The 54895-nt window shown below is 69.1% G+C and carries 51 protein-coding genes and 2 pseudogenes (1 of these 53 cut by a window edge); 28 read left to right on the plus strand and 25 right to left on the minus strand.

What is annotated here, in order from left to right; genetic code table 11:
- Positions 1-1647 (minus strand): annotated as a pseudogene (locus AC07PR_RS00735) (hypothetical protein); the annotation flags it as partial.
- 582 nt (positions 1648-2229) lie between these two features.
- Between AC07PR_RS00735 and AC07PR_RS00740 the strand changes: the two are divergent.
- Positions 2230-2724 carry a VOC family protein gene (locus tag AC07PR_RS00740; protein WP_483106612.1) on the plus strand — a complete coding sequence of 165 codons (495 nt, stop codon included), beginning with the start codon at positions 2230-2232 and terminating at the stop codon, positions 2722-2724.
- A gap of 41 nt (positions 2725-2765) precedes the next feature.
- Here the strand turns inward: AC07PR_RS00740 and AC07PR_RS00745 are convergent, their stop codons facing one another.
- From AC07PR_RS00745 to AC07PR_RS00760, 4 genes are all read right to left on the minus strand, one after another.
- A complete protein-coding gene (locus tag AC07PR_RS00745; RefSeq protein ID WP_495134036.1) occupies positions 2766-3446 on the minus strand; it encodes a DUF6928 family protein in 681 nt (226 codons plus the stop codon).
- 40 nt (positions 3447-3486) lie between these two features.
- On the minus strand, positions 3487-4416 hold the full coding sequence (locus tag AC07PR_RS00750) for an alpha/beta hydrolase (protein WP_377154809.1): 930 nt from the start codon (positions 4414-4416) through the stop codon (positions 3487-3489).
- A 137-nt stretch (positions 4417-4553) separates the two neighbouring features.
- A complete protein-coding gene (locus AC07PR_RS00755) occupies positions 4554-4988 on the minus strand; it encodes a response regulator (protein ID WP_377154810.1) in 435 nt (144 codons plus the stop codon).
- A gap of 40 nt (positions 4989-5028) precedes the next feature.
- Positions 5029-5445: a FlxA-like family protein gene (locus AC07PR_RS00760; protein ID WP_495134037.1), complete on the minus strand. Its 417-nt coding sequence runs from the start codon at positions 5443-5445 to the stop codon at positions 5029-5031.
- Positions 5446-5588: 143 nt separating this feature from the next.
- Between AC07PR_RS00760 and AC07PR_RS00765 the strand changes: the two genes are divergently transcribed.
- A complete protein-coding gene (locus AC07PR_RS00765; RefSeq protein WP_483106608.1) occupies positions 5589-6383 on the plus strand; it encodes an inositol monophosphatase family protein in 795 nt (264 codons plus the stop codon).
- Positions 6384-6575: 192 nt separating this feature from the next.
- Positions 6576-8003 carry an MFS transporter gene (locus AC07PR_RS00770; RefSeq protein WP_495134038.1) on the plus strand — a complete coding sequence of 476 codons (1428 nt, stop codon included), beginning with the start codon at positions 6576-6578 and terminating at the stop codon, positions 8001-8003.
- A gap of 7 nt (positions 8004-8010) precedes the next feature.
- Here the strand turns inward: AC07PR_RS00770 and AC07PR_RS00775 are convergent, their stop codons facing one another.
- Positions 8011-8940, minus strand: coding sequence for a glucosamine inositolphosphorylceramide transferase family protein (locus AC07PR_RS00775; protein WP_495134039.1), 930 nt, complete (start codon positions 8938-8940; stop codon positions 8011-8013).
- Positions 8933-10009, minus strand: coding sequence for a glycosyltransferase (locus AC07PR_RS00780; protein ID WP_377154814.1), 1077 nt, complete (start codon positions 10007-10009; stop codon positions 8933-8935). The genes AC07PR_RS00775 and AC07PR_RS00780 overlap by 8 nt, the downstream gene beginning before the upstream one ends.
- 412 nt (positions 10010-10421) lie before the next feature.
- Between AC07PR_RS00780 and AC07PR_RS00785 the strand changes: the two genes are divergently transcribed.
- The gene (locus tag AC07PR_RS00785; RefSeq protein WP_377154815.1) at positions 10422-11666 is read left to right on the plus strand and encodes an efflux RND transporter periplasmic adaptor subunit; all 1245 of its coding nucleotides are present in this window, start codon (positions 10422-10424) and stop codon (positions 11664-11666) included.
- Between the two features lie 20 nt (positions 11667-11686).
- Positions 11687-14920, plus strand: coding sequence for an efflux RND transporter permease subunit (locus AC07PR_RS00790; protein WP_377154816.1), 3234 nt, complete (start codon positions 11687-11689; stop codon positions 14918-14920).
- An 87-nt stretch (positions 14921-15007) separates the two neighbouring features.
- Here the strand turns inward: AC07PR_RS00790 and AC07PR_RS00795 are convergent, their stop codons facing one another.
- The gene (locus AC07PR_RS00795; RefSeq protein WP_495134040.1) at positions 15008-18196 is read right to left on the minus strand and encodes a sensor histidine kinase; all 3189 of its coding nucleotides are present in this window, start codon (positions 18194-18196) and stop codon (positions 15008-15010) included.
- 148 nt (positions 18197-18344) lie between these two features.
- On the minus strand, positions 18345-18731 hold the full coding sequence (locus AC07PR_RS00800; RefSeq protein WP_495134041.1) for a hypothetical protein: 387 nt from the start codon (positions 18729-18731) through the stop codon (positions 18345-18347).
- Between the two features lie 40 nt (positions 18732-18771).
- Here AC07PR_RS00800 and AC07PR_RS00805 point away from each other — a divergent pair, with 40 nt between their 5' ends.
- Complete coding sequence (locus AC07PR_RS00805) at positions 18772-19977, plus strand: NHL repeat-containing protein (RefSeq protein WP_495134042.1); 1206 nt, start codon at positions 18772-18774, stop codon at positions 19975-19977.
- 143 nt (positions 19978-20120) lie between these two features.
- Here AC07PR_RS00805 and AC07PR_RS00810 read toward each other — a convergent pair whose 3' ends face one another.
- Together AC07PR_RS00810 and AC07PR_RS00815 are read right to left on the minus strand one after the other, a co-directional pair.
- Positions 20121-21533, minus strand: a complete 1413-nt coding sequence (locus AC07PR_RS00810) for an FAD-binding oxidoreductase (RefSeq protein ID WP_495134043.1) — start codon at positions 21531-21533, stop codon at positions 20121-20123.
- Positions 21530-22030, minus strand: a complete 501-nt coding sequence (locus AC07PR_RS00815) for a DUF2069 domain-containing protein (RefSeq protein WP_495134044.1) — start codon at positions 22028-22030, stop codon at positions 21530-21532. The genes AC07PR_RS00810 and AC07PR_RS00815 overlap by 4 nt, the downstream gene beginning before the upstream one ends.
- A 19-nt stretch (positions 22031-22049) precedes the next feature.
- On the opposite strand from AC07PR_RS00815, the gene AC07PR_RS00820 reads away from it, so the two are divergent.
- Positions 22050-23387 (plus strand): YihY family inner membrane protein, encoded by a 1338-nt coding sequence (locus tag AC07PR_RS00820; protein WP_495134045.1) that lies wholly within the window; start codon positions 22050-22052, stop codon positions 23385-23387.
- Here AC07PR_RS00820 and AC07PR_RS00825 read toward each other — a convergent pair.
- On the minus strand, positions 23371-23691 hold the full coding sequence (locus AC07PR_RS00825) for a hypothetical protein (protein ID WP_495134046.1): 321 nt from the start codon (positions 23689-23691) through the stop codon (positions 23371-23373). The genes AC07PR_RS00820 and AC07PR_RS00825 overlap by 17 nt on opposite strands.
- A gap of 189 nt (positions 23692-23880) precedes the next feature.
- On the opposite strand from AC07PR_RS00825, the gene AC07PR_RS00830 reads away from it, so the two are divergent.
- Together AC07PR_RS00830 and AC07PR_RS00835 are read left to right on the plus strand one after the other, a co-directional pair.
- Complete coding sequence (locus tag AC07PR_RS00830; RefSeq protein ID WP_377154822.1) at positions 23881-24114, plus strand: FitA-like ribbon-helix-helix domain-containing protein; 234 nt, start codon at positions 23881-23883, stop codon at positions 24112-24114.
- Entirely contained in the window at positions 24111-24536 is a 426-nt protein-coding gene (locus tag AC07PR_RS00835; protein WP_377154823.1) for a type II toxin-antitoxin system VapC family toxin, read from the plus strand. Before AC07PR_RS00830 ends, AC07PR_RS00835 begins: the two co-directional genes overlap by 4 nt.
- Positions 24537-24558: 22 nt before the next feature.
- On the opposite strand, the gene AC07PR_RS00840 is transcribed toward AC07PR_RS00835, so the two are convergent.
- Positions 24559-25137, minus strand: coding sequence for a helix-turn-helix domain-containing protein (locus AC07PR_RS00840; protein WP_431103853.1), 579 nt, complete (start codon positions 25135-25137; stop codon positions 24559-24561).
- A gap of 177 nt (positions 25138-25314) precedes the next feature.
- Here AC07PR_RS00840 and kbl point away from each other — a divergent pair, with 177 nt between their 5' ends.
- The 3 genes from kbl to AC07PR_RS00855 are packed head-to-tail and all read left to right on the plus strand — an operon-like array spanning position 25315 to position 28281.
- On the plus strand, positions 25315-26532 hold the full coding sequence (gene kbl, locus AC07PR_RS00845) for a glycine C-acetyltransferase (protein ID WP_377154825.1): 1218 nt from the start codon (positions 25315-25317) through the stop codon (positions 26530-26532).
- A 24-nt stretch (positions 26533-26556) separates the two neighbouring features.
- A complete protein-coding gene (locus AC07PR_RS00850; RefSeq protein WP_495134047.1) occupies positions 26557-27525 on the plus strand; it encodes an NAD-dependent epimerase/dehydratase family protein in 969 nt (322 codons plus the stop codon).
- Between the two features lie 60 nt (positions 27526-27585).
- Positions 27586-28281: a hypothetical protein gene (locus tag AC07PR_RS00855; protein ID WP_495134048.1), complete on the plus strand. Its 696-nt coding sequence runs from the start codon at positions 27586-27588 to the stop codon at positions 28279-28281.
- Positions 28282-28283: 2 nt separating this feature from the next.
- Here the strand turns inward: AC07PR_RS00855 and AC07PR_RS00860 are convergent, their stop codons facing one another.
- The gene (locus tag AC07PR_RS00860) at positions 28284-29267 is read right to left on the minus strand and encodes a LysR family transcriptional regulator (RefSeq protein ID WP_495134049.1); all 984 of its coding nucleotides are present in this window, start codon (positions 29265-29267) and stop codon (positions 28284-28286) included.
- A gap of 106 nt (positions 29268-29373) precedes the next feature.
- Between AC07PR_RS00860 and AC07PR_RS00865 the strand changes: the two genes are divergently transcribed.
- Complete coding sequence (locus AC07PR_RS00865) at positions 29374-30306, plus strand: NADP-dependent oxidoreductase (protein WP_377154829.1); 933 nt, start codon at positions 29374-29376, stop codon at positions 30304-30306.
- Positions 30307-30372: 66 nt separating this feature from the next.
- Positions 30373-31242: an NmrA family NAD(P)-binding protein gene (locus tag AC07PR_RS00870; protein ID WP_495134050.1), complete on the plus strand. Its 870-nt coding sequence runs from the start codon at positions 30373-30375 to the stop codon at positions 31240-31242.
- Between the two features lie 33 nt (positions 31243-31275).
- Here AC07PR_RS00870 and AC07PR_RS00875 read toward each other — a convergent pair whose 3' ends face one another.
- From AC07PR_RS00875 to AC07PR_RS00890, 4 genes are all read right to left on the minus strand, one after another.
- Positions 31276-32358 carry an F-box protein gene (locus tag AC07PR_RS00875; RefSeq protein ID WP_495134051.1) on the minus strand — a complete coding sequence of 361 codons (1083 nt, stop codon included), beginning with the start codon at positions 32356-32358 and terminating at the stop codon, positions 31276-31278.
- 137 nt (positions 32359-32495) lie between these two features.
- A complete protein-coding gene (locus AC07PR_RS00880) occupies positions 32496-32855 on the minus strand; it encodes an Mpo1-like protein (RefSeq protein WP_431103845.1) in 360 nt (119 codons plus the stop codon).
- Positions 32856-32918: 63 nt separating this feature from the next.
- Positions 32919-33758 (minus strand): alpha/beta fold hydrolase, encoded by an 840-nt coding sequence (locus AC07PR_RS00885; protein ID WP_495134052.1) that lies wholly within the window; start codon positions 33756-33758, stop codon positions 32919-32921.
- Positions 33755-35068: an O-acetylhomoserine aminocarboxypropyltransferase gene (locus tag AC07PR_RS00890; protein ID WP_495134053.1), complete on the minus strand. Its 1314-nt coding sequence runs from the start codon at positions 35066-35068 to the stop codon at positions 33755-33757. The genes AC07PR_RS00885 and AC07PR_RS00890 overlap by 4 nt, the downstream gene beginning before the upstream one ends.
- 89 nt (positions 35069-35157) lie before the next feature.
- Between AC07PR_RS00890 and AC07PR_RS00895 the strand changes: the two genes are divergently transcribed.
- Positions 35158-35613 carry a CBS domain-containing protein gene (locus AC07PR_RS00895; RefSeq protein WP_377154834.1) on the plus strand — a complete coding sequence of 152 codons (456 nt, stop codon included), beginning with the start codon at positions 35158-35160 and terminating at the stop codon, positions 35611-35613.
- 86 nt (positions 35614-35699) lie between these two features.
- Here AC07PR_RS00895 and AC07PR_RS00900 read toward each other — a convergent pair whose 3' ends face one another.
- Positions 35700-36041, minus strand: a complete 342-nt coding sequence (locus AC07PR_RS00900) for a PRC-barrel domain-containing protein (protein ID WP_067272510.1) — start codon at positions 36039-36041, stop codon at positions 35700-35702.
- Between the two features lie 143 nt (positions 36042-36184).
- Between AC07PR_RS00900 and AC07PR_RS00905 the strand changes: the two genes are divergently transcribed.
- The 6 genes from AC07PR_RS00905 to AC07PR_RS00930 all read left to right on the plus strand — a co-directional run bounded on the left by AC07PR_RS00905 (position 36185) and on the right by AC07PR_RS00930 (position 42592).
- The gene (locus tag AC07PR_RS00905; protein WP_483106588.1) at positions 36185-37099 is read left to right on the plus strand and encodes a YihY/virulence factor BrkB family protein; all 915 of its coding nucleotides are present in this window, start codon (positions 36185-36187) and stop codon (positions 37097-37099) included.
- An 87-nt stretch (positions 37100-37186) separates the two neighbouring features.
- On the plus strand, positions 37187-38245 hold the full coding sequence (locus AC07PR_RS00910) for a glycosyltransferase family 9 protein (protein WP_483106587.1): 1059 nt from the start codon (positions 37187-37189) through the stop codon (positions 38243-38245).
- An 89-nt stretch (positions 38246-38334) separates the two neighbouring features.
- Entirely contained in the window at positions 38335-39033 is a 699-nt protein-coding gene (locus AC07PR_RS00915) for a DUF2968 domain-containing protein (protein WP_483106586.1), read from the plus strand.
- 176 nt (positions 39034-39209) lie between these two features.
- Complete coding sequence (locus AC07PR_RS00920) at positions 39210-39557, plus strand: hypothetical protein (protein ID WP_483106585.1); 348 nt, start codon at positions 39210-39212, stop codon at positions 39555-39557.
- Positions 39558-39837: 280 nt separating this feature from the next.
- Entirely contained in the window at positions 39838-41301 is a 1464-nt protein-coding gene (locus AC07PR_RS00925; protein ID WP_377154840.1) for a sigma-54-dependent transcriptional regulator, read from the plus strand.
- A gap of 100 nt (positions 41302-41401) precedes the next feature.
- The gene (locus AC07PR_RS00930; RefSeq protein ID WP_495134054.1) at positions 41402-42592 is read left to right on the plus strand and encodes a DNA topoisomerase IB; all 1191 of its coding nucleotides are present in this window, start codon (positions 41402-41404) and stop codon (positions 42590-42592) included.
- A 13-nt stretch (positions 42593-42605) separates the two neighbouring features.
- On the opposite strand, the pseudogene AC07PR_RS00935 reads toward AC07PR_RS00930, so the two are convergent.
- Together AC07PR_RS00935 and AC07PR_RS00940 are read right to left on the minus strand one after the other, a co-directional pair.
- Positions 42606-43193: pseudogene (locus AC07PR_RS00935) on the minus strand (D-glycero-alpha-D-manno-heptose-1,7-bisphosphate 7-phosphatase); the annotation flags it as partial.
- Positions 43194-43215: 22 nt separating this feature from the next.
- Complete coding sequence (locus AC07PR_RS00940; RefSeq protein WP_495134055.1) at positions 43216-43749, minus strand: response regulator; 534 nt, start codon at positions 43747-43749, stop codon at positions 43216-43218.
- A 304-nt stretch (positions 43750-44053) separates the two neighbouring features.
- Between AC07PR_RS00940 and AC07PR_RS00945 the strand changes: the two genes are divergently transcribed.
- From AC07PR_RS00945 to AC07PR_RS00960, 4 genes are all read left to right on the plus strand, one after another.
- A complete protein-coding gene (locus tag AC07PR_RS00945; protein ID WP_377154843.1) occupies positions 44054-44560 on the plus strand; it encodes a hypothetical protein in 507 nt (168 codons plus the stop codon).
- A gap of 105 nt (positions 44561-44665) precedes the next feature.
- Positions 44666-45046 carry an ElaB/YgaM/YqjD family protein gene (locus AC07PR_RS00950; protein ID WP_377154844.1) on the plus strand — a complete coding sequence of 127 codons (381 nt, stop codon included), beginning with the start codon at positions 44666-44668 and terminating at the stop codon, positions 45044-45046.
- 232 nt (positions 45047-45278) lie between these two features.
- A complete protein-coding gene (locus AC07PR_RS00955; protein WP_495134056.1) occupies positions 45279-45653 on the plus strand; it encodes a hypothetical protein in 375 nt (124 codons plus the stop codon).
- Positions 45628-46146, plus strand: coding sequence for a hypothetical protein (locus AC07PR_RS00960; RefSeq protein ID WP_495134057.1), 519 nt, complete (start codon positions 45628-45630; stop codon positions 46144-46146). The genes AC07PR_RS00955 and AC07PR_RS00960 overlap by 26 nt, the downstream gene beginning before the upstream one ends.
- A 119-nt stretch (positions 46147-46265) precedes the next feature.
- On the opposite strand, the gene AC07PR_RS00965 is transcribed toward AC07PR_RS00960, so the two are convergent.
- From AC07PR_RS00965 to AC07PR_RS00975, 3 genes are all read right to left on the minus strand, one after another.
- A complete protein-coding gene (locus AC07PR_RS00965; protein WP_377154847.1) occupies positions 46266-46724 on the minus strand; it encodes a ferritin-like domain-containing protein in 459 nt (152 codons plus the stop codon).
- Positions 46725-46771: 47 nt separating this feature from the next.
- Positions 46772-49183, minus strand: coding sequence for an ATP-binding protein (locus AC07PR_RS00970; RefSeq protein ID WP_495134058.1), 2412 nt, complete (start codon positions 49181-49183; stop codon positions 46772-46774).
- 91 nt (positions 49184-49274) lie between these two features.
- Complete coding sequence (locus AC07PR_RS00975; protein WP_495134059.1) at positions 49275-50471, minus strand: AI-2E family transporter; 1197 nt, start codon at positions 50469-50471, stop codon at positions 49275-49277.
- Positions 50472-51184: 713 nt separating this feature from the next.
- Between AC07PR_RS00975 and rpoN the strand changes: the two genes are divergently transcribed.
- On the plus strand, positions 51185-52588 hold the full coding sequence (gene rpoN / locus AC07PR_RS00980; RefSeq protein WP_377154850.1) for an RNA polymerase factor sigma-54: 1404 nt from the start codon (positions 51185-51187) through the stop codon (positions 52586-52588).
- A 157-nt stretch (positions 52589-52745) separates the two neighbouring features.
- Positions 52746-53411 carry a hypothetical protein gene (locus AC07PR_RS00985; RefSeq protein ID WP_495134060.1) on the plus strand — a complete coding sequence of 222 codons (666 nt, stop codon included), beginning with the start codon at positions 52746-52748 and terminating at the stop codon, positions 53409-53411.
- Here AC07PR_RS00985 and AC07PR_RS00990 read toward each other — a convergent pair.
- The gene (locus AC07PR_RS00990; protein ID WP_495134061.1) at positions 53365-53727 is read right to left on the minus strand and encodes a hypothetical protein; all 363 of its coding nucleotides are present in this window, start codon (positions 53725-53727) and stop codon (positions 53365-53367) included. The two genes, AC07PR_RS00985 and AC07PR_RS00990, sit on opposite strands and share 47 nt — an antisense overlap.
- A gap of 116 nt (positions 53728-53843) precedes the next feature.
- Between AC07PR_RS00990 and AC07PR_RS00995 the strand changes: the two genes are divergently transcribed.
- On the plus strand, positions 53844-54895 hold the 5' portion of the coding sequence (locus tag AC07PR_RS00995; RefSeq protein ID WP_483106576.1) for a mechanosensitive ion channel family protein. 70 nt of this gene lie beyond the right edge of the window; the window shows 1052 of its 1122 coding nt (coding positions 1-1052); its start codon is at positions 53844-53846; its stop codon lies beyond the right edge, outside the window.

Consider the following 54895-nt stretch of genomic DNA (forward strand, 5'->3'; position numbering starts at 1 on the left):
GACCTGGGCGGTCGACAGGGCGGCGACCTGGGCGGTGCCCAGCGCGCGGATCTGGGCCGAGCCCAGCGCGTTCAGGTCGTCGCTGGACATGGCCTGCACCTGGCCGGTGGTAAGGGCGGAGACCTGTTGGGTCGTCAGCGCGGCGACCTGGTCGGATTGCAGCGCATCGAACTGGTCGGTGGTCAGCGAGCGGATCGCGGCGGAGGACAGCGCACGCAGGTCCTGCGACTCGATGGCGGCGATCTGGTCGGTCGACAGGCCGGCCAGTTGCTTGGAGGTCAGAGTCGCGAACTGGCCGGAGGTCAGCGCGACGATGGCGTCGGTGGACAGCGCGGCGATCTGGGCCGAGCTCAGCGCGGCGACCTGGCCGGTCGTGAAGGCCTGGACGTCGGCCGACTCCATGCCGGAGACCTGGTCGGTCGACAGCGCGGCGATCTGGGCGGTGCCCAGCGCGCGGATCTGCGCGCTGCTCAGCGCGTTCAGTTCATCGGTCGACAGCACGGCGACCTGGCCGGTCGTCAGCGAACCGATCTGGGTGCTGGTCAGCGCCGAGACCTGGTCGGAATTCAGCGCCTGGACCTGATCGGTCGTCAGCGCGCGGATGGTGGCGGTCGAAAGCGCCTTCATGTCATCGGAGCTGATGGCCGCCATCTGGTCGGTCGTCAGGCCCTTGACCTGGGTGGAGCTCAGGGCGCCGATCTGGCCGGAGCTCATCGCCTCGATCGAGTCGGTGCTCAGGGCGCCGACCTGGGCCGAGCTCAGCGCGCGGACCTGCGCCGTGGTCAGCGCCTGCACGTCGGCGCTGTCGACGCCGGCCAACTGGTCGGTGGTCAGCGCGGCGATCTGCTGCGTGGTGATGGCGCGGATCTGGTTGGTGTCCAGGGCGGCGATCTCATCGCTGGCCAGCTGGCGGATCTGCTGCGTGGACAACGCGCCGATCTGCGCGGTGGTCAGCGCGGCGACCTGGTCGGAGTTCAGCGCGGCGATCTGGTCGGTGCCCAACGCCTTGACGGCGGCGGTGCTCAGCGCGTGCACGGCGTCGGAGGTCAGGGCGGCCGCCTGGTCCGAGGTCAGCGCGGCGGTCTGCGTGCTGCTCAGCGCGGCGGCCTGATTGGTCGCCAGAGCGGCGACGCCCTCGGTGGAGAGGGCGGCGACTTGTTGCGAGCTCAGGGCCTTGATCTGGTCGGTCTTCAAGGCCTGCAGGTCGTCGGAGGCCAGGCTGCCCATCAGGCTGGTGGAGATGGCGGCCACCTGCTGCGTGGTCAGCGCACGGATCTGGTCGGAGGCCAACGCGTTCAGGTCATCCGATTCCAGGTTCTTGACCTGCTGCGTGGTCATCGCGCCGACCTGCCGGGTCGTCATCGCGCCGAACTGGTCGGAGCCCAGGGCATTCAGCTGAGCGCTGGTGAAGGTCTGCACCGCGGCGGTGGTCAACGCGCGCAGGTCGTCGGTCTCGATGGCGGCGATGTTGGTCGTCGTGAACAGCGACACGGCCTTGGTGCCGAGCGTGGCGAACTGCGAGGTCGTCAGCGCCTGGAACTGCTCGGTGGTGAACGCGGCCCAGTCTTCGCTGGTCAGGCGCGCCAGGGTCGTCGACGTGAGGGCGGCGATCTGGTCGGTCGTCAGGTTGGTAATCAGCGATGCCATCTTGGAACTCCGTGAACCTATGGGGGGCGGATGCGCCCATAGGCGCGAGGTGGGGTTGGGTCAGCTTGTTGTTGCCGGGCACCCGAACTTCCGGATGCCGTCATTCGGTTTTCGGTCGCCGATTGACAAACTTGAGCTAGCCCAGAAATGTTATTGGCGGCTTGCTTAACGTGAACGGAACAAAAGGGCCGGGAGTCGGCCTCAGTTCACGGTTACAGAAGCGGCGTAAAGCCCGCGAACGCGGGGGGAGGGATGCTTGCCGAGGCAAGGGATTTCGGCGCCGTTGTCGAACGATCGTTCACTTGTCACGCGCCAGACATCCAATGGTGATCGGCACTTAGGCGTGATCCTGAAGTCCGGATGCACGACGAGGCCCGGCTCGATGAGCGACGGATTGCTGCAGCGCGCGCCTGAAACACGATGTAAACAGTGTGAACGAAGTCTGAGGAAACCCTGGGCAGGCCCTGGGCTCGACCGGGCTTGGCGTGTGTCGGGCGTGATAAGTTCACGGGTTTCCAGCCGGCCGGTCACGCTCAGTTTCCAGGGTATGACACCCCTATTAGTTATTGACGGCCAATCAATATGACGATGAACGCAACGAAGCCTTATCGGATCCTCGGCATCCAGCAGATCGCCATCGGCGGGCCGGACAAGGCAGCGCTGCGCCGGCTGTGGGTGGACGTGCTGGGGCTGGAGGTCACCGGCACGTTCGTGTCGGAACAGGAGAACGTCGACGAGGACATCTGCGCGATCGGCGCCGGGCCGCATCGCGTCGAGGTCGATCTGATGCAGCCGCTGGATCCGGAGAAGCGGCCGGCGGTCCACGCGACGCCGCTCAATCACGTCGGGTTGTGGGTGGACGATCTGCCCAAGGCGGTGGAGTGGATGACCGCGAACGGGGTGCGTTTCGCGCCGGGCGGCGTCCGCAAGGGCGCGGCAGGCCACGACATCTGCTTCATTCACCCGAAGAGCAGCGGCGAGTTCCCCATCGGCGGGGAGGGCGTGCTGATCGAACTGGTGCAGGCGCCGGACGACGTGGTGAAGGCCCTGGGCGGGCCGTCCGGCTCAGGCGCCTGAGCCGCACGGCCGGGGCGTCGCGTGCGCCACGGCCAGCACCGTCACCAGAACTTCCACCAGGGCGAGGGCTCGGACGTCTCTTCCGCCGCCGCCTTGCGCCGCGTGCCCGAGCGCTGGAAGTGCAGCAAGGGGATCGAGAACGGATCGACGCTCGCTGCGCCACTGCCCTCGAGCTGATATCCGAACCGGGCGAGCAGGACCTCTTCGCCCAGCTCCAGCGGATGGAAGGGCAGGGGGTAGGCGTCCTCGCCCGGGTCGCTGGTCACGCGCTGCTGCTCCGCCCAATACGGCGCCTCGAAGGGCAGCGGCTCGCCGATGTCCTCCAGGATGCCGCTGTCGGGGGACAGGCTCAGGGAGCGGATCAGGCGTCCGTCTTCCCAGACGGCAAAGGCGAACCAGTCCACCACGCTGTGCATCGCGTGCAAGGTGATCCGGCGTTTGCCGGCGATGTCGAGGAAGCGGCCCGGCAGCTGCGACGGGTGGTCGACCGCAAACTCGCTGGCCGCGATGATGGAGACGCCGGGGAAGCAGCCGATGAACATCAGCGGGTCCGGCGGATTGGTGTAGCTCAGATCGCCTTCGCCGATCAGCTCGAGCGACTCTCCCGGGAAGAGCCGTTCCGCCAGCGCGCGCGTGGCGTCGCGGTCGAGCGCCGGCTGCCCTTCCAGGGCCGCGCGAGCGTCGCCGTCCGCGATGACCAGCATCCAAGTCTTGGCCCCCATGCGCCATCCTCTCCGTTCAGTGGCGAGGATGGTAATCGCGTCAACCCTCGTACGGCCCTTTCCCGGGCAGCGCCCACAGCAGGCCGAGCGTCGCGCCGGCCGGCGCGACGGTGAGATGGTCCTCGCCGGCCAGAACGCGGCTCTCGATGCGCAGCGACTTGTAGCGGCGCCTGCGCAGCTGTGTCTCGAACCGGCGCACGTCGGCGACGAGGTCGCTCTCCTTGTTGAAGCGCGGTCCCGGCGCGACGGCCTCGTAGGCGCCGACGTACTGGAAGACACGGGCCGCCAGGTCGGTGTGCTGCTTCGCGTAGGCCGCTTCCTGCTCGAACACCAGGTGACGATCGAACCAGAACGACGGACTGCCGAGGATGTAGTGGCTGAACAGCGCCGGCCTGGCGAGCAGGACCTGCGCCGCGAACAACGCGCCGTAGGAATGCCCGAGCAGCACGCGGCGGGCCGGGTCGAGCTGGTAGCGCGCGGAGATGGCCGGTACTGCGATGTCGGCCAGGTACTTGAGATAGGCCGCCCCTTCGCCGTAGCGCGGCGCGCCATAGCGATCGGCGGGCCGCCCGGGCCGCGTCCGGGGATCGCTCGGGGTGTAGTCGCGCGAGCGCATCTCCACGGCGGATTCATCCGCGGGCCCCGCCAACCCGACGACAGCGAAATCGGCCAGGTTGCGACCCTGTTGACCCACGCGGTTGCGCAGCGCCCGCACGAGCGGGAAGGCATAGGGCGCATCGGTCACGAACACGGCCGGTCGGGGACCGGTGTTTGGAGGCGCATTCGGCGGCAAATCGATCCAGACCTCGTAGCGGCGGCCGGTGGCCGGATCGGGCAGCGGATGGACGAAGGTGCCGGGCAGGGCGTAAGGCCCGGTGGCATCCGGCAGCGCGGGCGCGGCGATGGACCGGGTGGTCGGCATCAGCAGCGAGCCCAGCGCCGCGGCGAGGACTTGCCTGCGGTCGGTCATGCGAGGAAGCGGGAGCAGCGAAGGGTCGCGAGTGTCTCGCGGCGTGGCGGCGGGACGCCCCCTGGAAGCCGTTACGTGCGTTACGGACGTTCCGCGCGCCAGGTGCCCGTCATTTGCGCGCCAGGCCCTCGCGTGCCTCAGTCGACCAGGATGTTCCGGTTCTTCAGCGTCAGGTGGATCTTGTCGCCGACCGTGTCCTTGTTGAAAGGCTTGACGATGTAGCCGGTCGCGCCGAGCTGGGCGGCGCGGATGATGTCTTCCTTGCGGCCCTCGGCGGTGACCAGCAGCACCGGCACCTTGCGCAGCGGATCGGACTCCGGTTTGGCGCGCAGGGCCTCGAGGAGCTGGAAGCCGTTCATCACCGGCATGTTCACGTCGCTGAGGACGAAGTGGACCGGTTCGCCCGACTCGGCACAGAGTTCGAGCTGGCGCAGCGCGGCCTTGCCGTCCTCGGCCTCGAGGATCTTCTTGAAGCCCAGCTCGCGGAGCAGCCCGGAGATGATGCGGCGCATGGTCGAGAAATCGTCGACCACCAGGAAACAGAACTCTTCGCGTTTGATCGTCGTGACCATGTGGAACCCCTTCAGGGGTGGAATCCTAGCGTGAGGAGGCTCAGGCGTATTCGTCGAGGAAGGCGCCCAGCGACGCGTGAGCGGGAGAGCGCCTTGCGCCGGCCTCATCAGCGTCCCGATCCTGGTCCCGGTCCTGAGCCTGCGTCGAGGCCTGGGGCGCGGCGCTCTGGCCGGATCGCTCCGCTGCCTTCGCTTGCGCGGCCTCCGCCGCCTGTTTCTGGATCTGGGCGATCTGGTCCATCACCATCTGCATCTGGGTTTGCAGCAGCTTCTGGCGTTTTTCCTTCGCCTGGGCGTCCATCGTCGAGTCCGAGGCGAGATCCTTCATCTGCTTCTGCAACTGCTTGAGTTGCGATTGCAGACGTGCGATCTGCGCGTCGGGGCCGGTGCCGGAGGCCGCGGAGGAGGTCCCCGTCGAGGTCGATGCCGAGGAGGCGGAGGGGATGGCGACGTGCATGATGGATTCCCGGGCGATGCTCCGATATCGGCCCCCGGGGCCGGGTCTTGAGGGGGCCCGGGGCGACCGCGTGCGTGCAGCGGCTGCCCGGACCCGCGCCGAGGCTCACGCCGGGGTCATGGCACTGCGGGTAGCATCCCCGGATGACCTCGACAACGCCTGACCCCGTCGCCGCACTGCTGCGCCACGCCGCCGCCACCTGGATCGCGCCGCGTTTCCGCCATCTGGCGGACGAGGAGGTGATGGAGAAAGCCCCCGGCGAGTGGGTCACGACCGTCGATCGTGATGTCGAGGCCTTCCTCACCCCCGAGCTGCGTGCGCTGGTGCCCGGCTCGCGCGTCGTCGGCGAAGAGCAATGCGCGGAGACGCCGGAGCTGCTCGACCAGCTCGACGAGGGCGCCGTGTGGCTGGTCGATCCGCTGGACGGGACCTTCAACTTCATCTCGGGGCGCGAACCGCTGTCGTCGATGGTGGCGCTGCTGGAAGACGGCGTGACCGTCGGGGCCTGGATGCTGGATCCGATCTCGGGGGTGCTGCATCACGCCCGGCGCGGGCAGGGCGCCTGGCGGGAGACGGAACGGCTGCACACGGCGCCGGGCTCCGGGCTGAAGCGGGCCGTCGTCAAGACGCGCTTCCTTCCGCAGGAACACCAGGACCGCGTCGCGACCTGGCAGGGCGTCGAGATCCTGCCCGGACTCAACTGCGCCGGCGCGGAGTACCCCGCACTCGCCGAAGGCGCCTTCGACGCGACGCTGTATTGGCGCAAGCTCGCCTGGGACCATGCGCCAGGCACGCTTTTCATCACGGAAGCCGGCGGTTTTGCGGCGCGGCTGGACGGCACGCCCTATCGCGCTGGCGACCGGCAGCCGGGGTTGCTCGTGGCTCGCAGCCCCGACGTGTGGGAAGAGGCTGCGGCAGCTTGGAAGAAGACGTCGTGAGCCCGGGCGAGGGCGCTCCAGGGGGCATGGGGGATCCCTCCAGGACCCCCAAGCACCCTTCCGGCCCCAGTCGCGCTCGTTGACTTCGGCCTCGCTGGCATGCGCTGACTGAGGGTCGCGGCGTTTCCGCCGATTGGGGCGGTCAGGAGCGGAGGCTCCGGTTTGGAACGCGGATTGCCGCATCTGGCGTCGATGACAGCCTCCCTCGATATCGCACGCCGGCTTGACCGGCTGCCCTGGTCGCGCTGGCACTGGCGCGTGGTGCTAGCGCTGGGCGTGGCATGGGTGCTTGACGGGCTTGAAGTCACCCTGGTCGGCTCGGTCGGCGCCGTGCTGGAAAGACCTGACACCCTCGGCCTGAGCGCGGTCCAGGTCGGCTGGTCCGGATCGCTGTATCTCGCCGGGGCGATCGTCGGCGCACTGGTCTTCGGCCGGATGTCGGACCGGCTCGGCCGCAAGCGGCTGTTCCTCGCGACGCTCGCGATCTACGCCGTGGCCACGCTCGCGACGGCTTTCTCCACCGACTTCACCTTCTTCGCGCTGTGCCGCTTCGTCACCGGACTGGGCATCGGCGGCGAGTACGCCGCCATCAATTCCGCGATCGACGAGCTCGTGCCCGCCCGCGTGCGTGGTCGGGTGAACCTCGCCATCAACGGCAGCTTTTGGATCGGCGCCGCGCTGGGCGCCGCCTCCAGCCTGCTGCTGCTGCATCCGGACGTGCTCGGCCCGGTGCAGGGCTGGCGCGTGGGCTTCGCGATGGGCGCGCTGCTGGCGGTCGGCATGGTGCTGGTGCGCCGCCACGTGCCCGAGAGCCCGCGCTGGCTGCTGCGCCATGGCCGGGGCGAGGAGGCCGGCCGGATCATCGACGCCATCGAGGCCGAGGTCGCCGCGCAGCACGGGCCGCTGCCGCCGCTGCCGCCGCTGCCGGCGGATCGGAGCGAGCACCGCCGCGCCGTGCCCACGATGCGCGAGGTGCTGCAGGTGCTGCTGCGCCGCTACCGCGTCCGCAGCGGCGTGGCCTTGTCGCTGATGCTGGCGCAGGCCTTCTTCTACAACGCGATCTTCTTCAGCTACGCGCTGGTGCTCACGCGCTTCTATGGCGTCGCCGATCATCGGGTGGCGCTCTACATCTTCCCGTTCGCGCTCGGCAACGTGCTGGGCCCGCTGCTGCTGGGGCCGCTGTTCGACCGGATCGGCCGCCGCCGCATGATCGCGCTGACCTACGGTCTGGCCGGCGTGGGCCTCGCGGCGACCGGCATCGCCTTCGTCGCGGACATGCTCGACGCGCGCTCCCAGGCGTTGTGCTGGTCGGCGGTGTTCTTCTTCGCGTCAGCGGCGGCCAGCTCCGCCTACCTCACGGTCAGCGAGGTCTTCCCGCTCGAGATGCGCGCGATGGCCATTGCGATCTTCTACGCCGTGGGCACCGGCGCGGGCGGCTTCGTCGCACCGTTGCTGTTCGGATGGCTGGTGGAGAGCGGCGACCGCGGCAACGTCGCGATCGGCTACGGCATCGGTGCAGTGCTGGTGATCGTGGCAGGCCTGCTCGCGCTGCGCTTCGGCGTAGACGCGGAGCGCAAACCCTTGGAGGACATCGCGCCCTCGATGCACGACGCGGACTAGCGCCGCCTCAGCGCTTGCCGAACCAGCGCCGCACGCGGCGCTTCCAGTCCAGCCACTGGCGGTGGCGCGAGCGGTCGATGCGCTTCACGTCGATCAGCGTGACGTCGCCGCAGGCGGACATCGTGTGCAGGCCGCTGGCGAAGTCGCGATGCGCGAGGTCGCCGGTGAAGGTCGCCGGCAGCGCCTGGACCTCGACGGCGTCCGGCGTCAGACGGTTGAAGCGCAGCCAGCGCGTCGCTCCGCCGTAGCCGTTGCGGCTGTCCTGGACCGGCAGCGTCACAAGACCGTCCGCGCCTACGAAGGGCGTGCCGGCGGGCCGCGCGCCATCATGCGCGCACCTCACCGGATTCGCGCGATGCGGCGTCCACGGGCCTTGCAGCGACTCGGCATGGGCGACGTGCAGCTCGCGCTGGTCGCGCTTGTCCGGGCCGATGACCGCATAGAACATCCACCAGACGCCGTCGTGCCGCAGCAGCGAGGCGTCGACCGCGCGCACGCCCGGCAGCAGCGCGCAGACCCGCTCCCACCGTTCCCAGCGCTCGGCGCCGTCCACGGCGCGGTAGAGCGCGACTTCCTCGGCCTGGCTCGATTCGGGGACCATCCACACCTGCCCGTCGTGTTCGAACACGAACGGGTAGGACAGGTGGAAGGGCGTCTGCAGCACCGGCTTGGGCGCGCTCCAGGCGCCGTTGCTCAGATCCAGCGTGAGTCGCTGCAGGTCGGCGCGCTTGGTGCGGTAGTCGAAGTTCTCGACGAACACATGCAGCGCGTCGCCGTCGCGCAAGGCGAAGGGATCGGCGTAATAGCGCCAGTCGCCGGCCTCGGGCATCCAGACGATCTGGTCCCGCAGTTCGCGCAGGCGCGCCGGGCTGAGCAGATCGATGCGTTCGGGAACGACGCCGACGGTCCAGAAGTCCGACTTCGGACGCTTAACCACGAACGTCTTCCACGCTCAGGCCAGCCAGGTCTTTCTCCCGGGCGCCCTGGCGCGTCAGCACGTCCTGATAGAGCCCCAGCGTGGCCCGCACGGCGGTCGAGCGGTCGTAGCGTTGCATGTCGTAGTCGATCGGGCGACGGTGGTCGCGTTGCCGTTGCTCGAGCGCGGCGGCGATCGCCTGACCCATCGCCGACGCGTCGTCGATCGCCACGATGGCCGATTGCGCCGGGTCCAGCATCTCGCGCGCGCCCAGCGTGGCGGTCGCCACGATCGGCAGACGGGCGCGCATGGCCTCGAGGATGGCCAGCGGGAACTGCTCCTCGCGCGACGAGGACACGTACAGGTCCATCTCGCCGAGCAGCTCGTCGACGTTCCAGCGGAATCCGAGCAGGTGGATGCGCTTGTCGTTGCCGCGCAGCGCCTCGAGCTCCGCGCGCTGCGGGCCCTCGCCGATCAGCACCAGGTGGGCGTTCGCCGGCGCGTGCTGCTGGAAGGCCTGGATCAGCGTGTGCATGCCCTTGGCCGCGTGCAGCCGGCCGACGCAGCCGATCACCGGCGCGGCGGCGGGGATGCCGAGCTCCATGCGCAGCGAGCCGGACGGTGCCTTCGCGGCGCAGGAGCCGGGCGCGCGTTCCGGGGCCCAGTTGTAGATGACGCGATGCATGCCGTCGAATTCCTTCAGGTGACCGACCTGCGCCGAATTGACGCACACCAGCGCGTCCATCCGCGCATGGTGATGCGACTTGTACCCGACATGCAGCGTGCCGACCCGGGCGCTGTGCTTGGCCGCCGCCACTGCCTTGCAGGCGGGGCCGAGGTGGCCGTGGACCACGTCCGCGCCCAGCTTCGTGGCCAACCGGCGCACGCGCGCGCCGCGCAGCAAGGGCAGGCGCAGGCCGTGGTAGCTCACGCGCTGGTCCAGCGCGTGACGCACCGCGGATCCCGCCGGTCCGATCACGTGGACCGTGTGGCCCAGCGCGGCCTGGGCGTTGGCCAGGTCGACGCAATGATGCTCGCCCCCGGCGATGCGAGACGAGAAGACCACATGGACGATGGAGAGTGCGCGCATGACGTCGAATCGGCAAAAGGGATAAATAACGTTTGGAGTCTATTTCTTAACATTCAGCAATAGAGCGGGATTTCCCCCGAGATCGTGGGGTGTACGGTGAGCCCTCGCCAAAAGGTGTGCGCAATTCCCTGCCCAGTGTTGACGCGGGCCAAACACTAGGAGCGGAAGTGGCGCGCGCGACGGCGCGGACAGGGCTGAGTGGCCCCGAGTGGGATGAAACGCCACGTAACCAAACCGGCAGTGGCGGACCTGCGGTCGTCGGCGCGACGAACCGCTGTTTCCCTGGGATGAACTGCGAGGCGTGACCACCTGCATGCAGGGTCATTGAAGTTAAGCTAGCGCGCCTTTTTGCGGCTTTCGCACGAAGGACACCTCTTCACGCCAACTGCCACGTTCCCCCGGAGCCCGCTTCATGCTGCGTCTGTCGCTGATTGCCCTTGTCGTTGCGTCCCTGCTCGCCGGTTGCGGCAAGTCCTCTCCCGACAAGAAGGCGTCGCCCGCGGCCGAGGCAGCCAGCGCGCCGAGCCTGCTGGTCTCGCCCGAGGACGTCCAGACCCTGGGCGTGAGCGCCTATGCCAGCGGCCCGGTCATCACCGGCTCGATCCAGCCGGAACGCCGGGCCGACCTGCGCGCCGAGCTCCAGGCGATCGTGCTGCAGGTCTACAAGGAGAACGGCGAGCGCGTGAAGCGCGGCGACCTGCTGGTGCGCCTGGACGACACGGCCATCCGCGACACGGTCCAGTCCGCCGACGAGTCCGCCCGTGCGTCCTCGCAAAGCTTCGAACAGGCCGAGCGCCAATACCAGCGCCTGAAAACGCTGCAGGCGCAGGGCATGAGCTCCATCCAGGCGATGGAAGACGCGGAGATCCGCCGCAACAACGCGCAGAGCGACCTGGTCGCCGCCCGCGCCCGCGTGGCCACGGCGCGCCAGCAGCAGCAGCGCACCGAGGTGCGCGCGCCGTTCGACGGCGTCGTCAGCGACCGCAAGGTCTCGCCGGGCGACTCGGCGCAGATCGGCAAGGAACTGATCAAGGTGATGGACCCGGCCTCGATGCGCTTCGAGGGTCTGGTCTCCGCCGACCGGATGTCCGAACTCAAGCTGGCGCAGACGGTCTACTTCCGCGTCAACGGTTATCCGCAGGTGGACTTCCAGGGCAAGGTGCGCCGCATCGCCCAGGCCGCCAATGCCAACACCCGCCAGGTCGAGGTGCTGGTCGACTTCGCCGGCGCGCAGCAGCCCGGCGTGGCCGGCCTCTACGCCGAAGGCCGCGTGCAGACCAACAGCATCTCGGCGCTGATGGTGGCCGACAGCGCGCTGGTGCGGGAGGGCGACAAGTCCTTCGTCTGGCGCGTGGAGGGCGGCAAGGTCGCGAAGACCCCGGTGAACCTGGGCGCGCGGGACGACCGCCAGGGCTTGTACGTGGTCACGAGCGGGGTGAAGCAGGGGGATCGCATCCTGCGCAGCCCGACCAGCACGCTGCTCGACGGGCAGCGCGTCGAGCTGGGCAAGACGGCCGTGTCCGCCAGCGGGACCGCCAGGACGGCGACCGGCATGACGAACCCGAGCGGCGCCCCCGCCGCGGGATCGACCACGTCGGGTGCCACCGCCGCGCCGCTGCCGGTGCTGCCGGTGGCTTCGGCCGCGTCGGCCCAGTGATGCGCACAGGAGCCTGAACCATGTTCCTCTCCAATTTCTCGGTCAAGAAGCCGATCGCGATGATCGTGATCATCATCGGCTTGATGGCCCTGGGCCTGCTGGCCCTGTCCAAGCTGCGCGTCAACGAGCGGCCCGACGTCGACCTGCCGCTGCTGGTGGTCAGCATCAGCTATCCGGGCGCCTCGCCGGAGACCTCCGAGCGCGAGATCGTCAACCGCATCGAGAAGTCGCTGCAGAGCATCTCCGGCGTGAACGAGGTCCGTTCGACCTCGGGCGAAGGATCGGCCCAGCTGCTGCTGTTCTTCAACTTCGACAAGAACATGATCGAGGCGGCCGACGAGGTCCGCAACGCGATCGCCGCGGTCCGCCACAAGCTGCCGACGGAAATGCGCGAGCCGGTGCTGCAGCGCGTCGACCCGTCGGCGCAGCCGATCATGCAGCTGGCGCTGTCGTCCAGCAGCCAGTCGCATGCCGAGATCTCGCGGATGGCCGAGGACCAGTTCGCCGACCGCTTCCGCGCCATCCCCGGCGCGGCGACGGTGACGGTGAACGGCTCGCTCAAGCGTGAGCTGTCGGTGTTGCTGAACGCGCAGAAGCTGCGCGAGTTCAACGTCTCCGTGACCGAGGTCGTCAACGCGCTGCGCATGCAGAACACGACGGCGCCGGTGGGCAAGGTGCGCGGACAGCTGGAGGACCAGAGCATCCGGCTGCTGGGCCGCATCGAGTCGCCGGCCGACTTCAACCAGATCGTCGTCAAGCGCTCCGGCAGCGAGCTGATCCGCCTGGGCCAGGTGGCCACGGTGCAGGACGGCTTCGCGGAGCAGACCGGCCTGTCGGTGCGCAACGGCCATCCGAACGTCGGCATCATGGTCACGCGCTCGCGCGACGCCTCGACGGTGAGCGTGGCCAAGGAGGTCCGCAAGCTGGTCGAGGAGATCGACAAGTCCTTGCCCAAGGGCACCAAGCTCGAGGTCGTGCAGGACGGCGGGCAGGACGCGCAGGACAGCCTGAACAACGTGATCCACGCGCTGGTGTTCGGCGCGGGCCTGACGATCTTCGTCGTCTACGTGTTCCTGAACTCCTGGCGCTCGACGATGATCACGGCGCTGTCGCTGCCGACCTCGGTGATCGCGGCCTTCATCGCGGTCTGGCTGTGCGGCTTCACGCTGAACTTCATGAGCCTGCTGGGCCTGTCCCTGGCGATCGGCGTGCTGATCGACGACGCGATCGTGGTGCGCGAGAACATCGTGCGCCACATGGAGCGCGGCGCCGACCGCCGCACCGCCGCGCTGAAGGGCACCGCGGAGATCGGCCTGGCCGTCGCGGCGACGACCTTCTCCATCGTGGCCGTGTTCATCCCGGTGGCCTTCATGCCGGGCGTGTCGGGCGAATGGTTCCGGCCGTTCGGGCTGACGGTGGTCGCCTCGGTGCTGGTGTCGCTGTTCATCTCGTTCACGCTGGACCCGATGCTGTCGGCGTTCTGGGGCGATCCCCCGGGGCATCACGAGGCGCCCAAGACCGGCATCTCCAAGAAGCTGCAGGCGTTCAACGAGTGGTTCGACCGCCAGGCCGACGGCTACGGTCACGTGATCGCCTGGGCGCTGCATCACCGCCGCTGGATGGCGGTGTTCGCGGTCCTGAGCTTCGCGCTCGCGATCTTCCTGCAGGTCAAGCTGGGCGGCACGAGCTTCCTGCCGGCGTCGGATTCCGGGACCATCGCCATCGAGGTCCGGACGCCGGCCTCGTCCAGCCTCGAGTACGCGCGGCTGAAGATGGGCGCCGCGTCCGCGCTGGCGCGCGAGATGCCCGAGACGGTGGCCACCAACGAGAGCGTCAACGCCAGCGGCGGCCGCATCTACGTGGACCTGGGCAAGAGCACCCAGCGCAAGCGCAGCGCGGCGGAGATCGCCGCCGACCTGCGCACGCGGGTGGCGCGGCTGGTCGGGGCGGAGTACGTCGTGCTCGACGACCTGAACAACGGCGCGCAGAAGCCGGTGCAGATCCGCTTCTCCGGCGCGGACTCGCGCAAGCTCATGGAGATCACGACCGACTACATGGAAAAGCTGCGCCGCGTGCCGGGCGCGGTGGACGTGGGCCTGTCGGAGCAGGATCCGCAGAACGAGCTGCAGATCGAGCTCAACCGCGGCCTGGCCAACACGCTGGGAATCTCGGTGGGCGACGCGGCCAACTCCTTGCGGGTGGCCTTCGCCGGCGTGGAGGTCGGCGACTGGATCGACCCGAGCAGCGAGACGCGCGACGTGGCGGTACGGCTGGCGCCGGAGGACCGCGTCGACGCCAGCAACATCGAGCGCCTGCCGATCGCCGTGACCGGCGCCGGCGTGATGGTGCCGCTGGAACAGATCGCGACGGTGACGATGGGCAAGGGCCCGGCCAAGATCCAGCACGCGGACGGCAAGCGGATGATCGCGGTGTCGGCCAACGCGCACGGCCGTTCGCCCGGCGAGGTCACCAGCGACGCGCTGAAGCTGGCCAAGGCGATCAACTTCCCGCCCGGCTACGGCATCGAGCTGGCGGGCGCGGCCAAGGACCAGCAGGAGGTCTTCAGCGCGATGGCCATCGCGCTGTTCTCGGGCATCGGGCTGATGTACCTGATCCTGGTGATGCAGTTCGGCAGCTTCACGGCCCCGATGGGCGTGATGCTGTCGCTGCCGCTGTCGCTGATCGGCGTGGTGGTGGCGCTGCTGCTGACCAAGGGCACGCTGAACCTGATGAGCTTCATCGGGATCATCATGCTGGCCGGCCTGGTGGCGAAGAACGCGATCCTGCTGCTGGACGCGGCGCGTCAGGAGGAGGCCGCCGGCGTGCCGCGCGAGGAGGCGCTGATGCACGCGGGCCGCAAGCGCTTCCGGCCGATCCTGATGACGACCTTCGCGCTGATCGCCGGCATGCTGCCGGTGGCGGTGGGCATCGGCGAAGGCGGCGAGTTCTACCGCCCGATGGCGGTGGCGATCATCGGCGGCACGATCACGTCGACCTTCCTGACGCTGCTGATGGTGCCGAGCTTCTACGACAGCATCGAGATGTTCCGCGACAAGCAGCGCGCCCGCGTGGCGAAGGCAGCCGATGGCTGGGGCAAGGTGGGCGCGATGGCGATCAACCGGCTGGTCGAGCTGGCGGTGATCGTCGGTTTCCTCACCACGCTGATCTTCGTGTGGTGGCTGATCGCCGGGCTGATCAACCGCGGCCGCCCCGTCGCGCACCACGAGGCCGTGCTGGGCGCGGGCGACGATTGAGGCGCGCGGGCCGGGGCTGAGCGCCGGCGACGCCTGACGGTGAAGGGAAGGGCGCCTCGACCAGGCGCCCTTTCCGTTTCCGGCCGGTCAGCCGCGCCGCAGGCGGCGCCACCAGGCGTCGCCGGACGCGCGCGACGCGGCATCGCCGGACGCGGCGTACGCCTGCGTGGCCGCCGCGCGCAGCTCGACCTCCGTGCCCGCACCTGGGCGGGACGTGAGGCGGTAGACGATGCCGGCGAGTTCCGCGCGTTCCCGCATGCCGGACAGGCCCCAGTGGCCCGGCCGGCCGCCGCGGTCCTGCACCTCGTCGGGCACGCCGACGCCGTCGTCCCGCACGAACAGCGCGAAGCTGGCGTCGTCGAACCGGAGCGTGACCTCGATGCGCTCGGCCTGGGCGTGCTGGAACGCGTTGAAGATCGCTTCGCGCGCGATCAGGCAGATCGACGCGGCCAGCGCTGGCGCCAATGGCCTCGGCGTGCCCTCGACCGCCAGCGCGAAGGCGGCGCCGTGCGTGTGCGAGAGCTCGCGCCCCAGCGCCTCCAGCGTGTGCTCGAGCAGATTGGTGTCGGGCGGCGGCAGGCGCAGGTCGGTGACCCGGTCGCGGCCCTCGACGAGCAGCGCATCGGCGTCGGTCAGCACGCGTTCCATCGCGGCGCGCTCGGTGCCGGGCAGCCTGCGAGCGATGGCCTCGAATCGAAGGATCAGTCCGTAGACGCCTTGCAGCAGCGTGTCGTGCAGGTCGCGCGCGATGCGCTCACGCTCCTGCACTCGGGCGGCGAGGCGGTCCTGTTCATGCAGGCGGCGTTGACGCCCGCGCAGCGCGGCCAGGCCCCCCAGCGCGCCGAAGCCCGCGAGCACCGCCGCCGCGCGGAACCATGCGTTCTGGGTCAAGGTCGGCGCGATCTCGAAACGCAGCGTCGCGGGCGCGGCGCTCCACGGGCCGCCGTCCTGGGAGGACTCGACGTGGAAGTCGTAGGTCCCGGGCCCGAGATTGGTATAGAAGGCGCGACGCCGCGTGCCGGCGTCCTGCCAGTCCCGGTCCTGGCCGATCAGGCGATATCGGAAGCGCGTGCGCTCGGGCTGGGCAAGGCTGATGGCGGTGTAGGCGATCTCCAGGTCCCGCGTGCCGGCGGCCAGGCGTTGGGAGCCGTTGCCAGCGTGCCCGTCGCTCGCGCCGTTGCCGCCGTTGCCGCCGACCGGCACGGGCTCGCCGTGCACGAAGAGCCGTTGCACCTCGACCGGCGGCGGGGCCGGCTCGCCCTGGGGCAGACGGGCCGGATCGATGCGGACCACGCCATTGCTGAGCGAGAACCAGAGCACGCCATCCGGCGTGCGCGCGGCCGTGCGCAGCGGCCACGACTGCTCGGCGCGGCCCGAGAGACCGTCGATCAGATCGAAGCGGCGTCCCGACGGGCGCGCGCCGTCGCTGGACGCGGTCAGCGCGCGGCGGACTTCGTCGGCGGTGAGCCGCGTGATCCCGTTCGCGCCGTTGAGCCACAGCTCGCCATCGGGTGTTTCGACGATGCCGGAGACGCCGTCCAGCGCTTCGGGGTCCTTCAGGCGCAGCATCGGCATGCCGGCCTCGGACGCGAGCTGCACGCCGCGTTCGCCGCCGATCCACAGGTGCGATCCTTGCCGCGCGATGACCTTGATCGCGCCGACCTTCAAGCCGTCGGCCGACGACAGCGCCGTCGTCTTGCCGGCCTCGTGCCGCAGCACGCTGCCGTCGTTGTAGCCGATCCAGACGCGGCCGCGATCGTCCGTGCCGATGGCGTCGGGCCCCTTGAGTGGGAACCCCTCGCTGCCGGACAGTCGCGTGACGCGCCCATCGGCGTAGCGCATCAATCCGTAGCGATGCGCGTTGAACCAGAGCGCGCCGGTCGTGTCCTCGGTGATCTCGAAGACCGGGACGGTCCACGGCTGCCCGTCGGGCGTGGGCACCTGGACGAAGCCGGTCCCTTCCTGCCGCCACAGCCCGGTGCGGCCGCCGACCCAGAGCCGCTGCCGGCTGTCGACGAACACGGCGGTGAAGGTTTCCATCCGAGGGTCGGTGGGCATCTTTTCCGGCGTCGATTGTCCGGGCGCCAACTGCTGGATGGAGTTCCCGGAGGCGATCCAGACGCGCCCCTGCGCGTCCGCCGTCATCGCGATGCTGGCGCTGCGGTCGGGCAGCTCGACGCGGTCGACCGCCGCGCCGCGGAAGCGGTCCAGCCCGCCGTTGGTGCCGACCCAGATCGCGCCGTCGCGGTCCTGGAAGACGCGGGTCACGAGTTCGCCGGACAGCCCCTTGTCGGTGCCCAGGTACTGATGCGCCGCCGGCGCGGAGGCCGCCGCGCCCTCGATCGCCAGACGATTGAGCCCGTCCTTCGCGCCGAACCAGAGCTTGCCGTTGCGGTCGAACGCGGGCACGAAGAAGCTTTTCGGCACGGCGACCGGTGGCGCGGCGGGGTCGGTGGACTCGCCGGGCAGCGGCAGAGGCCGCAGACCCCCGACAGCAGGCGACATGTCGTTGGCCCAGGCGCGGCCGCCGCCGATCACGAGCTGCGACTGGCCGAGCGCCGGCACATCGACGACGGTGAAGCGCACGGCGCCTGCCGGTTTCACGAAGATGGCGCGGTCGGTGACGACCCAGATGTTGTTGCTGCCGTCCACCGCGACGTTGAGCGTCGGCGGGGGATGGCCGCTGGCGTCGACGTAGCCGGATTCCGGTCCGACGGGGATCCAGGCGTCGCGCTGGCGCTTCAGCAGCGCGCGACCGGTGGCGACCCAGAGCGTGCCGTCGCGTTCGGCGGCGAAGGCCCGCGTCGAGTAGGAGAAATGCCCCCCGGCCGGATCGACGTGGAGGACGCGGCCCTGGCGCACCAGCGCGGCGCCGCCGTCGAGCAGGCCGACCCACAGCGCGTTGTCTTTCGTCGCGAAGAGCGACAACACCTGCCGGCTCGGCAGCGATTCACCGGCGAGGGCGTCGAAGCGCTCGAAGCGCACGCCATCGAAGCGGAACAGTCCGGTGCCGGTGCCCAGCCACAGGTAGCCGTCGGTGGTCTGCGCGATCGCCATCACCGGACCCGGCATGCCGTCCTTGAGCGTCCAGGTCGTGTGCTGCAGGTGCGCGAGGGGCTGCTCCGACGGCGTCGCCGACTGCGCGTGCGCGGCAGGCGTCAGCAGCACGGTCAGCGCATGTCCGGCGGCCAGCCCGAGCAGATGAAGACGGATCAGTCGTGAAGGGGGCGGGGGCGTCGGAAGGGGCATCGAGGACAGGCGGGCGCGGAAGCGCATGGATTGTGCCTGCGGGGTGGCGGTGCCGAAGTTCTCACACTTTCCCTGTTCAGTTTTGGCGACCAAAACATCCGTCTCGCGAACTCTCTGTGCGCCAGTGAGACTTAGGCAGCTCCTAGCAACTTTGGAGCAACGCGATGCATTCGATTCAAGTCAAGGCGCCGCGGCGAGCGGCACTGAATACCGTGAAAGCGGCGGTGTCGATCTGTCTATCGGTGAGCTTGGCGGCTTGCGGCGGCGGCGGCGAGCCTGTTGACCCGGCGTCTCCTCCCGTGGGCACCGATCCGACGACTCCGACGACACCGACCACGCCGACCACGCCGACCACGCCGACCACGCCGACCACGCCGACGACGCCGACGACGCCGACGACGCCGACGACGCCGACGACGCCGACGACGCCGACCACGCCGACCACGCCGACGACGCCGACGACGCCGACGACGCCGACGACACCGACGACACCGACGACACCGACGACGCCGACGACACCGACGACACCGACGACACCGACGACACCGACGACACCGACCACGCCGGTTCCGGATCCTGCCCGCCCCATCGGCGGAAACGTGATGGGTCTGGACGCTGGCAATGACCTGATTCTGAGCAAGAACGGTAGCGAAGACCTGCGCGTGCAAGGCAACGGTGCCTTCAGCTTCGCAACGCCGGTCACCAATGGCGCAACCTATACCGTCACTGTCAAGGCGCAACCGCTGTGGCAGAACTGCGCCGTCACCAACGGCAGCGGCAGCGCGACCTCCCCGGTGAGCAACGTGACCGTCGTGTGCACCGCAGCGCAGGCGAACGTCACGACGTTTGCGGGCTCAGGGGCGAATGGTTCCGCCAATGGCAATGGCGTCAATGCACAGTTCTCTGCGCCAGGCAGCGTGACCGTGGACCGTCTGGGAGTCCTCTATGTGCAGGATGGCCAACAGATCCGCAAGATCACATCCGCAGGCGACGTCACGACGCTGGCGGGCTCGGCGACGTCGGGTTCGGCCAATGGCAATGGTGTCAATGCAACATTCACCAATCCAGCAGGCGTGGCCGTCGACGGCAACGGGAATGTCTATGTGGCGGATTCGAACAACAACCTGATCCGCAAGATCACGCCCGCAGGCGATGTCACGACCTTGGCAGGCTCGTTGGCAAGTGGCGCGACCGATGGCAATGGCGCCGCTGCGCGCTTCAGCGCTCCGTTTGGCGTGGGCGTGGACGGTAGCGGGAACGTCTACGTGGCGGATACGAGCAACAACCTGATCCGCAAGATCACACCCGCAGGCGATGTCACGACGCTGGCAGGCTCCGGAGCGCAGGGCGCGGACAACGGCTTTGGCGTGTTGGCCAAGTTCACGCTGCCGGTAGGCGTGGGCGTGGACAGTGTCGGGAATGTCTATGTGGCGGATACGACTAACCACCTGATCCGCAAGATCACGCCCGCAGGCGATGTCACGACGCTAGCGGGTTCGGGGCAAGCGGGCGCCGCCAACGGCAATGGCCTCAGTGCCGCATTCAACTATCCAGCTGGCGTGGCCGTGGACCGGGGTGGGAACGTCTATGTGGCGGATTCGGGAAACAACCTGATCCGCAGGATCACTCCGGCGGGCGATGTCACGACGCTGGCGGGCTCCGGGGCGAGCGGATCGGTCAACGGCATTGGTGCCAATTCGTCATTCCGTCAGCCGGAAGGCGTGGCCGTGGACAGCGACGGGAACGTCTATGTGGCGGATCAGAACAACAACCTGATCCGCAAGATCAGCCCTGTTCGCACGCCGTGATCCGTCGCGACCGGCGGTGCGCCGGTGCGAGGTGCCAGGTCTTGACGTGCCCTGGGGCCGCTGACCGATCCTGATCGTCGACCCTTGCCGATCAAGGACGCCCGATGCCGTGCATCGGGCGTTTGCACTGGCGGGTCCGCTGTTCAGACCACCCGACCCGGATTGAGCAGGCCGCGCGGATCCAGCGCCTGCTTGATCTGCCGCATCAGCTGCATCGCCACCGGGCTCTTGCGTTGCGCCAGTTCCTCGCGCTTGAGCTGCCCGATGCCGTGTTCGGCGGAAATCGACCCGCCGTGCGCCGACACCTGGTCGTAGACGAGCGCGTTGACCCCGGCCTCGTGCTCGCGCAGGAAGTCGGCGGGCGTGACCCCCTCCGGCGCCTGGACGTTGTAGTGCAGGTTGCCGTCGCCCAAGTGGCCGAAGTCCACCAGCCGCGAGCCTGGGAAATGCTCCGCCAGCTGCGCGTCGCAGCGCTCGACGAAGGCCGGGATGCGCGACACCGGCAGCGCGATGTCATGCTTGATGTTCAGGCCTTCCTCGCTCTGCGCCAGCGGGATGGACTCGCGCAGGTGCCACATCGCCTGGCTCTGCGACAGGCTCTCGGCCACCGCCGCGTCGTCGATCGCGCCGCGCTCCAGGGCTTCCTCGAGCAGGCCCTCGAACTGCGTGCGGGCGTGGTCCTCGCCTTCACTGTCCGACAGCTCCAGCAGTACCGTCCACGGCCGCGGACCGAGCGGCTGCGTCAGCTGCGGGAAATGCTTGCCGACCAGCGCCAGCGACAGCGCGTTCATGACCTCGAAACCGGTCAGCGCCGCGCCGCAGCGTGATCGCGCCAGGTCCAGCAGCGTCACGGCGTCGCCCAGCGTGTCGCAGGCGGCCAGCGCCGTCATCCGCGCGCGCGGCAGCGGATGCAGCTTCAGCGTCGCCGCGGTGATCACGCCCAGCGTGCCTTCCGAACCGATGAACAGGTCGCGCAGGTCATAGCCGGTGTTGTCCTTGCGCAGCCCGGACAGCCCGTCCCAGACCGTGCCGTCGGCGGTCACGACCTCCAGGCCCAGGCACAGATCGCGCGCGTTGCCGTAGCGCAGCACCTGCGTGCCGCCGGCGTTGGTCGCGAGGTTGCCGCCGATGGTGCAGCTGCCCTCGGCCGCGAGGCTCAGCGGGAACAGCCAGCCCGCGTCGCGCGCGGCCTGCTGCACGTTCTGCAGCACGCAGCCGGCCTCGACGGTCATCGTCAGGTTGGACGGATCGATCTGGCGGACACGGTTCAGACGCTGCAGGCTGAGCAGCAGTTGCGCGCCCGAGTCGTCGGGAACGCCGCCTCCGACCAGTCCGGTGTTGCCGCCTTGCGGCACCAGCGCCACGCCGTGCTCGCGGGCGAGCGTCACGACCGCGGCGACCTGCGCCGTGTCCGCCGGTCTCACCACCGCGAGCGCGCGCCCCACATAGCGCTTGCGCCAGTCGCGTTCGTAGCCGGAGAGATCGTGCTCCGCCGGCAGCAGGACGTGCGCCTCGCCCAGCGCTGCGCGCAACGCATCGATCAGGGCGGCACTCATGCGGCGTCCTTCGCGCTGTCCTTCACGGCGGCGTCCTGTCTCGATGCGTCGACTGCCCCGGCGGCATCCGGCCGGGCTTCAGCCAGCCGCGCCTCGGCCAGCCGCTGCCGGATCTGCGCGGCGCAGGCGACGAAGATCGTCACCGACAACACCACCTCGACCCACGCGAGCGCCATGCCGACGCCGCCCTCGGACGTGCCGCGCACCAGCCCTTCGGTCACGTAGAGCCAGATCATCAGGCTGAGCCAGCGATAGGTGTACATGCGGTAGCGCCACAGGCCGGGCAGCGGCAGCAGCAGCGGCAGCGCCTTGATCGCGAGCGTGCCGCGCCCGGTCGGCGCGAGCCAGAGCTCCCACGCCAGGCACACCAGCGCCAGCGCCAGCGTGGCGAAGAACGCGAGCTGCCGGCTGCCGCGTTCGCGCGCGGTCGGGGCCGAGCGGGACGTCGGCGAGGCCGGCGCGGCGCTCATCGAAGGGGCGGCATCGAGGCTTGACATGGCTGGCATCATAGCCAGCATGATCAGTGAAGTTCAGGCGCAGACGCAGAGCTGGCGCGAGGGAATCCGGGAGCTCGGACGGGAGCTGTTGACGTGGCCGTATGCGCGCACGCTGCGCCTGTTCGTGCAGCGTTTCCGCGAGGAACGCCTGGGCCTCACGGCCGGCAGCCTGACCTTCACGACGCTGATCTCGCTGGTGCCGCTGCTGACCGTCGCGCTGGCGCTGTTCACCGCCTTCCCGATGTTCTCCAGCTTCCAGTCCGCGCTGGAGAAGTACTTCCTCAAGTCGCTGATCCCCGACAACATCGCGCGCCCGGTGCTGATGTCGCTGACGCAGTTCGCGGCGAAGGCGAACCGGCTTGGCGTCGTCGGCCTGATCGTGCTGGCGGTGACGGCGCTGTCGCTGATGCTCACGATCGACCGCACGCTCAACCAGATCTGGCGCGTGCAGCGGCCGCGGCCGATCGCGCAGCGCGTGCTCGTGTACTGGGCGGCGCTGACGCTGGGCCCGTTGCTGCTGGGCGGCAGCCTCACGGTCACCAGCCTGCTGGTCTCGGCCGGCCGCGACCTCGTCGACAACCTGCCGCGCGGGCTGGTGGTGCTGCTCAACAGCGTGGACCTGCTGGTGCTTTGGGCCGCGATCGCGGGGCTCTTCCACTACGTGCCCAACACCGACGTGCGCTGGCGCCACGCCCTGACCGGCGCGGCCTTCGTCGCCGTGGCCTTCCACCTGGCCAAGCTGGCGCTGGCCTGGTACGTGAAGCAGGTGCCGACCTATTCGACGCTCTACGGCGCGTTCGCGGCCGTGCCCATCTTCCTGATCTGGATCTATGTCGGCTGGTCGATCGTGCTGCTCGGCGCGATCCTGGCGGCCAACGCGCCGGCCCTGGCCGGCGGCGTCAGCGTGCGCGGCAACAAGCCCGGCATGCAGATGGCGCTGGCGCTGGACGTGATCGGCGAGCTCGACGCGGCGCGCGCCGGCGGGGAGTCGGGCCTGTCGATGCTCGGCCTGTCGCAGCGCATGTCGGTCGACCCGCTGCAACTGGAACCTGTGATCCAGCACCTGCAGAAGCTGGACTGGATCGGGCGCCTGGAAGAGGAGGGCGCGCAGCGCCTGGTGCTGCTCTGCGAGCCGTCCTCGACGATCGCCGAGCCCCTCATCCGCACGCTGCTGGCGGACCGGCAGCCGGGCCTGTCGGCGCTGTGGGAGCAGGCCGGCTGGGAACAGACGACCGTGGGCGTGCTGATCGGGCGCGGCTCACCCGCCGGGTCTGTCGGGTCCGGCGGGGCGGCAGGGCTCGCGACGCCCCTGACGCCCGCGGCGTCCTCGACCGCGTCCGCTACCGCAGCCACGTGACGGCCGCGCCGCCGATCACCGCCAGCAGGGCTACCACGGAAAAGATCGCCCGCCGGAAGGGCGGCTTGGGTCGCGTCGCGCCCGTCGGTTTCATGCCGTACTTCGGCGTGGCGCCGAGCGGCAGCGCGGCCTTGTCGATCAAGGGCGTGGAGCGATGCTCGCGCGCTCTCTGCTCGGCGACGCGCAGACGCGCGGATCCATCCAGCAGCTGGAGCTGCTTCGCCTGGGTTTCGGTATCGATCGTGGCCGGTTGGGTCGGGGTGGGGATGTGGGGGTGCTTGTCTGAAAACGAGCGTTGCTGCATGTGGACTGCCTTGACTGCAATACGCTCCCTCGCCTCCGCGAATGCGGCCCATTGTGACGACGCTGACGCAGGGGTCAAGTAACAGGGGGTTGATTCTGCCGTTCGCAAGGCGTCCGGGAAGGGGTCTTGTGGGGGGACGAGTCTGATTGAGGCTAGACTTGATAGCAATCTCTCATCGGAGTGATATCAATGGCAGCGGTGACGATCAGGAATCTTTCGGATGTCGCCCATGAGGCGCTCAAGCGTCGTGCTGCGCGTCATGGACGAAGCACTGAGGCTGAGATTCGCCAGATCCTGGAGGATGCGGCAGCTCCCGCGGAAGGGCTGGGCACGGCGCTGGCGCGCATCGGTCAGCGGATGGGGCAACCCGGTTTGAAGCTTCCACGGCGCACGACGAAAGTGACGCCGGCTGAGTTCGAATGATCCTGCTTGACACCAATGTCGTGTCCGAACCGCTCAAGCCGCGGCCAAGCGCGGCGGTGTTGGGGTGGTTGAACGCTCAGGATCCCTGGGATCTTCATATTTCCACCATCACCGTGGCCGAGTTGTTCGCGGGCGTGGAGGTCTTGCCCAAGGGGAATCGCCGCTCAGGGCTGCAGCGTCTCATTGAGCGCGAGCTGCTTCCGCTCTTCGAGGGTCGTATCCTGCCGTTCGATGAAAGTGCCGCACGAGAGTTCGGCAAGATCGTTGGGCTTGGAAAGGCAAAAGGACGACCGGTGAAGTTTGACGATGGCGCCATTGCAGCGATTGCAAAGGCCAATCGCATGACCGTGTCGACTCGCAACATCAAACATTTCGAAACGACTGGGGTCCACGTTGTGGATCCATGGCTCTGGACGTCCTGACGACGAGCCCAGACCCGTTGCGTCAGGCGTGCAGCACGACCAGCAGCGCCGTCGCCGCTTTCTTCGACAGGTTGCGGATGGCGTGCGCGCCGTCGACCGCGTAGCGCGCGGTCTCGCCGGTCTTGACCATCTGGCGGCTGCCGCCGGCCGTCACCTCGAGTTCGCCACCCAGCACGCTCAGGTGCTCGCGGGAGCCCGGCTCATGCGCTGCGGACTCCAGCGCGCCGCCCGGTTGCACGGTCAGTTCGTACCACTCGAAGTTGCCGGCCAGGTCGATGGGACCGAGGATCCGCAGCCGGCACAGGCCGTCGGGGCTGGACAGCCCGGGCGTCCCGTGCGACGCGACGATCTCGATCGGCGGCGCGGCGGGTCTTTCGCCGCCCAGCAGCTCGGACAACTCCACCCGCAGCGCATTGGCCAGCCGCCACACCACGGCCACCGTGGGATTGGCCTGGTTGCGCTCGATCTGCGAGAGCATCGACTTGGACACGCCCGCTCTTCGCGACAGTTCGTCCAGTGACAGGCCCTGCGATTGCCGCAGCGTCTGCAAGGTCGCACCGACGCGCGGTGGTTCCAGTTTCTCGGAAGGAGTGGCGGACATCGGCGGCTTGGGCAAAAGGGCGGCGAGCGTTCGGGACATTCAGGGAAACGGGGGAACTCGGGTAGCGTTCCGGGAAGCGTCGACGCCTTGACCGGCTGCGGTGCTTCCTTGATACTGCACGGCTGTTCGATATAACGAACACGTTCGATTTAACGGATTGTGCCGCAGGAGCACCGCATGACCAACATCGTCCCCCCGTCCACCGACGACTTCTATCGCCACCTGCAGAACGAGCTGCAGGGCATCCGCGACGCCGGCCTCTACAAGAGCGAGCGCATCATCACGGGCCCGCAGGGCGCGATCGTGAGGACGAACGACGGTCGCGAGGTGCTCAACCTGTGCGCCAACAACTACCTGGGCCTGTCCTCGCATCCGAAGGTCGTGGAAGCCGCGCATGAGGCGCTGCGCACGCACGGCTACGGGCTGTCGTCGGTGCGCTTCATCTGCGGGACGCAGGACATCCACAAGGAACTCGAGCAGCGCCTGGCGCGTTTCCTCGGCACCGAGGACACCATCCTGTACGCGGCCGCCTTCGACGCCAACGGCGGTCTGTTCGAGCCGCTGCTGGGCGAGCAGGACGCGATCATCAGCGACGAGCTGAACCACGCCTCCATCATCGACGGCATCCGCCTGTGCAAGGCCAAGCGTTTCCGCTACAAGCACAACGACATGGCCGACCTGGAGGCTCAGCTGACGGCCGCGCGCGCCGCCGGCGCCCGCCACGTCATGGTCTTCACCGACGGCGTGTTCTCGATGGACGGCACGATCGCGCAGCTCGACAAGATCCGCGAGATCACCAACCGCTTCGGCGCGCTGCTCGCGATCGACGAGTGCCACGCCAGCGGCTTCATGGGCAAGACCGGTCGCGGCACGCATGAACACCGCGGCGTGTTCGGCAAGGTCGACATCATCACCGGCACCCTGGGCAAGGCGCTGGGCGGTGCCTCGGGCGGTTTCACGACCGGTCGCAAGGAAGTGATCGAGCTGCTGCGCCAGCGTTCGCGCCCCTACCTGTTCTCCAACACCGTGGCGCCGAGCATCGTCGGCGCATCGATCGCCGTGCTGGACCTGCTGGAAGGCAGCACCGCGCTGCGCGACAAGCTGGAGGCCAACACGACCTACTTCCGCGAGGCGATCCAGCAGGCCGGTTTCCAGATCAAGCCGGGCACGCATCCGATCGTGCCGGTGATGCTGTTCGACGCCGTCAAGGCGCAGCAGCTGAGCGCGCGCCTGCTGGAGCTGGGCGTCTACGCGGTCGGCTTCTTCTACCCGGTGGTCCCGAAGGAGCAGGCCAGAGTGAGAGTGCAGATCTCCGCCGTGCATGAGCGCGAGCATCTGGAGCAGGCGGTGGCCGCGTTCGCGCAGGCGGGCCGCGAGCTGGGCCTGGTGAAGTAAGAAGCAGCGTTAGAAGAAGATCCCATGACGACGAAGATCCTGTTGATCGGCGCGAACGGCCAGATCGGTTCCGAACTGGCGGTGGAGCTCGCGAAACGCCACGGCAACGCCAACGTGATCACCAGCGACGTGGCGCCGCAAGGCCGCGTGCCGCAGCTGACGCACGAGATGCTGGACGTGACGGACGCGGCCGCGCTGGCGGCGGTGGTCAAGCGCCACGGCATCACGCAGGTCTACCACCTGGCGGCGGCCCTGTCGGCCACCGGCGAGAAGCACCCGATGTGGGCCTGGGACCTGAACATGAAGGGCCTGCTCAACGTGCTGGAGCTGGCGCGCACGGTGAAGCTGGAGCGCGTGTTCTGGCCGAGCTCGATCGCGGCCTTCGGTCCGCAGACGCCCAAGCGCGACACGCCGCAGACGACGGTGATGGACCCGACGACGATCTACGGCATCTCCAAGCTGGCGGGCGAGGGCTGGTGCCGCTGGTACCACGCCAACCACGGCGTGGACGTGCGCAGCCTGCGCTACCCGGGCCTGATCAGCTGGAAGACGCCGCCCGGCGGCGGCACGACCGACTACGCGGTCGAGATCTTCCACGAGGCGCTCAAGCGCGGCCGCTACACCTGCTTCCTGAAGGAAGACCAGGCGCTGCCGATGATGTACATGCCCGACGCGCTGCGCGCGACGCTGGAGCTGATGGAAGCCCCGGCGGACCGCATCACCGAATGGGGCAGCTACAACCTGGCGGGCGTGAGCTTCACGCCGGAGCAGATCGCCGCGTCCATCCGCCGCCGGATCGCTGGCTTCGAGATCGACTACGCGCCGGACTTCCGCCAGAACATCGCGGCCAGCTGGCCGCAGTCCATCGACGACTCGGTCGCGCAGCGCGACTGGGGCTGGAAGCTCGGCTACGACCTGGACGCGATGGCGGACGACATGCTGGCGTCGCTGAAGGCGCAGGCGGAGCAGGCTCCGCCGTCGGCGCAAGGCTGAGCGGTCAGGCGGACAAGGACGTAGAGTTCGGGGCTGATTCCTTCAGTCCAGTTCATCCAAGTGTCCCGACTCACCGCTGAATTCCAACGTCTCTACGCCGCCGGTCCTGACGGATCGGTGCGCGCGCTCGTGCTCGACGTCGGGCGCCCCTCGGATTGGGACCTGCTCGGCGCCGTCTGGCGCGGTGTGCAGCTCGATCTGTCGCTGCCCGCGCCGGGCATCGCCATCGCGGGGGAGAACAGCTATCAGCTGTGGTTCTCGCTGCAGCAGGGCTGTTCGCCGGACGAGGCGAGGGCGTTCTTCGACGGATTGACGGCGCGCTACCTCAGCGACGTCGCCGCGCCGCGGATCCGATGCCTGACGGAGCCTCCGGCGGTGCCGGCCGAGGTCAAGGAAGGCCAATGGTCCGCGTTCGTCGCGCCGGACCTGGCGCCGGTGTTCGTCGAGGCGACGTGGCTGGACATCCCGCCGGGCGTCGAAGGGCAGGCGGACCTGCTGAAGACGTTGAAGAGCATCACCCCGCAGGAGTGGGCGGTGGCGATGGGGCAGCTCGCGCCGATGCTCCCGCAAGACCTGGCACCGGCAACCGCGTCGTCGACGCCGGACGCCTCCGGCCCAGCGTCTTCTTACGCGCTCGCCACCGGCTTCAGCGATCCCCGCGCATTCCTGCTGCAGGTGATGAACGATGCGACCGTACCGATGGCGCAGAGGATCGAGGCGGCGAAGGCGTTGTTGCCTGTCATGGCGACGCCCTGACTTCAGCCGGTCAAGGTCAGCACGCCCTCCGGATACCTGGCGCACATGAAGTCCACAAACGCCTTGACCTTGGGACTCGCGAGCCGGCGCGAGGTGTGCAGCACCCACAGCTCGACCTCCTTGCCGCTCACTGCGCCCCATTGGACGAGTTCGCCGCGCGTGAGCTGGCTCCAGACGATGGATTGAGGCAGCAACGCGACGCCCGCGCCTGCGAGCGTGGCGTCTCTCACCATCAGCATCGACGACAGCCGCAGCACCGGTCTTGGTGCGAGCCTCAGCGCGCCGCCGTCGAGTTCCCAGACCTCGCCCTCCCGGGTCGCGCTGACCACCGCGGGCACCTCCACTGCGGGCACCTCCACCGCGGGCACCTCCACCACGGTTTCGCTCGAAACTGCCTCGCCCGAAGGCGCCTTGCCTGCGGCGGATCTGCGAGAGACCGTCTTGCCTGAGATGGGCCTGCTGGATGCAGGCATCGCGAACGACGGCGCCGCGACGACCACCAGCCGGTCCTTCGCGAAGCAGCGTCCCACGAGCGCGGTGTCCATGCGCGGGTTGGGCCGGATCGCCACGTCGAACCGTTCATCGACGAGATTCACCACCCGGTCCTCACCGACGACCTCGACGGTCACGCCGGGGTGGAGCGCGCGGAACTCGGCACTCAAGCGTCCCATCGCGAGCTGCGAGAACAGCAGCGGCGCGGCGACGCGCAATTGCCCGCGGACCTGATCCGCGCCCTCGCGCGTGGACGCGAAGGCATCGGCCACCTCGTTCATCGGGCCTTCCGTCCGACTGAGCAAGGCCTGACCCGCTTCCGTCAGCTCCAGACCCGTCGCGCTGCGCTCGATGAGGCGCACGCCGAGCTGCTCCTCCAGATCCGCGACGCGACGCGAGAGGGTCGCCTTCGAGCGCCGGCTGGCGCGGCTCGCCCGCCCGAAGCCGCCATGCGTCGCGACCAGATTGAAGTCCGCCAGTGCGTTCAGGTCCATGTGTTCCACCAATGAGACAGACAGTATCGATTTTGGCGTCTGTGTTTATCGAATGCAACGGCCTATCGTTCATCCATCGCAACCCACCGATGGAAGGAACTGAACCATGACCACCGTGCAAGCCCTGACCCTGAATGCCTACGGCGGCGCCGAGGCCACCACGATGTCCACGATCGCCGCCCCGGTCGCGCAGGCCGGCCAAGTGCTGGTGCGCGTTCGGGCCGCCGGCCTCAACGCCCTCGACTGGAAGGTGCGCGAGGGCTACGTTCGCGACGCCTTTCCGATCGCCTTGCCGGCGGTGCTTGGCATCGAACTGGCCGGCGTTGTCGAGGCCGTCGGCCCCGGCGTGTCGCGCTTCCAGGTCGGCGATCGTGTGATGGGGCCGCTCGGCGCTCTGGGCGCCTACGCCGAACTGGTCGCCGTGAACGAGGCGAATCTGGCGCCGACGCCCGAAGCGCTCGATGACCTGACCGCCGCGTCGCTGCCCGTCGCCGTTCTGGCCGCCTGGCAGAGCCTGCACTTCGCCGGCCCCCTCTGGCCGTCCCAACGCGTGCTGGTGCATGGCGCGGCCGGTGGACTGGGGCGCTTCGCAGTCCAGTTCGCGAAGCGGGCCGGCGCTCATGTCATCGCGACCGCCGCCAGCGACGACATCGACGCGGTCCGCGCGCTCGGCGCTGACCAGGTCATCGACTACCGGACGGAGCGCTTCGAATCGGTGGTGCGCGACATCGACCTGGTGCTCGACTACGTTGGCGGCGACGTGCTCGACCGCACGTGGCAGGTCTTGTCCCGCAACGGTGTTGTCGTCGGCACCTCGTCGCCCGGGATCCTGGCCAGCACGCCGTCAGGCCTGCGAGGCCTGTGGTTCGTCATGAAGCCCGACGCGGCGCTGCTGGGGCACGTCGCGCAGCAGGTCGCCAGGGGCGAGCTGCAGGCCCGCGTCGGCGAGGTCGTGCCCTTCACGGCGCTGCCCGCCGCCATCGAGCGCCACCGCAACGGCGCCATCCACGGCAAGGCCGTCGTCGACTTCGGCGCCTGATCGATTCCCCGTCACCCCGTTCTCCCGTTCCCTTTCACCACCCACCATCCCCACAAGGAGTCCCCCATGAGCATCCTCGTCACCGGTGCCAGCGGCACCATCGGTTCCCTCGTCGTCCAAGGTCTCGCGCGCGAAGGCGCTTCCGTCAAGGCGCTGGTCCGCAAGTCGGGCAGGGCGCAGTTGCCGGACGGCGTCACCGAGGTCGTCGCCGACATGTCCGACATCCCGTCGATGCGCCACGCGCTGTCGGGCGTGCGCACGCTGTTCCTGCTCAACGCGGTCACGCCGGACGAAGTCACGCAAGGCCTGCAGACGCTGAGCCTGGCGCGGGAGGCCGGCATCGAGCGCATCGTCTACCTGTCCGTGATCCACGCGGACCGGTTCACCGACGTGCCGCACTTCACCGGCAAGCACACGGTGGAGCGGATGATCGAGAGCCTGGACCTGCCCGTGACGGTGCTGCGCCCGGCCTACTTCATGCAGAACGATCAGCAGGTGCAATCGGTGATCGAAGGCTACGGCGTCTATCCGATGCCGATCGGCACCGCGGGCGTGGCGATGATCGACACGCGCGATCTGGCGGATGTCGCCGTCGCGGAACTGCTGCGCCGTGATGCAGCGCCCGGACCGCTGCCGCGTGTGGTGCTCGACGTCGTCGGCCCGGAGGAACTGTCGGGCGCCTCGGTCGCCGAAGCCTGGAGTCGCGTGCTGCAGCGGGAGATCCGCTACGGCGGCGATGACCTCGCGGCCTTCGAGGCCCAACTGGCCAACGCGGCGCCGTCCTGGATGGCCTACGACATGCGGTTGATGATGGCCCGCATCCAGCAGCACGGCATGACCCCGGCCGCCGGCACCGTCCAGCGCCTGGAGACCCTGCTGGGTCGACCGTTGCGGCGCTACGAGGCGCTGATCGGAGAACTCGCTGGCGCGGCGTGACGCCAGCGCGCGGGGAATCCAGGCAGGTCGTCGTCAAGACGACTCGCCGGGTTCCTGTAGCCAGCGACGGAGGCAACTCGGGGCGTTGATGCCATATCGCTTGGCGACCGCTTCCACATCTTCCCCCGCCTTCACGGCCTCCCCGGCAGGACCATGGCAGGCCAACTCCTGCAATCGGAAGTGGTAGCTGACGTTGCTGAAGCCATGGCGGAGGAAGACATCCACCACCCTCTCGCCCGCCAGGACGGCCTGGCTGGCTGGCCCATCGAAAACCATCTGGTCCAACCTGCGGATGGCACCTTCACTGAAATAAAATTGATATCCCCTGCGCTTGTTACTGAAGAAACTGCCGGACTGATACACCTCCTGAATGGGTTGCCCCGCCAGCGCGGCGGCCCCGGCAGGTCCGTCGACGGATCGATGCGCCAGATAGTCGTAGCCCATCCTGTCCAGATCGAACGCGCTGGCGGTCTCGGAGACTGAAGCGCCAGCGCCCACGAGTGCGCTTGCCTCCTTGTGAGCGACGGTCCATGCCAATCGCTTCATCTCCCGAGGCGACGACAGTTGGAAGGCGGCGGCGACCGCCTCCTCGCTTTCTCCTGCTTCCACGGCGGACCAGGCGCTGTCATGACATGCCAGTCTCAACTTCAGGGCCAATGGGGGCTGGTCCGCGATGTGAGGCAAGGAGGCGACGACAGCGTAAAAGTCGGCGACGCGGTCGGACCGCCGCACCGCAGGCAATTCGCGGAGGCGCGTCGCCCACTGCTGCAGGGCGTCGACCTGATGCGCGGGCCGCAAACCCTGGATCGATGAGGTCAACACGGCGAGGTCGGTGGAGCGTTCGCACGCTTTTCTCACAGCGTCGAGCGTGCGCGCCTGGTTCAGCTGGTAGGCGAAGGAAGCGGCGATGTGTCTGGAACCTGTGCGGGTGAGTGCGACAAGATCCTTTGCGCCGAGATGGCTGCCGATCCTTTCGAGCAACTCCGGGGGCAACTCGGCCAAAGAGCGCTCGGTACCAGAGGCCGCATCCTGCGCCGCTGTCTCCGTGGCGGCATGAACTTCAGCAAACGCACTCAATCCTTGCGCCGCGCCGTCGTGCGCGTTCGTCGTCTTCATCATTGGCCTGTCCTGGTTGACCTCGATTTGAACCTCCACTCGCGACACGGCGAATGGAAGGGTCCTTTGTCAACCAAGTCCAGCGTGGGTTCGGGTGCCTGGGACGATCCGGAACGAGGCGGTGTCCGGCCCCCCCATCAGAACCGGATCTTCCCGATCCAGATGTCCTTGTACATGACCCAATCGCCCATGAAGCTGTACAGCGGCCGCTTGAACGACGCGGGCCGGTTCTTCTCGAACCCGAAGTGCCCGATCCACGCGAACGCGTAGCCGCACAGCAGGCCGATGAGCACGAAGCTCCACGTCTGCGTCGCCAGCGCGTAAGCCAGGCACAGCAGCCCCAGCGTCGAGCCGACAAAGTGCAGCCGCCGGCAGGTCCGGTTGCGGTGCTCGCCGAGGTAGAAGGGATAGAACTCGGCGAAGCTGCGCATGGCCTTCACGCGGTCGGCGTTCGGGTCCGAATCCTGGGGCGCGTGGGGCAGGGGGCTGGTGCTCATGGTCGTCTCCTGGCGCGGCCCTCGCGGGCCGTCTGCTTGGCTGAGGTCGTCACCGTACGGCGCTCAGACCAGCGCCGCCTTCAATGCATTCAACATCCCCTCCGGCGCCTCGGTCATCAGTGAATGCCCGGCCGGCAAGGTCTGCACGCGCGCGCCGAGCATCTCGGCCAGCTGCTTTGCCGCCTTCGGCGGCGTCATCGCGTCTTTCGCGCCAAGGATCATCTCCGACCGGATGCCGGCCGCGGTCACTTGCGCGACAGCTTCCGGCGCGCGCTGGTAGCGATCGCAGACCAGGAAGTCGTGCTCGAAGAGATTGCCGTGCTCGCCGTAGCCGTCCTGCATGCGCTCCATGAGCGCCAGGTTGCCGCCGTGCATCCACGCGCCCGGTCCGGGATAAGAGGGCTTGCCCGCCGTCGTCGAGTGCGAGAACGCGTTGACCATCGCCATCGCCGCCCGCGGCCGTTCGCGCGAGGTGCTCAGCAGCGCGTCCGAGACCTTCATCGGCCACGCGGTGCCGACCATCACCAGCCGCGACACGCGCGCCGGGCGCCGTGCCGCGGCTTCGAGCGCGATCAGCGAGCCCATCGAGTGACCGACCAGCGACACCGTGCCGTTTGCGCCCGGCGCGCCGACGCCGGCGGCGTCGAGCACCTCGTTGATCCAGTCACCGAGCGCCTCCACATCGCCCAGCGCGGGACCTTCGCTGCGGCCGTGCCCGGGCAGGTCGACCGCCAGCACGCCGTGGCCGTGATGGGCGAAGTGGCGCGCCAGCAGCGTCCACACGCTGTGGTCGTGCAGCGCGCCGTGGATGAACACGACACACGGCAGGGTCGCGTCGAAGCGCTTGCCGCCGGTGTACGCATAGGCCGACCGGCCTTGGACCTTGAGCTGCTTCGCACTCATTTCGACGCCACCTTCAACGCGGTTTTCAGATCGGCGATCAGGTCGTCGGGATCTTCCAGTCCGATGGACAGGCGGATCGTCCCGGCCCGGATGCCCGAGGCCGCGAGCGCCGCGTCGTCCATCCGGAAATGCGTCGTCGACGCAGGATGGATGACCAGCGAGCGGGCATCGCCGACATTCGCCAGATGCGAGAACAGCCGCAGCGATTCGATGAAGCGCCGGCCCGGCTCGCGTCCGCCCTTCAAGTCGAAGCTGAAGACCGCGCCGCTCCCCTTGGGCAACAGTTTCTGCGCCAGCGCGTGATCGCGATGCGAAGCCAGTCCGGGGTAGTTCACGCGCTCGACGATGTCCTGGGCCTCGAGGAACTCCGCGATCTTCTGCGCGTTGCTCACATGGCGCTGCATCCGCAGCGGCAGTGTCTCGATGCCCTGCAGGATCAGCCAGGCGGTGTGCGGGCTCATGCAGGCGCCGAAGTCGCGCAGGCCCTCGCGACGCGCGCGCAGCAGGAAGGCGCCGACGGTGCTTTCCTCCGAGAACACCATGCCGTGGAAGCCGTCGTACGGCTCGCAGAGTTCGGCGAAACGGCGACGCTCGCCGCTTGCCGCATGGGCACGGTCCCAGTCGAAGCGCCCGCCGTCGACCAGCAGTCCTCCGACGACGGTCCCGTGCCCGCACAGGAACTTGGTGGCCGAGTGGTAGACGAGGTCCGCCCCCAGCGCGATCGGCCGCTGCAGATACGGCGTCGCGAAGGTCGCGTCGACCAGCAGCGGCCGGTGCACCTCGTGCGCGATCTGCGCGATCGACGGGATGTCCAGCACGTCGAGGCCGGGATTGCCGAGGCTCTCGCCCAGCAGCAGCTTCGTCTGCGGTCGGATCGCCGCGCGCCAGGCGTCCAGGTCGCCGGGCCGCACGAAGGTCGTCTCGATGCCGAAGCGCTTCAGCGTGTAGTGCAGCAGGTTGTGGGAACCGCCGTACAGCGCGCTCGACGCCACGATGTGGTCGCCGGCCGCCGCGATCGTCGCGATCGCGAGGTGCAGGGCCGCCTGGCCGCTGGCGGTGGCCAGGCCGCCGATGCCGCCGTCGAGGGCGGCGATGCGTTCCTCCAGCACGGCCGTCGTCGGGTTCGACAGCCGCGAGTACACGTGCCCGCTGCGTTCCATGTTGAACAGGCCCGCGGCCTGCTCGGCACTCTCGAACACGAACGAGGTCGTCAGATGCAGCGGTACGGCGCGGGCGCCGGTGGTGGGGTCGGGCGCGGCCCCGGCGTGTAGCGCCAAGGTATCAAAGCCCGGGTCGGATGGACCTGACATGGGTGTCTCCTGCTTGTTATGGTGTCCAGTCGTGTCTGGCGCCGGGCATTGTGTGCTATGTTGCCAGTCAAGCTTTTTCTCCCACGTCCATGAAAGTCTCCGACATCCTGCGCGTCAAGGGCAGCACGCTCTTCACCGTCTCTCCCGACACCCCGCTGGCCCAGGCCGCGGAGACCATGGCCGAGCGCGACATCGGATCGCTGGTGGTGATGGAGTTCGGCGATCTGGTCGGCATGCTGACCTTCCGCGAGGTCATCCAGGCGGTGGTCGGCAACGGCGGCAGCGTCGGGACCCGGCTGGTGCGCAGCGTCATGGACGACGCGCCGCTGACCTGCACGCCCGAGACCGAGATCGACGAGGTCCGCCGCATGATGCTCGGCCGTCACGCGCGCTACATGCCGGTGCTCAACGGCCGGCAGCTGATGGGCGTGATCTCGTTCTACGACGTGGCCAAGACGGTCGTCGACGCGCAGGACTTCGAGAACCGCATGCTCAAGGCCTACATCCGCGACTGGCCGGCCGAGGACGGCGCCACTGCCGCCTGAGCGCCCGCTCAATTGAAAACGCCCCGGAGTTCCGGGGCGTTCTTCATTGCAGGTTGGATGTCAACGCTCGATGACGACGTTCGTCGTCACATCCATGCCACGCCGTAGTAGTCATAGACCTTGCGGCCGTACTCGTCGGAGTACTCGGGGCGGTCGGTCTGCGCGTAGCGCGGCGCCTTCTCGAGCTGGTCTTCGCGCAGCGGCACGACGTAGCCATCCAGGCTGGTGTCGTACTTCAGCATGTTCCACGGGATCGGATACCGGTCGGTGCCGATGCCCAGGAAGCCGCCGAACTCCAGCGCCGCATAACGGACCAGGCCCGAGCGCTTGTCGATCACGAGGTTGTCGATCGAACCGAGCTTGTCGCCGTTGCCGTTGTAGACCTTGGTGCCTTCGACGCGATCCGAGGCGATGGTGGTGCTTGCCATGAGGGGTCTCCTGGTGGTTGGGATAAGACCTTCGAGGCAATCGCCGTGCCGGTGCCCGCGGGAATTTCTCTTGCCTCGACAAAGAAAATCCTTCCCGCCCTCAACGCCGCCCTCAATGCCGCGCTCCGCCGCGGCCGTCCCGCATGCCCAAGCTGCCCCACGCCGTCCAGGAAGCCGTCGACATCGTCAGCGAAGCCGCGCAAAGCTGGAGCGACGACAACGCGCCCAGCATGGGCGCGGCGCTCGCGTACTACACGCTGTTCTCGATCGCGCCGCTGCTGCTGATCGTCATCAGCGTGGCGGGCCTGGTGTTCGGTGAGCAGGCCGCGCGCGGCGAGGTCATGGAACAGCTTTCCGGACTGCTCGGGACCGACGGCGCCGCGGCGGTCGAGGATCTGCTCAAGCGCGTGAACCGGCCGGAGGAGGGCGGTTGGGCCGCCGCGATCGGCACGATCGTGCTGCTGGTGGGGGCGACCTCCGTCTTCGCCGAACTGCAGAACTCGCTCAACCGGATCTGGAAGGCGCCCACCGTGCGCAGCGGGCCGGTGTGGCAGGGGCTGGTCACGCTGCTGCGCAAGCGTCTGCTGTCGCTGGGCCTCATCCTCGGCCTGGGCTTCCTGTCGATGGTCTCGATGGTGGCCAGCGCCGCGCTCGCCGCGATCAGCAAATGGTGGACGCCGTGGCTGGGCACCGAGTTCGTCCTGCTCGCGCAGATCCTGAACGGGACGCTCGCCTATGCGCTGATCACGGTGATGTTCGCCGTCATCTACAAGTGGGTGCCGGACGTCCCCGTGCGCTGGCGCGACGTCTGGGTCGGCGCGCTGATCACGTCGGCGCTCTTCAGCCTCGGCAAGACGCTGATCGGGCTGTACATCGGCCGCAGCGGCGTGAGCTCGGCCTACGGCGCCGCGGCCTCGCTGGTGGTCATGATGCTGTGGGTCTACTACTCGACCCAGGTCTTCCTGATGGGCGCCGAACTGAGCTGGGCGTTCGCCAAACGCCACAGCCTGCGGGAGCAGGCCGCCGAGACGGCCACGCGCACGCTGGCGCCGGGCTGACGCGCGCCCGGCGAGAGCACGCGATCACCCGCCAACCCGCGCCGATCCTCGCTCTGCGTCCGGCACGTCGCTTGCCACTTCGACGGGATGATCGCGACGTCCCTCGAACAGCGCGCCCGCCCGCCGACCGCTCCGGAGTCGGGCGACGCGGGCGTGCTCGCGCTGGACGCGCTGCCGGTCGACGCGCACACGCAGGCCGAGGAGCGTCACCGCCGATGGTGCAACGTGCGTCGCGTACTGCTGGTGCGCCTGGACGGCGTGGCGGGCGTGCTGGCCTCCACCGCGTCCTTCGCGGCGGTGCACGAGACGATGCCGTGGACGCAGTCGACGCTGCTCGCCGCGCCCGAGGCGCTGGCGTTGCGGCCGCATCTGCAGGCGGTGGACGAGGTCGTCACCTTCAACGCGCCCTGGACCGCCAGCGGCACTGCCGCGCTGAACGCGGAGCCGTCGACGATGCGCGGCGACGCCGAGATGCACCTGGTGCGCAAGCTGCGCCGCAGCCACTTCGATGCGGCCGTGCTGTTCTCGCCGTCGTCGCAGAGCGCGTTGCCGGCGGCCCTGCTGTGCCGCATGGCAGGCATCCCCTTGACGCTGGCCCATGTTCGCGAGCCCGCGCATGGCCTGCTCAGCGACGAGCTGCTGGACGACACGGCCGCCGACGACGACACCCGCCGTCAGCTCGCCCTGGTGGCGCACGTCGGCATGCGCACCGCCGACGAGCGTCCCCGCCTGCGGCTGCTGCCCAAGGACACCCACCAGATGCGGAACGCCTTGCAGCAAGCGGGATTGCGCTTCGGTCAGCGCTACGTCCTGGTGTGCCCGGGCGGGGGCGGCGCGCGCCACTGCCAGCCCGCGGCATTCGCGGCGGCGGCCGACGTGCTGCTCGACGCCTGGGCGGACGACACGGCGGTCGTGCTGTGCGCGTTGCCCGGCGAAGAGGCGGCCCTGGCCGAACTGCGCGCGACGATGCCGCAGCGGGGCCACGTCTTGCTGCCGACCGTGTCGATCGGGGAACTGGCCGCGCTGGCGGCCGGCGCCCGCGTGGTCGTGGCCACGGACGACCTGCCGCTGACGGTGGCCGCCGCGGCGCGGGTGCCCGCCGTGCTGCCCGGCGAGGCCTTGCGACGCGAGATGAACTTTTCCTGAACCGCTGAGGGTTCGGCAGCGACACATCGCGATCGAGCCCTGATCGAGCCCCGATCGAGGGGTGGCGCCACTTCAGCGAAAGGAATTCCATGTACAACCATTTCGGATCGACTTCGGCATCGTCGCGGGCGTTCCCCGGCGGCGCAGATGAGTCGATGTTTCCCTCCTCGATCCAGATCACCGAGCTGCCCGATGACGCCGAGGTGGACGACGGCAAGGACGCGGTCGACAAGGACAGCCCTGACGTGAAAGCCTTCCTCAGCGAACTGAAGGCGAAGCAGCACAAGGAGCAGGCTCGCCTGTTGGCCGGATTCCGCCGGCAGATTGCCGGACAGCAGGAGCCCTCCACGCAGCCCACTCTGCAGCCGACTCTGCAGCCGACCCTGCAGAACGAGGCCCGGCACGAGTTGCTGCAGGCCCAGAAGCAACTGCGAGCGGCCCAGCAACAGCTGAAGCAGGCCTACCGGCAGGTGCAGCAATTGCAGCGATCGTTGTCGCCCTGGTCTGTGCCGGACCCGTTTGCCGCGTCCGGCCCATGGGCCATGCCGAATCAGTGGGCCATGCCGGACCGATGGACGCGCTTCGATCCTTACGGCTGCAGCTCATTCGGTCCCAGGTTCCACCCCCCGTACGCCCCGCCGTTTGCGTCGATCTGCTCGCCTTATGGCATGAGCTTCGCGGACCGCTGCGCGTTTTCGCCCTTCGATGCATGCGGTGCCTTCGGATCGACGCTCCAGGCCGGACTGGCCGGCCTGATCGGTTTCGAATTGGGTGCGGCGCTGTTCTGACCGCCTGACCTCCTGCGGGATGTCCCGCATGCCCATGTCGCGGCAACTAAATCGTCACAGGACGTTCGTGCGGGCACGGTGCTTGCCTCTCCTGCGAGCCGCGCGTGGACGCTCGGCGACCGCGCGGACCGGACGGATGCCCGACTGCGCTCCCGTTTCCATCACAGGAGGTTTTCATGCACCTGCACAAGCTTGCTTGGGCGATTCCGCTGACGTTGGCCGCGACCGTGGCCCACGCGGAGAGCTCCGGCAGTTTCCTGGAGGGTGCCAGGCTCGCGGCGCTGGTCCGTCCGGAGGCCGCGGCCCCGGCGAACGGCCCGTCCCGCCACGCTCCCGCCGGTGTCCGTCCCGCCCCGCAGGGTCAGACGCCGTCGCCGAGCACCTCTGCGTCTCCGAGCCCGTCCTCCGTCATCGACGCCGATAGCGAGTCTTCCGGCGCGTCGTTCGAGATCCGCAACTTCCTCACCCTGGTCGTCGCCTTGGCCTTGGTGGGATGGGTCCAGCGCCGCCGTCGGGATGCCTGAGTTCCCCGTCGATTTCAGCGGTCCCGCAGACCGCTTGCCGGCACCGGCGTGGTTCTCGGACCGCGGCCGGTGTCGTTTTGTGGGGCGTGTTGTTCGTATGCCGTTTGCGTGCGGACGCTCATCGACCAGCTCTCACCGGAATATTTTTCAAATCGAATCGCCAAGGGGCTGGCAAGCGGGCCGCTTGCTGCAAGAATGAGTTAGATGAGTTCGGTTGACCTAGTTCACGAAAGTCCCGCCTCAAAAGAAGTGACCACCCCCCATAACGAAGGATGTACCGGTGACCCATGCGTTGATCGTGGATGACGATATCGATTCCGTCGCCACCCTGCAGGAACTGATCGCGAGCGAGAAATTCACCGTGTCGGTGGCCCATACCTTGCGCGATGCCCGGCGGCACATCGCGCTGCAGCAGCCCGACGTGGTGCTGCTGGATCTGCAACTCCCCGACGGCAACGGCATGGAGCTGTTCCAGGATCCCCAGTTGGTGGCCAACTCCGAGGTGGTGCTGATCACCGGTCACGCCAGCCTGGACACCTCGATCCAGGCGCTGCGCCTGGGCGCGGCCGACTACCTGGTCAAGCCGATCAACATCAAGCAGCTGCAGGGCGTGCTGTCGCGGGTGATGAAGCCCGCCGCGCTGCAGGCCGAGGTCTCCGAGCTGAACGCCAACCTGGCCAACACCGGTCACTTCGGGCTGCTGTGGGGCCGCACCCAGCCGATGCAGCGGATCTACGAACAGATCTCGCGCGTGGCGGGGACCAGCGTGTCGGTCTTCATCAACGGCGAGAGCGGCACCGGCAAGGAGCTGGTCGCGCAGACGGTCCATGACCTGAGCCGCCGCCGCAAGAAGCCGTTCCTGGCCGTGAACTGCGGCGCCATCTCGCCCAACCTGATCGAAAGCGAGATCTTCGGCCACGAGAAGGGCGCCTTCACCGGCGCGGACAAGCAGCACGAGGGCTTCTTCGAACGCGCCAGCGGCGGCACGCTGTTCCTCGACGAGCTGACCGAGATGCCGATGGAGCTGCAGGTCAAGCTGCTGCGCGTGCTCGAGACCGGGCGCTTCATGCGCGTGGGCTCGACGACGACGCTCGATGCCGACGTGCGGGTCATCGCTGCGTCCAACCGCCCGCTGCTGCAGGCGGTGCAGGCGGGCAAGCTGCGGGAGGACCTGCTGTACCGCCTCAACGTGTTCCCGATCGAGATGCCGCCGCTGCGCGACCGCCTCGATGACGTGCCGCTGCTGGCCGACCATTTCCTGCGCCAGATCGCGGCGAAGGAAGGCAAGAACAAGCGCTTCACGGCGAAGGCGCTGGCGCAGCTCCAGACCTACCACTGGCCCGGCAACGTGCGCGAGCTGCGCAACGCGGTCCAGCGCGCGTATGTGATGGCGGTGGCCGATGTCGTCGACGAGCAGTGGCTGCCCAAGGGCGAAGGCGCCGACCCGCAGTCCACGGCTGCGTCGGCCGCGGCGGTCACCAGCCTTGGCGGGGGCGTCCCGGCAGCCGCGCCGGCGCCGGCCTTCGTGACGGCGGCGGAAACCTCCGGTCCGTCGATCACGATGCCGCTCGGCAGCTCGATGGCGCAGGTGGAGAAGGCCTTCATCCTGGCCACGCTCCAGCACTACAAGCACCACAAGGAACAGACCGCGGCCGTGCTGGGCATCAGCCTCAAGACGCTCTACAACCGCTTGAAGGAATACGCTGCCGAAGACGCGGCGGCGGCGGACAAGGCCGAGCAGTAAGCCTTTCCTCGGATCCCCTCTCCCGCTTGCGGGAGAGGGCGGGGGTGAGGGCCAGCGGTGCTGGCATGCGGCCTGCCTTGGGAAAGGCAGGAGGACTCGTATGTCGTTGCGTTGGGTATCCGATTGCGAACCCGGTCTGCGCCGCAAGCGCGCGGCCAAGGGCTTCCGTTATGTCGATGCCGCCGGGCGGCCGGTGCGCGACGCATCGACCCTGAAGCGCATCCGCGCATTGGCGATTCCGCCTGCCTACGAGGACGTGTGGATCTGCACCCGCGACGACGGCCATATCCAGGCCACGGCGCGCGACGCGCGCGGTCGCAAGCAGTACCGCTATCACGCCGACTGGATGGCCCTGCGCGGCGAGAACAAGTTCAGCCTGCTGCTGGACTTCGGCCAGCGCCTGCCCCGCCTGCGCAGGCAGGTGCAGCGTCGGCTGCGCCCGGACGGTGTCGATCGCAGCCTCGACCGCGAACGGGTCATCGCGGCGCTGGTGCGGCTGCTCGATCGCACCTGGATGCGCATCGGCCATCGCGAGTACGCGCGCAGCAACGGCTCCTACGGCCTCAGTACCTTGTTGTGCCGGCATGTGAAGGTGAAGGGCGACGCGCTGCTGTTGAGCTTCCCCGGCAAGAGCGGCGTGCGTCACCAGCTTGCCGTGCGCGACGACCGCGTCGCGGCCCTCGTGCGCCGTTGCCGCGATCTGCCCGGGCAGGAGCTGTTCGGCTACGAGGACGAGGCGGGGGAGCCCCATCGCATCGATGCCTCCGACGTCAACGACTGGCTCGCCACCGCCGGCGGTCCGACCTGCAGCGCCAAGGTCTTCCGCACCTGGCACGCGAGCGTGCTGGCGCTGGACCTGCTGTCGGACCACGCCCGCGCCGGCACCGCGCCGGTCGACGCACTGAAGCAGACGGTGAAGGAGGTGGCCGCGCGGCTGGGCAACACCGTGGCGGTCTGCCGCAAGTCCTACATCCACCCGGCGGTGCTGGCATGGGGGCAGTCCGACCGTCTGGCGACCTTGCCGTCGCAGCGCTGGATCGGCCAGCCGCCGGCGGTGGCCGGCCTGAGCGTCGCGGAGCGGCGGCTCATGGGGCTGCTCCGGACGCAGCCTCGCGTGGAGGTTGCTACGCCTGCGCCTGCGCCTGAACCTGTGAAGCCTTCGGCGAGGAAGTCGACGCCCCGTTCGCCGGGCTCAGCGGGGCGTCGAGCGCCTCGTCCGTCAGCGCCGTCGACGTCGAGGCCGACGCCGCCTCGCGCAGCAGGTGCTCGGCCAGCGACGGCCAGTCGCTGAAGACGCCCGCCGGCTCGCGCAGCGGGGAGCGCCGCCAGACGGTCTCGCCGCCGGTGTCGAGCAGCAGGCCCGTGGCCCCGGCGCGATGACCCGCCTCGACGTCGTCGAGCAGGTCGCCCACCATCCACGAGCGACCCAGATCGAGGCCGTGCGCCCGCGCCGCGCGCGTCAGCATGCCGGGCGCGGGCTTGCGGCACAGGCAGGCCGGACGGCCCTGCGCATCGGGCGCGTGCGGGCAGACCGCAACGTCGTCGAGCGCCACGCCGAATTCGTCTTTCAGGCGGCGCAGCAGGGCGCCCTGCAGATGCGCGAACTGGACACGGGTGAACGCGCCGCGCGCGATGCCGCTTTCGTTGGTGACCAGCACCAGCGCCAGCCCCGCCGCGCTCAGCCGCGCGAGCGCCTCGCCCGCGCCGGGCATCAGCCGCAGACGCGAAGGATCGTGGATGGCTGCGTCGTCGGGTTCGACCAGCGTGCCGTCCTTGTCGAGAAAGACCGCCGGGCGCAGCGATCCCGGCAAAGGGCCATCGGGCCGCTGGCGGGAGAAATCCAGGTCGTGGAGGGAAAGGGTGGCGAGGGGAGCGTCGAGCCAGGCGGTCACGGGGGCAGCCTCCGCGACGCGCTCAGCGCACCCAACCGTAGTCGGTCTGGCGCGGCGCCAGCGACTGTTTGTGCCGGGCCATCAGGCCCGGCTCCCGTCTGGCACTGTCGGCGGCCGGATCGATCATGACGCCGGTCTGCAGTCCGTCGGCGGGCGCGGCAATCGAGTCGGCGGGTCGCAAGCCGCGTGGCGGCGGCAGCAGTTCGGCCAGGCGGGCCAGCGTCCTGCGCACATCCAGCGGCTTGGCCCACAGCTCGAGGAAACCGCAGCCGAGGGCGTCGAAATCGGAATCGGCCGTCACCGCGATCGCCGGCACCTGCGCCCAACCGCGCCGCATGCGCAGCAGCTTCAGCAGGTCCGACCCGTGGCAGTCGGGCAGGTGGAGATCGACCAGCAGCAGCGATGGCTGCAGCTGCGCGCTCAGGCGCCAGGCGGGCATGCCGGCCTCGGCGACGTGCAGGCGCAGGTCGCGGCGCTGCTCGAACATCGCCTCCATCACGATGACGTTGAGAGGGCTGTCTTCGACGTACAGCACCGACGTAAGACCGTCGTTCATCGTTTCGCTCCTTCCCTGTTCGAATACGGTTGGTCGCGAGAGAGGGCAATCGCCGTGCCTGAAAGTCTCCCCAACCCTGGGGATTCCATGCGGGGGCACCGGACCTGCACCGGGTCGATATCGACGCTTCCCGGAGGCAGTAGGCTCGTCCGGTGTAACCGGTCGATGATCCATCCGTCAATCTCGGTGACACGTTGAGTAGGCCTTCTTTTTTCTCCGGTTCGCCTGCGGGAAAGGCGCTGCTTGCAATGGGTACGAGGCTTGCCTTGCCGGGAAGACTCACGCCTCACTTCAAGGAGCTTCCATGGCCACCAGCCTCCGACCCGGCGCCGCCGACAAGCCCGATGACGACGAGCGTCCCACCAGTTTCGGCGTGTACAAGCCGGTGGATCACCTGGTGATCAGCTTTCCCGGCGCGGCCGATGCCGGCCAGGCGCGCGCGGCGCTGAGTGCGCACGGCATCGCCGACGCCGACCTGCATGCGATCACCGACCGCGAGATGATCGAGCTGGTCGAACGCGACCTGAAACGCGCCAGTCCGCTGGCCGCGATCGGGCAGGAGATCAACCTGCTGCGCAGCCAGGGCGAACTGGCCGAGCGGGGCTACCACTTCCTCGTCGTCAAGGCCAGGGACGATGCGCAGGCGCGCGAGATCGCCGAGATCGCGCGCCGCAACCACGCCGAGCGCGCGCAGTACTACGGCCACTTCATCATCGAGGAGATGCTGGAACCCGAGGGCGGCCGACCGCAGGTGTCCGAGTCGCCGCACCGCGGGCTGGACACGCATCCCAAGCCGCCGCTGCCGCGCTGAGCCGGTCTTTCCCCAGGTCGCGCCGTCGAGGCACGCCGCTTGCCATCTCGCTCTCCACCGATCCATGCCCTTGCTGCCACTGCGCACCACGAAAGGAAACTTCCCATGAGCACCACGCCCAACAACGAGAAGAGCGACAAGACCGTGCCGTTCACGACGGCCGAAGACGCCGCCAAGCTGGCCAACGGCACGGGATCGTCGAGCGCCACGCCGTCGAGCACCGCAGCCGCCGATCTGGTGAGCCGCGTCGCCGACAAGGCGCACGCGACGATCGACCGCCTCGCGACCACCGCCGCGCCGAAGGCGCAGCAATTGCAGAAAAGCCTGGAGGACACGAACGAACTGCTGCACGAGCGCGCCGAGCGCCTGCGCACGACCGGCAACGAGTGGTGCGACAGCCTGCGCTCGAACGTGCGCGAACATCCGCTGATGGCCGTCGGCACCGCGCTGGCGGTCGGCCTGCTGATCGCGCGTCTGACGCGCTGATCGCGGCGCGCTCATGAGCGACGTGCCGCACGCCTCGCCGTCCTTCCCGCCCCCGTTCCCACCGCCACCACCACCACCACCGCCGTTGTCCGAGGGGCCCCGAGGGGCCTCCGGCACGGCGGGTGCTGCGGGCGCACCGGGCGCACCGGGCGCATCAGGCCCGACGGGCGGGCCTTCGCCTTCGGGCGGGGTCCCGCCCACCGGTGCCGGCTGGCTCGGCGATCTGCAGGGCATGGCCCGCGCGGCGCGCGGCATGTTGTCCGGGCGACTGCTGCTGCTGGCGCTGGAGCTGCGCCGCGCCAGGCACGGTCTGGTCAGTCTGGCGATTCTCGGCGTCGTTGCCGCGATCGCCGGCGCCACGGCCTGGCTGGCGCTGTGGGCCTTGCTCGTCGCGTTGGCCGTGCACTTCGGGCTGAGTTGGCCGTGGGCCTTCGCCGGCGTGCTGGTCATCAACCTGCTGCTGCTGGTGTGGGTCGTCGCCGCGATGAAGGCGCTGACGCCGATGCTGGCGCTGCCGGCGTCCCGCCGCCAGTTCCACTGGCTGTTCAACGATCCGATGGATCCTGAGGAACCGAGCCCCGATGCCAGCCACCCCAGACCGTCCTGACCCCCGTCGCATCCCGGACGTCCCCGATCACGGGGGCGAACCGGCGTCGATAGAGGAACTCACGCTGCGCATCGAGATGGCGGAACTCCGCGTCGTGCGTCGCGACCTGGAGTTCCGGCTGCACTGGGATTCGCTGCAGCATCGCGGCAAGGCCGTGATGACGCCGGGCCGCTGGCTGCTGCCGGCGCTGGGGACCGGCGCGAGCTGGATCTTCTGGCGCCTGGTGCGCGGCAAGCGGCGTCGGCACGACCGGCACCGTGCCGACGATTCGCGCGCCCACGCCTTCCAGGCGCCGGGCGAGGCCCGGGGCGGCACCCACGCCGAGTCCGGCGCCGAACGCCCGGAACTCGGCACGCTGCAGTTGCTCACCGTGCTCTGGGGGCTGGTGCCGACGCGCCTGCGCGGCCAAGTCGGTCCGGAGGTCGCGCAGCTGCTGATGGGCGTGCTGGCGGGCTTCCTGCAGGGCCGCAAGAAGCGACGCGAAGAGACTTGAGAACGACCCGCGTGGAGGCCCGCGCGGAGACATGAGAAGCCGCGCGTCAGCACGAAGCCCGATGAAACGAAAAAGCGCGCCCGAGGGCGCGCTTTGCGTTGGTGGGAATCGAGACCGCCTTACACCTTCTCGGCATTGCGCGCCTGGTCGCGCAGCAGCTTGATCTGGTCGTGGTTGCGCAGCGTCCCGGCCAGTTGGCGCTGGACGACTTCCAGCACGCCGGCCGGCAGGTCCTTCTGCGCCGCCTTGCGGTAACGCGCGACGGCCGCGTCCTCGCCGCGCTCGCATTCCTCGAGCATGGCCTTGTCGCTGTAGCCGGTCAGCGTGCCCTTGACGGCGACCCAGCCGCGGTGGAGCGACCCGGCGGCGCTGCCGTCGTCCTCGGGCGTGCCGCCGTGCTGGCGCACGAGCTGCTGCAGTTCAGAGGCGGCCTGGCGGCAGTCGGCCGCGCGCTGCGCGAAGACCTCGCGCAGGCTGGCGCTCTTGACGTGTTCGGCGGAGCTCAGGAATCCGTACTCGCCGTCCTTGCAGGTCTCGATCAGCGTGTTCAGTTCGTCGATGACGTCCTTGTTGTCCATGGCAGTCCTTTCCGATCGGGGGAGTGGTGATGCCATGAATCAGCAAGTCACGTACCCGTCGGCAACCCCATCGCGCGCCGCAGCGCCTCCAGGATCTGCGACGGCGACGCGGGCTTGCGCAGCACGATGAACGAGGACTCGGCCGTCAGCGCCTCGCTGTAGCCGCTGATCAGCACGACGGGCAGTCCCGGGCGGCGCGTGCGCAGCTCGCGGGCCAGCGCCTGGCCGTCCATCGAGCCTGGCATCACCACGTCCGACAGGACGATGTCCACGGCCGCGCCGCTGCCGAACAGCTGCAGCGCCTCGTCCGCATCCTTGGCGCTGAGCACCTGGCAGGAGAAGCTGCGCAGCAGACCGGCGGTGACGCGGTTGAGTTCCTCGTTGTCCTCGACCAGCAGCACCCGCATGCCGGCCAGGCTGTTGGTGCGCCCGTCGTCGCGCGTGCGCTCGGTCCCGTCGACGCGCGTCGCGTCGGGCACGAGACGCGCGCTTGTCTGCGCCGGCAGCAGCAGCGTCACCGTCGTGCCGGCGCCGAGCTGGCTCGCCACCCGCGCCGTGCCGCCGGCCTGGACGCAGAAGCCCAGCACCTGGCTCAGGCCCAGGCCGGTGCCCTTGCCGACGGGCTTGGTGGTGAAGAAGGGCTCGAAGACGCGCGCCAGCAGGTCGTCGGGGATGCCCGGACCGCGGTCGGTCACGCTGATCGCGACGTACTCGCCGGGCGCGAGGTCCTGCACGTCGCCCGGCGACGCACGGCCGGCCTCGACGGTGATCTCGCCCATGCCGTTGGTCGCGTCGCGCGCGTTCAGCGCGATGTTGATCAGCGCGAGCTCCAGCTCCGACGGGTCGACGCGCACGCTCGGCAGGTCCGGCGCCATCGTCATGGCCAGCTGCATGCGCTTGCCCAGCACCGTGACCAGCAGTTCCTTCATCTCGCCCAGCGTCGAGCGCAGGTCCACCACCTGCGGGTGGACCGGCTGGCGGCCCGCGACGCGCAGCAGATGCTGGGTCAGGCGGCTGCCGACGTCGACGGACCGCATGATCGCGCCCAGCGGCATCGCCAGCGATTCGGCATGCGGGCTGCGCTGGATCAGGTGGGCGCTGTTGCTGATGACGCCCAGCAGGTTGTTGAAGTCATGCGCGACGCCGCCGGTGAGCCGGCCCAGCGCGGCCGTGCGCTGGGAACGGGAGCTCAGTTGCTCGGCCTCGCGCGTGCGGTCGATGGCCTCGTTGACGCGCTCCTCGAGTTCGTAGCGCCCCTGGTGGATCGCGGCGCTCGCATCCTCGAGCGCGAGCGCGACCTCGTCGCACTCGACCATGCCGGTCTTGCGCGCGCGCACCGGCTCGCCGGCGCGCAGCTCGTTGGCGATCTCGTTGAGCGCGTGGATCGGCCCGGAGATGCGCCGGCTGATCCACAAGGCGCCGAACATGCCGACCAGCACCAGCAGCAGCGCGCCGATCGCGATCGGCTGCAGCGCCGCGCGGGCGCCGAAGCCGCCCGGGCCGCCGTCGCGCGGCACCGCGGTGACCACCGTCCAGCCCTGCGGCGACTTGCTGAAGTAGCCCAGCACGGGCTTGCCGTCGAGGTTGACCGACTCGAACTGCGCCTCGTCGCGCGTGGCCATCAGGCGCTTGAGGTCGTCGGTGCCCGGACGTCCGGCGTAGCTGATGCCGCCCGGATGGCGTGCCACGACGGTGCCGCGGCCGTCCATGATCGTCGCGGTCCAGTCGGGCGGAAGCCGTTGCCCATCGATGATCTGCTGCAGCTCCTGCGGCAGCACGGCGATGCTCATGTTCAGCCAGACATGGCCGCCGCGCTCGATCGGCTGGATGATCTGCGCACGCAGCTGGCCGGTGGCCGGATCGGGACCGAGGTCGCCCATGACGGCCTGCTCCACCAGCGGCACGCCTTCGCGAACGAGCACCGGGCGTGAGGCGGCGGCGGTCGGCAGGTCCGGCGGCAAGGCCGCTGCTGCGGCGGTGCCGGCGGTGCCGGCGGTGCCCGCGATCGTGCCGGGGGCCGCGCCGACGGTCGGGGACGCGGCCGGCGGCGCCGAGGCCGCGGTCATCGCGGACGGCACCGTCGAGGTCTCGGGCAGGCGGCCCGGCGCCAGGCGCGTGCTGAACAGCGTCCGGTCGGGCGCGTTCAGTTCCACCCAGCCCGACAGGCCCTGCATCGCGCGACGCGACTGCAGTTCCAGCATGGCCAGGTCATCGGGCGGGATCTGCGGCGACGCGTCCAGGATCTGCGACAGCGACAGCACCCGCGCGATGCCGGCGCGGCGGGCCAGCTCCTTGTCGACCACCATGGACAAGGCCCGCGTGCTGTCGCGCATGTGGCGCACGGTGGCGTCCTGCTCGTCGCTCCAGGTCTGCCAGCTGACCCACAGCGCCGCGATGATGCCGGGCAGCATCACGGACAGGACGAGCACGAGCAGGCGGGAGCGGATCGGCAGGGGCATGGGCGGTCGGGCGGAGAAACGGTCGGGCCGCCACGGCCAGAGGCCGGCGGCGAGGACGAGCCAGCGAGGGCGGGCGCGTCGAGGCGGCAGATTATGGGCGGTGCTGTTCAAGGGCGTTCGGATGGACGACCGGGGCGCCATCGGCAAGGGGCGGGGGGACCTGCGGCGAGATCTGCGGCGACATCTGAGGCGAAGCGAGGGACGCGGCGTGCTGCGGCCGCGGCGGCCGCAGCAGCGTGCTCAGCGGCGTGCAAGGGCGGTCGCTGCCGCGCAGGTAGACGGCGACCGGGCGCATCTGGCGGTTGCGCTGGCTGATGCTGCGCAGGCAGATCAGCAGCGGCACGGCCAGCACCGCGCCGGCGACGCCCCAGAGCCAGCCCCAGAACATCACCGACAGCAGCACCGAGAGCGGATTCATCGACAGGCGCTTGCCGATGACCATCGGGGTCACGAAGTTCGATTCGATCGCGTGGATGCAGAGGTAGGAGAGCACCGGCGCGGCCAGCGCCGCGAAGCCCGCGTCGCCGAGCGAGGCGGCCAGCGATGCCGCCAGCAGCAACCCGCACATGATCAGCGGCCCGAGGTAGGGGATGAAGTTGAACATCGCCGCCAGCGCGCCCCAGAAGCCGGGGTTGGGCAGGTCCACGAACCACATGGTGCCCGACACGACCAGACCGACGCCGATGTTGATCGCGCTGACCGAAGCCACGTAGCGCGAGATGTCACGCTGCGCCGCGCGCAGGCCGCCCAGCACCATGGCCCGCAGACGCGGACGATGCGGCAGCAGCTCGATGCAGCGTGACAGCACCCAGTGCTCGGACGCGAGCAGGAAGTAGAGCAGGATCGTGGTCGCGGCCGTGGACACCAGGAACTTCAGGCCGATGCCCAGCGCCTGCGCCGTCAGCGCCACGCCCTCGCTGGCGATGCGCTCGCGCACCGGGTCCGTGGGCGGCGTGGGCGCCGCCGCCCGGCCCGAAGTCCGACGCTCGACCGGCGGACCGAATCCCGGAATCGCCGCGCGCCACCGGTCCACCTGGTTCAAGGCCTTGGAAACCGCCACCGGCGCACGCTGCCACCACTGGGCCACCGGCTCGGCCAGCAGCGCCACGCTCAGCACCGTGCAGCCCACCACCGTGGTCACCAGCATGGCGGCGCTCACCGATTCCGGAATGCCGTGGTGACGCATCGTCCGCACCGCCGGCGCGAGCACGAAGGTCAGGATCAGCGCCACCAGCACCGGCAGCACGATCGCGCTCGCTTCCTTCAACAGGAAGACCAGCGCAATCAAGAGCAGGCCTCGCGTCGCCCAGCGGCGCATCGTGGTCGGGGGCAGGGCGGAGGGGCGCAAGATGGTAAGGATGACGGGAGAGGGGTCCGGGCAGGCTCTCGAAGCAAGGGCTGGGCCAGCGGGGGAGCGGTACCACCGGGTTTCGGGGGAGGTACAGGGCGGTTACGGCGGTGGTGGTGGGGCTGGGGAGGTTCCTGGACCCCGGTCGGCCAAGCGCGGGCGCTCCACGAGGCAGGGGGCATCGCCTCCGCGAACCCCCAGCCTCATTCCGGCCCCATCGCCGCTCTGGGACTTCCGGAGAGTCGTCGTGCGTAGATCGGCGCGGTCGACGGGGCGAGCAGAGTCCGGCCGTCGGTAAAAGGTGCCGAAAGCCTTGCGGGGCAAAGACGGTTGGGACGGGCGGGCAGACGGTCGGCGAACCTGAGTGGCCGGTGGGTGAGGCAGTCGGGTTCGCTGCGCGTCGGTGCGCCCGATCCCCGGCAGGCCCCATGCCTGCTGCGTTTGCGGCATTCGGGCGGGCACGCCGAATGACGGACGCTCCGCCATATGAAACATCCGCGGCGAGGTGGCATGGTCCTTGCGCTGATGGTTCCATCAGGCCGGTTCGCCGGCACTGCCTACAACCCGTTCCCGTCCTCGTCGGCGGGGACCCTCCGGAACCGGTTGCAGGCAGTTTCACCCTCTACCGGACAGGAGTGTCACAAGTGGGAGCAATGGAACTCAGGCACGAGCACAGGCAGACACAGACGCTGTCGCCTCGCCTCCAGCACGCCGTGCGGCTGCTGCAGATGTCCTCGCTGGACTTCACCACCATGGTCACCGACATGCTGGGGCGCAACCCCTTCCTCGAAGTGACCGAAGGCTCGGACGATGCCTCGCCGCTCGACGCCGACGTGCCGGTCGCGTCGTCGCCGGTGATGTCGGACACGCCGGAACCGTTCCCGGACGACCGCGAGATCTGGCGTGCGGAGAGCTCCGGCTCGATGCGCCGCGCCGAGGACGGCGAACTCAGCGCGCTGGAGATGACCGCCGCGCAGACCTGCCTGCGCGAACACCTGCGCAGCCAGCTCAATGTGCTGCGGCTGTCGCCGCGTGATCTGGTGCTGGCGACGATCGTGGCCGAGTCGGTCGACGACGACGGCTACCTGCGCTCCTCGCTGGAGGAGCTGGCGGCGGTGGCCCAGATGCAGCCGCCGGTGGCGATCGAGGAAATGCAGATCGCGCTCAAGCGCGTGCAGGCGCTGGACCCGCTGGGCGTGGGCGCGCGCAGCGTCGCCGAATGCCTGCTGCTGCAGCTGCCCAAGATCGAGGACGCGCGCAGCCGCATGCTGGCTGAACGCATCATCTCGCAGCACTTGAACCTGCTGGCGTCGCGCGACATTCCTTCGCTGGCCCAACTGCTGGACGTGAGCGTCGCGGAGGCCGAGACGGTGTGCCTCAAGCTGCGCCGCTTCGATCCGCGGCCGGGCTGGCGCTACGAGACCACGCAGGCCGCCTACATCGTGCCGGACGTGCTGACCACCAAGGTCCGCGGCCAGTGGCGCGTGCAGCTGAATCCGGCGGTGATCCCGAAGGTGCGGATGAACCAGGTCTACGCCGAGCTGTTCCAGCGGCACCGCCAGCAGGGCCATGCGGAGATGGCGACCCATCTGCAGGAGGCGCGCTGGACGATGCGCAACATCGAGCAGCGCTTCTCGACCATCCTGGACGTGGCCGACGCGATCGTGCGCCGCCAGCGCCACTTCCTGGAGTTCGGCGCGATGGCGATGAAGCCGCTGGGCCTCAAGGAGATCGCCGACGAGGTCGGCATCCACGAGTCGACGGTCTCGCGCGTGACCAACAACAAGTACCTCGCGACGCCGAGCGGCGTGTACGAGCTGAAGTACTTCTTCTCGCGCGCGATCGTGAGCAGCAACGGCAGCGCATGCTCGGGCACCGCGATCCGCGGCCTGATCAAGGACATCATCGAGGCCGAGCGCGCGGACAACCCGCTGTCCGACGCCGAGATCACCCGTCAGCTCGCCCGCCAGGGCCTGGTGGTGGCACGCCGCACGGTGACCAAGTACCGCCAGATGCTGCGCATCGACGCGGTCGAACGCCGCAGACAACACAGCTGACGAACCGATTTTCCCGAGGCGCGATGGAGACAAGGACGGAGCCCGACGAGGCTCCGTTTTCATTGGCGTCGCGGGAACCGGGCGTGGCCGGTCGCAACTCATGCCGCCTGATGTCGCCCCGATCGCGGGCGGCCAGAGAAGCGGGAGTGCCCAGGCCATGTGGAATGACAGTTTCGTTGCGCGGTTCGCCGGCCCGTACCGTGCGCAGACCATGCAGGACGATCTCGACGAATGCAGGGTCGGAGGCGCTTCGTCACGCCATTGTCTCGACGTGGGATATCACGATCGCGTGGACTACGCGCGCGTGCTGCCGGAGGTCGACCGGCTGTGTCGGTCCACGGCGCGCTATCGGGACCAGTCGAGCGGTCGGTCGAGCGGTCGGTCGAGCGGTCGGTCGAGCGACCCTTCCAGTGGCGACTGGCAGCGGCAATGGAACCAGTGCGCCTTCGTGTGGGATCAATGGGCCACCTTGATCCGGAGCGATCTGGAGGCCTTCCAGCGGAACACGGGCGGAGCGACGAGCGCCACGGGCATCACCGCGAGCAATCTCGGTCACGACTACCGGGCCTTCCTGGCACTCGAATCCCGGTGGTTGCGATCGTCGCGCCGTCCCCCCTTGCCGGAATCCTGGCTGGTTGACGCGGAACGTCCTTCGACACCGAGGCCCCCGATGTCATTGACCGGCAGCCCGCTCCCGTCGCGCCTGGTGCCGTCGGCGCCGCCGCTGTCGATGCCCTGGATGGACGATCTCGGGGTGGCCTGGCCGCCGTCGTCCGTCAGCGGGCAGGACCCTTCGCCGGCGCCGTCTTCTTGGCGTCGTTGACCATCTGGTCGCGTCGTTCGGCGTCGAGGCCCGGCGTCGAACGCAGATCGGTGTCCACCTGACCCTGCTTCAGGTCGTCGTGAGCCTGGCCGATGACGGTGCGCTGGTTGTCGCCGGCCGCGCCGCTGCCCATGCCGCCGGTCGAGTCGCCGCCGGTACTCTGGTCGCGCTCATGCGGCAGCTGCGCGTCGTCGTTGTGCGTCGGGGCCGCGTCGGGCTCGACCTGTCCGGGCGAGACCGGGGCCTTGTCCAGCATGCGGCGCGGTGCCTGGCCCTCGGTGGGACGGTCGGTCTTGTTGTCGGTGGTGCTGGCCATGGCGAGCTCCTGGTTCATTGCGATGCCTGTCCGAGGCAATCGGCCCACCCGCGCCGGAGCGTCCGACAACACGCGCGTCCAGGCTGCGCCGGAACGGCTCTTGCCCGCCCGCCGGCATGCAAGCCTGGAAGACCCGTTTCACGATCCTCGACGCCGACCTCATGCTCTGGGGTCAGCTGTTGCTCGGCGCCCTGGTGATCGTCGCCGGCGCGCTGCTGGTGCACGCGATCCTGCGGCCGATCGCGGTGCGCCTCACGCGCTTCTCGCCGCTGCTGAGCTCGGTCGTGCGGCGTTGCGACAACCCGGCCCGATGGGCGCTGCCCGTCATCGGCCTGCTGATCGCCGCGCAGGGCGTGCCGGACACGATGCCCGGCATCAATGGCGTGCAGCATCTGCTGGGCGTCCTGTGCATCGTCGCGATCGCGGCAGTGGCGGCCGGGGCGATCACTGGCGTCGCCAACGGCGTGGCACTGATGAATCCCGCGGACGTCGAGGACAACCTCGCCGCGCGCCGCATCCAGACGCAGACCAAGGTGCTGGCGCGCGTCGCCAAAGGCGCGGTGATGCTGACCGCGCTGGCCTTCATCCTGATGACCTTCCCGCGCGCGAAGCAGGTCGGCGCCAGCCTGCTGGCCTCCGCGGGCATCGCCGGCCTGGTCTTCGGCCTGGCGGCGAAGTCGGTGTTCGGCAACCTGCTGGCCGGTCTTCAGATCGCGATGGCGCAGCCGATCCGGCTCGACGACGTGCTCATCATCCAGGGCGAGTGGGGCAGGGTGGAGGAAATCACCTCGACCTATGTCGTGCTCAAGATCTGGGACGAGCGCCGGCTGGTCATCCCGCTGCAGTGGTTCATCGAGAACCCGTTCCAGAACTGGACACGCACCAGCTCGAGCATCCTCGGCACGGTGATGCTGTGGGTCGACTTCACGCTGCCGGTGAACGAGCTGCGCGAGAAGGCCACGATCATGTGCAAGGGCTCGGCGCATTGGGACGGCCGGGTCTGCGGCGTGCAGGTCGTCGAAACGACGGAACGCACGATGCAGATCCGCGTGCTCGTCAGCGCCAAGGACTCGGGCAAGGCCTTCGACCTGCGCTGCGAGTTGCGGGAAGGTCTGATCGCGTGGCTGCAGAAGACCCACCCGCAATCGCTGCCGCGCGTGCGGGCGTT

It is taken from the genome of Roseateles sp. GW821-FHT09H11, from assembly GCF_059415845.1.

What these genes read in the sequence shown, in the direction of transcription:
- AC07PR_RS00740 (WP_483106612.1), top strand. Translation starts at nt 2,230, where the DNA reads ATGACGATGAACGCAACGAAGCCTTATCGGATCCTCGGCATCCAGCAG.
- AC07PR_RS00745 (WP_495134036.1), bottom strand. Translation starts at nt 3,446, where the DNA reads ATGGGGGCCAAGACTTGGATGCTGGTCATCGCGGACGGCGACGCTCGC.
- AC07PR_RS00750 (WP_377154809.1), bottom strand. Translation starts at nt 4,416, where the DNA reads ATGACCGACCGCAGGCAAGTCCTCGCCGCGGCGCTGGGCTCGCTGCTG.
- AC07PR_RS00755 (WP_377154810.1), bottom strand. Translation starts at nt 4,988, where the DNA reads ATGGTCACGACGATCAAACGCGAAGAGTTCTGTTTCCTGGTGGTCGAC.
- AC07PR_RS00760 (WP_495134037.1), bottom strand. Translation starts at nt 5,445, where the DNA reads ATGCACGTCGCCATCCCCTCCGCCTCCTCGGCATCGACCTCGACGGGG.
- AC07PR_RS00765 (WP_483106608.1), top strand. Translation starts at nt 5,589, where the DNA reads ATGACCTCGACAACGCCTGACCCCGTCGCCGCACTGCTGCGCCACGCC.
- AC07PR_RS00770 (WP_495134038.1), top strand. Translation starts at nt 6,576, where the DNA reads ATGACAGCCTCCCTCGATATCGCACGCCGGCTTGACCGGCTGCCCTGG.
- AC07PR_RS00780 (WP_377154814.1), bottom strand. Translation starts at nt 10,009, where the DNA reads ATGCGCGCACTCTCCATCGTCCATGTGGTCTTCTCGTCTCGCATCGCC.
- AC07PR_RS00785 (WP_377154815.1), top strand. Translation starts at nt 10,422, where the DNA reads ATGCTGCGTCTGTCGCTGATTGCCCTTGTCGTTGCGTCCCTGCTCGCC.
- AC07PR_RS00790 (WP_377154816.1), top strand. Translation starts at nt 11,687, where the DNA reads ATGTTCCTCTCCAATTTCTCGGTCAAGAAGCCGATCGCGATGATCGTG.
- AC07PR_RS00795 (WP_495134040.1), bottom strand. Translation starts at nt 18,196, where the DNA reads ATGCGCTTCCGCGCCCGCCTGTCCTCGATGCCCCTTCCGACGCCCCCG.
- AC07PR_RS00805 (WP_495134042.1), top strand. Translation starts at nt 18,772, where the DNA reads ATGGGTCTGGACGCTGGCAATGACCTGATTCTGAGCAAGAACGGTAGC.
- AC07PR_RS00810 (WP_495134043.1), bottom strand. Translation starts at nt 21,533, where the DNA reads ATGAGTGCCGCCCTGATCGATGCGTTGCGCGCAGCGCTGGGCGAGGCG.
- AC07PR_RS00815 (WP_495134044.1), bottom strand. Translation starts at nt 22,030, where the DNA reads ATGTCAAGCCTCGATGCCGCCCCTTCGATGAGCGCCGCGCCGGCCTCG.
- AC07PR_RS00820 (WP_495134045.1), top strand. Translation starts at nt 22,050, where the DNA reads ATGATCAGTGAAGTTCAGGCGCAGACGCAGAGCTGGCGCGAGGGAATC.
- AC07PR_RS00825 (WP_495134046.1), bottom strand. Translation starts at nt 23,691, where the DNA reads ATGCAGCAACGCTCGTTTTCAGACAAGCACCCCCACATCCCCACCCCG.
- AC07PR_RS00830 (WP_377154822.1), top strand. Translation starts at nt 23,881, where the DNA reads ATGGCAGCGGTGACGATCAGGAATCTTTCGGATGTCGCCCATGAGGCG.
- AC07PR_RS00835 (WP_377154823.1), top strand. Translation starts at nt 24,111, where the DNA reads ATGATCCTGCTTGACACCAATGTCGTGTCCGAACCGCTCAAGCCGCGG.
- AC07PR_RS00840 (WP_431103853.1), bottom strand. Translation starts at nt 25,137, where the DNA reads ATGTCCGCCACTCCTTCCGAGAAACTGGAACCACCGCGCGTCGGTGCG.
- kbl (WP_377154825.1), top strand. Translation starts at nt 25,315, where the DNA reads ATGACCAACATCGTCCCCCCGTCCACCGACGACTTCTATCGCCACCTG.
- AC07PR_RS00850 (WP_495134047.1), top strand. Translation starts at nt 26,557, where the DNA reads ATGACGACGAAGATCCTGTTGATCGGCGCGAACGGCCAGATCGGTTCC.
- AC07PR_RS00860 (WP_495134049.1), bottom strand. Translation starts at nt 29,267, where the DNA reads ATGGACCTGAACGCACTGGCGGACTTCAATCTGGTCGCGACGCATGGC.
- AC07PR_RS00865 (WP_377154829.1), top strand. Translation starts at nt 29,374, where the DNA reads ATGACCACCGTGCAAGCCCTGACCCTGAATGCCTACGGCGGCGCCGAG.
- AC07PR_RS00870 (WP_495134050.1), top strand. Translation starts at nt 30,373, where the DNA reads ATGAGCATCCTCGTCACCGGTGCCAGCGGCACCATCGGTTCCCTCGTC.
- AC07PR_RS00875 (WP_495134051.1), bottom strand. Translation starts at nt 32,358, where the DNA reads ATGAAGACGACGAACGCGCACGACGGCGCGGCGCAAGGATTGAGTGCG.
- AC07PR_RS00880 (WP_431103845.1), bottom strand. Translation starts at nt 32,855, where the DNA reads ATGAGCACCAGCCCCCTGCCCCACGCGCCCCAGGATTCGGACCCGAAC.
- AC07PR_RS00885 (WP_495134052.1), bottom strand. Translation starts at nt 33,758, where the DNA reads ATGAGTGCGAAGCAGCTCAAGGTCCAAGGCCGGTCGGCCTATGCGTAC.
- AC07PR_RS00890 (WP_495134053.1), bottom strand. Translation starts at nt 35,068, where the DNA reads ATGTCAGGTCCATCCGACCCGGGCTTTGATACCTTGGCGCTACACGCC.
- AC07PR_RS00895 (WP_377154834.1), top strand. Translation starts at nt 35,158, where the DNA reads ATGAAAGTCTCCGACATCCTGCGCGTCAAGGGCAGCACGCTCTTCACC.
- AC07PR_RS00900 (WP_067272510.1), bottom strand. Translation starts at nt 36,041, where the DNA reads ATGGCAAGCACCACCATCGCCTCGGATCGCGTCGAAGGCACCAAGGTC.
- AC07PR_RS00905 (WP_483106588.1), top strand. Translation starts at nt 36,185, where the DNA reads ATGCCCAAGCTGCCCCACGCCGTCCAGGAAGCCGTCGACATCGTCAGC.
- AC07PR_RS00910 (WP_483106587.1), top strand. Translation starts at nt 37,187, where the DNA reads ATGATCGCGACGTCCCTCGAACAGCGCGCCCGCCCGCCGACCGCTCCG.
- AC07PR_RS00915 (WP_483106586.1), top strand. Translation starts at nt 38,335, where the DNA reads ATGTACAACCATTTCGGATCGACTTCGGCATCGTCGCGGGCGTTCCCC.
- AC07PR_RS00920 (WP_483106585.1), top strand. Translation starts at nt 39,210, where the DNA reads ATGCACCTGCACAAGCTTGCTTGGGCGATTCCGCTGACGTTGGCCGCG.
- AC07PR_RS00930 (WP_495134054.1), top strand. Translation starts at nt 41,402, where the DNA reads ATGTCGTTGCGTTGGGTATCCGATTGCGAACCCGGTCTGCGCCGCAAG.
- AC07PR_RS00940 (WP_495134055.1), bottom strand. Translation starts at nt 43,749, where the DNA reads ATGAACGACGGTCTTACGTCGGTGCTGTACGTCGAAGACAGCCCTCTC.
- AC07PR_RS00945 (WP_377154843.1), top strand. Translation starts at nt 44,054, where the DNA reads ATGGCCACCAGCCTCCGACCCGGCGCCGCCGACAAGCCCGATGACGAC.
- AC07PR_RS00950 (WP_377154844.1), top strand. Translation starts at nt 44,666, where the DNA reads ATGAGCACCACGCCCAACAACGAGAAGAGCGACAAGACCGTGCCGTTC.
- AC07PR_RS00955 (WP_495134056.1), top strand. Translation starts at nt 45,279, where the DNA reads ATGGCCCGCGCGGCGCGCGGCATGTTGTCCGGGCGACTGCTGCTGCTG.
- AC07PR_RS00960 (WP_495134057.1), top strand. Translation starts at nt 45,628, where the DNA reads ATGCCAGCCACCCCAGACCGTCCTGACCCCCGTCGCATCCCGGACGTC.
- AC07PR_RS00965 (WP_377154847.1), bottom strand. Translation starts at nt 46,724, where the DNA reads ATGGACAACAAGGACGTCATCGACGAACTGAACACGCTGATCGAGACC.
- AC07PR_RS00970 (WP_495134058.1), bottom strand. Translation starts at nt 49,183, where the DNA reads ATGCCCCTGCCGATCCGCTCCCGCCTGCTCGTGCTCGTCCTGTCCGTG.
- rpoN (WP_377154850.1), top strand. Translation starts at nt 51,185, where the DNA reads ATGGAACTCAGGCACGAGCACAGGCAGACACAGACGCTGTCGCCTCGC.
- AC07PR_RS00985 (WP_495134060.1), top strand. Translation starts at nt 52,746, where the DNA reads ATGTGGAATGACAGTTTCGTTGCGCGGTTCGCCGGCCCGTACCGTGCG.
- AC07PR_RS00990 (WP_495134061.1), bottom strand. Translation starts at nt 53,727, where the DNA reads ATGGCCAGCACCACCGACAACAAGACCGACCGTCCCACCGAGGGCCAG.